The sequence below is a fragment of the Actinoplanes sp. NPDC051388 genome (genome assembly GCF_055586225.1).
In genome coordinates this window covers 54,568-112,238 of record NZ_JBVJIP010000026.1, presented here as the reverse complement: position 1 = coordinate 112,238, position 57,671 = coordinate 54,568, and the positions used below count along the sequence as shown (strand labels likewise).

Below are 57,671 nucleotides of genomic sequence, written 5' to 3'. Positions count from 1 at the left end.
TTACCAGGTCGCTGAAAAGTATACTCAGCCGAGTAAAGGTGTCGCTAGCAACCACGTCCTGCTGGTCACTTCACAGTCATCCCACCTGCGGTTTTGCCGCACTGGTTCCCTCAAACGGGTTCTCCCGACCGTCTTAGCTGTGTTCCGTTGCCGCCACGACACCCGATTCGGGATGACGAGCGGCGTGTTAAGCCGAGTTCGGAGCGATTCCTTGATTCGCACCTGCCGCCCCTGCTCGACCGGAAATCTTGGCCAAGCCAAGGAAATCGTTCACTTCAGCGAAACCTGGTCTGACACGAGGGCGTATCAGGAGCAGCTTCATAAGGATTTGAGTGATGGGTTGAGTGCAGAATAGCGACGGCAAGAGCGGCAAACCGCGGAGCCGACCGGCAATACGGAGAGTGACCGGTGTGTGTGCGGGCGCGCGGCTGTCCGCTCGGGTTGCCGTCACCGTTGCCGTCAGCTGTGGTCATGCATCGAAGGCCATCTATCGAATGCATGGGCCATCGCTCGTTATCGTGCTGGCCCGTCAAGGGTGGCATGTTGGCGGTTCGGCTTTGGTGGGCGTGCGCGCGGGGCCGTAGGCCTGTAGCGCGTGCGCGCGGCCCGGCTACGGCCGGGCCGCTTCTCTTGATTCTGTAGAGCAGTTTTGAACCAGCCTGGTCGCCGGCTGGTGGGGCTACTGCTTGGGTTTCGCGGGTGCGGCTGCTGCGCCGCTTGGCGGGCGCGGCCGGCGGCTCGTCGTCGCTGGTGACTGCCGCGATGGCGGGTGGCTTGGCGAAGTTGCCGTGGTCGGCCTGGGATTTGATCACTTCGTCGATGAGCGGGCCGTGGGTGTCGGCGTGGTCGAGCAGGTCTTGCAGGGCGGTGTTCTTCTCGTCGAGGGTGCGGACCTGGTGGTAGCGGATGGTGATGGCCTGCTGGTCGGTGAGGTAGGCGGCGACCCGGCGTCTGAGTTCGGGGTCGTCGATCGGCTCCTGTAGGACTCCATCGCGCAGGAGGTCGAAGGCGTCGGGGTGCACGAAGGTGCCTTTGCCGGCGACGGCGCAGGTGATGCGCCGGTTACCCGGCGGCACCATCGCCGTCAGCGACGAGTCCACCGAGGTGCGGTTCGTCGACCCGGCCGACTTCGACCGCATCCCGATCCACGACACCGTCCGGGGAGCTACGGCGTGGCGCGGTGCTCTCCCAGACAAGAGGAACCTTCACCTTGCTGGTCGTACCCGGTTCGGCGCGCCGACGGCTGCCCGTCAGCCGACAGCCGGTCCTGGAGTGCGGCGACAAGCAGAGTTACGCCGACGCACATGGCCAGCCCTACGTTGCGGGCAAATGGTCGCCCGCGGACCAAGGCTTCATTCACTGGCCGCGGACGCCCTTCGACCTTCAGCAATCCGGTCACGAGGTGCCGCGCATCGTCCACCGGGGCCGTTCAAGGCGCCGTGCGGCGGTAGCTGCGGCGACGATGGTACGGGTTGCGCCGTGCAACGGTATCCCGGCGCACCGCCCACAACTGGGCGAAGTCCGGCAAACTCAACGTCCCGATCCACCGCACCCCTCACGGCCGACTCGTCGTGCCCGAAGACTCCGACCACGACCCCCACGACGCGCACCCCTTCACCGACGTGTACGCCGAAGCACTAAAACCCTGGTAAAATAAGGGGTTTTGGATGATCGGCGGCCAGGGTGAAGATCGACCGTCCGGCGTGGTGGCGTGACATGAGGAAGGGCCTTCGGTACGAGCAACAGTGACTAGCCAGCAGCTCGAGCTCCGAAGGCCAATCCCTGTCTGTATACCTGGTCGCCGGGACCGCCGCATCGACCACCCCGGCCACTCTCGCTGATCACCTGCCCACCGCCCGGCCCCGGGCACTACCCCGTCCGATACCAGCGACGCCGAGTGGGTAATCCTCGCTCCGCATGTGCCCGCTGGGACCGGCCGCGGCCGCCCGATCGTCTACCCGCGCCGCGACGTCGTCGACGCGATCCGCTACCTCGACCGGACCAGCTGCCAGTGGGACGCGCTGCCCGCCGACTTCCCACACCACAAGCTCGTCTATCACTACTTCAAGACCTGGACCGCTGACGGCACCCTGACCCGCATCCACAACAGTCTGCGCGAACAGGTCCGCCGGCAGGTCGAGGGCCACGACGCGCAACCGACTGCCGCGCTGGTCGACTCCCGGTCCTTACGCGGTGCCGAGACGGTCACGCGGTCCAGCCGCGGCTACGACGCCGGGAAGAATATCAACGGCCGTAAACGCCACATCGCAACTACGGAAGGGACGGCAACAGATCCAGCCAAGCATCGACCGTCGTGGAATTGATTCCGCTGCGGCCGCGATCCACGATCGGCTCGAGCGGCCTCAACAGGTTCTTTGCATATCGCAGATCTCGGATTTCGTCCATTGGCAACGCACGCCAGTCTCGCGCGCTAACCTGAGCAGTCACAAACGACATAGGAATGTTTTTGAGAGCGAGCCGCTTGGCCTGCGCAGCCAACTCGTCAGCGTCTGCATCAGAGTCTGAACTTCCAGCCAAAGCCGCGAGCAGATTGACCATGCGCAAAATCCTTTCGCGCCCGTCTATCGCACCGCCGTCATAGGCCGCCGAAATCAGAGCTTCATATGCCCGACGCAGCAGCGAGAGATCTCGCGCCACGGACCGGCGATCAGCAGACGCTAGCCGTGATGTGAACAGTTCGAGCATAGAGAGCCACTGATCAGGGAGGACGCCGGTCCAGCTAGGCGCCTGCTCAGCAAGGAGCGCAGCGAAGTCACCGAGATTGAGCGCGGTCAGCTCGTCGAGATCGATCACTAGAATCCAACCCCCGCCCGCTCGAACGCATCACGACCGACCTGCAAGCTGTCCGCCGATGGCCGGAAGTGCCCGCTGTGGTTGTTGATATCTAAACCAAAGTAGCCCGAAGAGGATGATCCTGCGATCTCGGCCTCCCCCGCTGCGCGAACGGGTGATCCGCGGCTCAACACGGCATGCGATATTTCATGGCCGTTCACGAATTTTGGCTGAACCATGAGGCTTCCATCTTCAAGTACTGCCCACTTAACCGTGCCGCCCGATACCGCAGCGTCAAAGGAAGCAGTGCCCGGCCTAGCGGCCGTGACGCCGAGGCGTTCCGCAGCAGCCATTTCTCCGGCCAGCGCCCCTGGCATCAGGTTCGCGAAAGTCTCGCATTTGTTGTGTACGAGGACCGGGGTGTTGCCAGCGAGCACATAGTACGTGTGGAGGTCGTCGACGGTGATGTCGTAGGCGGCTGCGCGGTGAGTCGTCGCGGTTAGAGGTTGATCGACGCTGGTGGTGCCTGTCGGTGTTGCGACGCGGTCACCGCGATCCAGGGCGTCGGCCCGTTCCCAGCGATGGTCGGTGACGTTCCAGAATGGGTGATCCTCGGTGGTGGTGACGGTACCGGAATCGAGTTTCAGGTCGACGAGGTCGTCATCGTGTGGGTAGGTCGCGGCGACCGTCCGGCCGCCACTTTCGGACGTTTCCGGGTCAGTGGCGTAGACCTCGTCGCCTGGTTCGATCTGGTTGATCGGTTTGGTGGTGCCGTCGGCCATGAGGACTTCGGTGTCACCGCTGAAGCTGCAGGCCCTGCCGATGGCGCCCACTCCGGTGGCGACTCCGGTGGCACCGATGAGGCTGCCGGTGCCGGCAAACGCGGCCTCGCCTTCGGCAAGCTCCACGGCCGCAGCGAGACAGAGGTACGGCATGACGATGCAGACGGGGAGCGCGATTGCGGCGACGAGCGCTCCGCCGAGGAGCAGTACCTCGGTCGTGCTCGCCTTCTTAGCGGGGTTGCTCCGCTCGCAGCTTTCCGAGTCCCCGTCGCCGAAGTTGGTGCACAGGTACACCCAGTTCTGGCTGCTCCGTAACGCGAACTCGCGAAGGTTCTCGTTGCTGAACTCTCTCGTCCGCAGGCCGCCGCGGCTGTTGATGCCGTCTCTGACGGCCTTGCTGATGATGGGTTCGTATTTGGCGCGGTGGCGTTCACCCTGCTTCGCGTGGATCGGGTCGGTCTGACCGGGCTGAGGACTTCGGCCGGAATGACCGGGCTTCTCGTCGCCGTAAAGGGGGATCATTCCGCTGGGGTCGGCTTTGCTGATGGGGTTGTCTGCGGCGTAGGTGTAGCCGCCGAGCTGGTTGGGGTCGGTGCTGACGAGAAGCGGGTCGGCGCTGATGAATCTGCCGAGCGCCGGGTCGTACTTGCGGGCGCCGAGGTTGGTGTATCCGGTGTGTGTGTCCTTGGGGGCGCCGAGATAGCCGCGTGTCGGGTCGGGCCACAGGGTGGGGTTGGCGGTGGTGCGTGGTTCGCCATATGGCTTGTACTGCTGGCGGGACAGGGTTTGGGTGCTGGTGTCCATGGCCAGGCTGGCAGTGCCGTGCGGGTCGTTGAGCAGGTAGTGGTTGCCGCCGCCGGGGAGGGTGGACCGCACGGCGATGGCCGGGCCGCTTGCGCCGTGGTTGTAGGTGCGAACCGCTCCGAGCACGACGTCGGGGTCGGCGGCGGTGTTGACGACGATCTGGGTGTCGCCGGCGAACAGCGTGGTGCGGCCGGGGTCGCGGCGGATCAGCTGGTTGCCGCCGGCGTCGTACAGGTAGGTGGTGACCGACGGGTTGGCGCCGGTGGTGGCGACCTCGGTGAGGTGGCCTTCGGCGTCCCAGGTCAGTGTCTGTCCCGTGCCGGTTCCGCCGGTGGGGGTGCGGGAGGTCAGGTTCCCGGCGACGTCGTAGCGGAAGGTTGACGGTTGTGGACCGCCTGTGGTGGCGCTCAGGGTGTCGGGTTGGGGTCCGGTGCGGGGGTTGCAGTCGGTGGTGCAGCCGTTGACGTAGGTGGTGGTGCTGCCGGGTGTGTCGGCGGCGGGGTGGTCGACTTGCTGGGTTCGGTTGCCGACGAGGTCGTAGGCGAAGGACTGCCAGTACGAACCGGCGCCGGAGGCCACCAAGGCCGGGTCGGGTCGGAGTGTTCCGGCGTCCGGGCAATCGCCGCTGCTGGTCCATGCTTCGGTGAGCCTGGCGAGGGTGTTGTACCGGTAACACTGGCTGTCGGTGACGGTGTTACCGGTCTCCGACTGCTTGTTGGTCACCGAGAGGGGATTGCCGGCCGCGTCGTAGGTGTAGGTCGTCTGGTCTGCTGCCAGCGTTCCGACGCCTTCGCTGCGGTGCAGGGTGCGCTCGGTCAGTCGCTGGGTGTGTGCGTCATAGGCGTAGTGGATCTCTGCCTGGTTGGTGCTGGCCCCCGTCCTGACGACGGAAGGGTGCCCGAAGGCGGTGTAGACGGTGCCCGACGCGTAGAGCTGGGCGCCTGACGTCTTGGTGGGGGCGCCGAGCGGGGTGTGGCTGTAGGTGATCATTTCACCGCCGAGCCCGCCGATTGCCTCATCGGTCTGCTGGGACGGCATCTCGGTGTTGGGGGTGTAGGTGTAGGACGTGGTGTACGACCGCGGTAGTGGGTCCTCGATGGTGGGCAGGGTGATCGTCTGCCCGAGCGGGTTGCCGAGGGTCGAGTATCCGGTGACCGCGATGGTGTACCCGCCGACCGCGTCGTGGACGTGGCGGGTCGAGGAGGTCGGCTTGCCGATGCGCAGGGTGTCGTATGTCCAGGAGGCGTATTTGAAGGCTTGGGCTCTGTTCGTGGCGGTGAGCTTGCGGCCCAGCAGGTCGTAGGTGAAGTCCAGATAGTTGCCGCGGTTGTCCCTCGTGGCGATGACGTTGCCCGCGTCGTCGTACCTGGTGAGGCTGGTGCCGGTGTCCGGGTCGATGTGGGTGGTGACGCGGCCAGACAGGTCGTACCTGTCTTCCCACTTCGTGCCGTTCGGGCCGGTGACGACGGTCTGCTGACCGGCCGCGTTGAAGTCGTAGGTGATGGGTTGGCTTTCTCCGCCACTGACCGTGTAGCCGGTGGATCTGTTGCCGCCGACTGTCGGCGGCGCCGTGTAGTGCTGCACGCGGGTGAGCTGATCGCGGGCATTCGTCGACTGTGTTGTGGTGACGGCACCAGCCGGGGGGATGACGGTGGTGGTGTCGCCGGTATACGCCATGCGGGTGCGCCAGGCGAGCCTGTTGTTGTGTTGCTCGGTGATCTGAGTGGCGCGGCCCATCGCGTCGTAGTCGGTGACGGTGGAGGACGGCACGGAGACCTGCGAAAGGTGATCGGACACGAGCGCGTCGGACGGGTTCGCGGTCACGGCGTAGGCGTTGTTGGTGATGACGGTTCGGCCGTGCGAGTCGTACTGGGTGTTCGAGACGACCGTCTTGGCGTCCTCACCGGTCCGCTGTGTTTCGAGTTCCCGCAGCATGGCGTCGGAGAGCACCTTGCTTACGGCATAGGCGGGCGGGTCCCCGACCTGTTGCCTCTCGAGCAGAGTTCTGACGGTGACCACGTTCGGGGCAGTCGAGGAGAGCCTGTAGCCGTACAGAACATTTGCTTCGGCGCCGGCGGCCTTGTTCTTGTTGGGAAGCCACACCGCGGTGAGCCGGCCGAGTGCGTCGTAGGTGAGGGAGGTCTTCGCTCCAGCGGCGTCGGTCTCGGTGACGGGTAGCTGCCGCGCCTGTTCCATGGAGACCGTGGCGAGGTGGCAGTCCTTGGTCGAGGCGGCGGCGGTGGAGCAACTCGCGCCGGGAGTGACCTGCGTGACGGTGTCGATCCTGCTAGGGAGCGCGCCGGACAGTGGCGTGTATCTGGTGTAGATGCTCTGGGCGATGCTGGTGGTCCCGTCGAGTGCTTTCGAGCGGGGGGTGCGGGTCGCGGCGGTGACCCGGCCGTAGGTGTCATAGGTGGTGGAGGCCATGTCGACAAAGGCGGTGGCTGTGGCACCTGATGCCGTGGACGCCTGTTGAAGCAGCGTCGGGTTGCCCTTGGCCGGGCGGGCCGGGTTGGTTTGTCCGTCGCCGTTGCGGGCGAACGGGTTCCCATCGAACGAGGTGCGGACGTGCGAGATCAGGGTTCCGGACGGGCTGGCGCCGTTGCTGGTGCAGTCCTGATCGGTGGTGATCACCTCAGCCTCGACGACCAGCGTGGCCGCCGCGCCGTCCAGGTAGCGGGTCAGGGCGCATCGCGTTTTGTTGCCGGTCGCGCTGGTCTCGCCGCGGTCGGCGACTTGCGTGAGCATCCCCGTGGTGCTCTGGCCGAGGGTGGTGTTGAAGAAGGCGCTGGTCTCGGTGCGGCGCCAGCCATACGACACCGCTTGCCGGGTGAGTGACTTGGCGGTCCGCACCATCTGCGCGGTGAGTGCGGGCAGGCCGGGGCGGCTCCGGGTGGCGGTCGGGCCGATGATCGTCGGGACGGTGACGGTGGCGTTGTCGACGGTTCCGGCGTTCCCGGCGTAGGTGAGCGACTCGAAGGCCCGTCCCGCGTACGCGTTGTGATCAGGGACCGTCACCGTGACGGCGTCGTCGTGGCTGGTGAGCGCCGGCACGCTGCGGACACGGCCGCCGGGCAGGGTGTCGCCGTTCATGCCGAGGAAGTGGAAGGACTTGGTCAGGGTCTTCTGGTCGTTGACGGGGCTGCCGTCGGTGAAGTGGAAGACGGCGGGGTCACCGGTGCTGACGTGCACTTCGGGATAGCCGCGGAATTGGCCCCAGGTGCGGTAGCGCTTCTTGACGACTTCGTTGTCGTCGTAATGCCAGCCGGGTTCGCCCTTGTAGGTGTACTCGGTGACCAGTTTCGGCTCGCTGCCGTCCTGGTATCGGTTGTGCTGGTCGATGGTGGTGACCGCGCGGACGGGGTGGGTGTAGAACCAGTCGATCAGCGGTCGGGGCTGGGCTTCCGGGGTCCAGTAGACCGGGAAGCAGCCGGTGACGTTGGCGGCGGCGAACTGCTGCGCTTGGGTGTCGTTCTCGTCGCTGGGATCGCTGGCCGGCAGGCCGGGGCACTGCGGGGTGGTGTACGCGATGGTGGTTTTTGCACCGAACTCGGAGACGATGTTGTCGATGCGGTTGTGGAACATGCGGGGCAGGTCGGTGCGGACCCGGTTGGCGAGCTGAACGGGGTTGAAGGTCACCGGCGGGTTCGGGGTGTCCGTGGTGGCCTCGCCGAGTCGTGACAGCCCGGTCCGTCGGATCGTCTCGAGCCACAGGGTTGGTGCGTGGTCGCCGCCGTCGGGAAAGGTGTGCGTGAGGTCGTAGCGGTCGACCAGCTTGGTGCTACCGCCGGCCTGGATCTTAGTGGTGATTGAGGTGAGCCGCTTGCGAGACCAGAAGCTCGGGGCGTGGATCGTGCAGTTCGTGACGTCCTTGACGCAGTTCAGGTCGACGGGGACGTCGGGCCAGTACTCCGGGTGCACGAGGTTGAACTGGTCGTCAGCGCAGCGGTTACCCGTCGTCGCGTCGGGCAGGCAACGTTGGGTGGTGGTGAATTCGACCTGCTCCGGAGCGGTCGCCGTGTATACCGTCGACGGTGTGATGCCGTAGTCGATGCGCTTGAGGGTGCCGCCGCGGGTGTACTGCACGGCGGTGTTGCCCGTGCCGGCGCCGTAGTGGCCGGCCTCGGTGTCGTAGTAGTACGCCATCGCGTTGGCGTTGAGGTCGACGACGTAGTCCAGGTTGAAGCGGTAGCCCAGCGAACAGGCGGTACCGGCGAAGGCGCCGTCCGGACAGGCGCTGACCCCGGCGTGCGCCTTGTACACCGGCACGGTCCATGCGGACTTGGTCTCCTCGGCGTTGGCGGACCAGCCGGGCAGCCGGTTGAGTCCGAAGTAGTACTGCACCCCGTTCTCGGTGACGCGGAAGTACTCACCGTTTCTCGTCCCATTAACAGCGCCGGACAAAGTCTCGATCTTGGTCGTCGAGCTGTCGTCGGCCATCCGGTAGGTATGGGAATCGTCGTCGTAGACGATCGGGGCGGACTGGCCGTTGAGGGACAAGGTGAGGATCTGGCCTCCCCAGCACAGATCACCACTCAGCGCCGGCGCGCCGGAGCCGTCGACCTCGATGCACGGCCGGTAGGTCCGTTCGACGTAGTTGTCGGTGGAGCTCCAGCCGTCGCCGATCCAGGAGGACTGACTGTTGGTGCCGACCGTCCGCGCGTCCTGGGAGGCCGAGTCGTAACTGAGCGCGAACGTCGGGGCGACACCGCCGATCGGCGGTGGCACGGCGATGGGATAGCTGTAGGTGAACGCGCCCGTGTTTCCTCCTGCCGACCAGGTCCCACCGGGCGAGAGGCTGGTCGCGGTGTAGTCGCCCGCCGATCCGGTGGCATCTGAGGTCGCCGCGAGCACCGTCGCGCCCGCCGCTGGGACATCGACCTCACCGGTGAGCGGCGTCGTCGCGTCGGTGGGCAGCGGCGTCTGCGTCTGGCAGCGGGGCAGATGCGGCGTGGTGAGGGCGCAGGCGGGCAGCCGGACCAGGCGCAGCCGCGCGGCGTAGTCACCGCCGTAGGCGTGCCGGAAGGTCGAGTCGTCGACGTCGACGCCGACGGTCCCGGCGCCGCCAGCCGCGGATTGGAGACTGAACAGCACGCCGCGCACTCCGGCGGCCCGGGCGATCTGCTGGTCGGCGGTCGACACCTGGACCTGTCGCGGGGTGACTCCGGCACCGGCCTGGGACAGGGCGATCGGTGAGGATCCGGCCCTAGTCCAGGTCGCTGCGGCCCGCCCGTCGAGTGCGCCAGCAGCGGTGATGGACACGGTGGCCTGCTGCGCGCCGGGCAGGGCCGCCTGTCCGGCGGGATCGAACTTCGCGTACGGCCGGATCGGTGGTACCTGCCGGGCTGGCCGCGCGTCGGAGAGTTCTACGGCGGCGAGCGTGGGCGGCTCGGGGAACTTCGGATCGGCCGGTGCCGCCGTCGCGGGCTGCTGGACCATGAGCCCGCCGGCGGCCAAGACGGCGACGACCGGCAGCACGGCGAGGCGCCGCCATCGGGTCAGCAACCGAGATTCCCGAACGATGGTGGACAGCATGAGCTCCCGCCCTCTCCGCGTGCGCGGCAGCGCCGTTGATCCATGCCGGACGATTTCCGGACCGGCGCGCTCAGCGTACGGTCCACCTGGCCCGGCACGCTGTCACGCTTTGATCTACAAAGGACGTTAGACGTCGATATTCCTCTATGTGATTGAACCCACACTCTGCGCTCGGCTGGCCTGCAGGGTCGAAGTCGCAGGCTCCGGCGGCTGACAATGACCGCCCGCTCGCGTTCGCGGCTGACGTCGCCACGATCCCCCGTGAAGGAGCCCCGAGCCACGATGGTGTCAATCCCGCCGTACCGGCGCCGCCTGTCGGCGACGACCACCGTGATCACCGCACTCGCCACGGGCCTGCTCGCCGTGGCCGCTCCGGCGCCGGCGGCCGTTGCGCAGACACCGGCACCGCCCGCCCGGTCCCTTGCCGAACCACCGGCCGACCCGGTCGGTGCCGCGATCAGGCAGGCCAAGGCCGAGGGTCAGCAGACTCCTGTGCCGCGGCTGACCGACGAGTACTCGACGACCTCGGCCAATCCGGACGGCACCCTCACCACCGTCCACTCGTCCAGTCCGCGGCGCGTGAAGCAGGGCGACACGTGGGTGTCGATCGACCCCACCTTGATCCCCGCTACCGGCGGCTACCGGCCGCGGGCGGCGACGGCCGGGCTGACGGTCTCCGGCGACCGCAGTACCCGGCTGCTGTCCCTCAAGGATGGAACCCGCGAACTCACGTTCACATGGCCGAGCCCTCTGCCCGCGCCGGAGGTGCGCGGCGACACCGCCACCTACCGGGAGGTGTTCCCGGACGTCGACCTGCAGATCACCGCCGATCCCGACGGCTTCTCGTCAGTGTTCGTGGTGAAGACCCGCGCAGCGGCGATGAACCCGCAGGTACAGACCATCGACTTCGGCCTCACCGGCACCAATGTGCGGATCGGCGGAACCGGCAACGGCGGCGCGGAGGCCGTCGACATCACCAACGGCAGGCAGGTCTTCCACACCGACACCGCGTTCATGTGGGACAGCACCCCGGACACCGACGCGGCCCGGGCACCGGCCGGCGCGGACGCGATCCCGACGGCCCGGCGGCCGGGCCGCAATCTGGCCGAAGTGGAGATCGACGTCAGCGCAGGCCGGCAACGGCTCAGCCTGGACCGGGACCTGCTGACCGCACCGACCACGACATTCCCCGTGTACGTGGACCCGTACTGGTCCGGATCACCCGGCAAGTCGCAGCTGAACTGGGCACGTATCTCGGACAACGGATGGGACGTCTACAACTCCACCTCCAAGACCGGCGCGACCAGCGCACGCATCGGATACGACAACTGGCCCAACGGCGACGCCGAGAAGGCCCGCACCTACTACCAGATGAACACCGCGGGCATCAAAGGCGCGCAGATCTTCGAAGCCAACCTGTACGTGGTCGAGCGGTGGGCTGCCTCCTGCGACAACACCGCCGCCGTGGTGTACGGGGTCGGGGTGCCCAGCAGTTGGAAGTCGTCCGGCCTGAACTGGGGCAAGCAGCCGGCCAAGACGACCGGAGTCCTGGCCACCGCGTGGGGGCGTGAGGTGGACTGCGGCAGCACGAACGAACGGGTCAGCCCCGCGAGCCTCAACTTCAACGTCATCAGCTTCGTCAAGACGGTCGCCGCCAGGAAGGCGAGCCATGCGACCTTCGTCGTGCAGGCCCGCAACGAGTCCGACCGGCTGTCCTGGAAACAGCTCGGCTACGGCGGGGGCGCCACCCTGTCCGTGCGGTACAGCTACAAACCGCAGTTCATCAACAAGACCGGCAACCCGAGGATCACCCCGTCGGTCGTCGACCAGGGCCGCATCCTCACCACCACCCGCAACCCGACCCTGTCCGCCCAGGGCTTCACACCCAAAGTCAACGGTCACCAGGAGAATGTCCAGATCGCCTACGGGGTTTTCAACGCCGCAGGAACCAAGATCCTGTCCGGCAACGGCCCGGTGAACGACTACAACCTCAACGGCAGCGCGTGGCGGGTGAACTCCGGGCTGCCGGACGGCACCTACACCTGGAAGGCGGCCATCAAGAACGCCTCCGGCATCTGGGGCGGCGTCTACTCCGCCACCCAGACCTTCACCGTCGACACCCTCGTGCCAAAGGCACCTCAGATCAAATCCACCCAGTTCCCGTCCGGGCAGCTCGGCGGCGGCTACACGGATCGGGGCGTCTTCGAACTGACCAACGACCGCACCAACAACGTCAACGGCTACCTGTTCACCCTCGACGGCGACCTGAGCAATGTCGTCTACTCGACCCCCGGACGAACCACCTGGACCGCGAACACCGTGATCCAGCCCGGCGTCGTCTACTTCGCCCAGGCCGACAACGCCAACGGCACCGGTCCGCTCGTAATCAACGGCTCCGCCGGGGTCACCTTCGCGCCCGGCACCGCCGGCGCCCACAAGATCGCCGCAAAGGCCGTCGACCAGGCCGGATCCACATCACCACAGACCCTCTACACGTTCCACGCCGGCCGGAGCACACCGACCTACGCCACCGGCGACAAGATGATCAACGGCTGGACCGACACCAACGCCGACGGCACCACCACCGTGGTCCCGGCAGCCACCACCACCAGCCGCACCGGCCGCCTGATCGCCCAGGCCAGCGGGCCGGGCTATTACTTCACCAGCGGATCCCAGGCGGTGCTGGCCAACACCTCGACCACCAGCAAAGTCGCCGTGGGTGACAGCGCCACCTTCGCTGTCAACCTGCCCGCCGCCGGCCCGTGGGAGCTCGGCGCGAACCTGACCACCGCCGCCGACTACGGCACCTACACCCTCACCCTGGACAAAGGCACCTCTGCCGAGAAGGTGCTGATCACCGGCCTCGACGCCTACAGTGCCCGCACCTCCACCCGGTTCGTCAACTTCGGTGTCATCAAAGACAGCAGCGGCAACCCCCGGACCCTGCCGCAAGGAGTACACCGAGTCACCCTCGACGTGACCGGCAAGAACACCGCGTCCACCGGCTACCAGGCCGGGATCGACGTGTTCCGCCTCGCGCCGGTGCCCAGCTGCGCGATCAACAACACCACAGCCTGCTTCAACAACACGGCGATCAGCACCTACACCGCCGGCACCACCCCGGTCGTGACCCCCGCCGACGCCACCGGCAGCGGCACGAGCTTCGAAGCGGCCGACCTGCGCGCCGCCGGATGGACACCGGGAAGCACCGTCACCGTGAACGGGGCGGCGATCAAACTACCCGCCGCCTTCGGCACCGGCGCACCCGACAACATGCTGTCCTCCGGACAGATCATCACCGTTCCCAGCAGCGGCGTCGTCAACAAGGGCAACGCCGTCGTGTTCGCCGGATTCGCCGCCAACCGGATCACCGACGGCGCCACCGGAACCATCAACTACGGCGCCGGCTGCGACCTCAGCAGCCAGCCCTACACCCTGGACGCCGTCGCGGACTGGGCCGCCACCCCGCCCGGTGAAACGGTGCTGACGTTCCCGCGCCGCAACAAGAGCAACGCCACCCAAGAGGGAGTGCCGGTCAGCGTCTTCGCGATCAGCGTGCCCTTGCGATGCCCCGGCGTCCCGATCACCAGCATCTCCCTGCCACTGGTCACCAATGCCATCGCGGCCGCGACCCCGTCGTTGCACTTCTTCGGCCTCGGCATCCGGCCCACCTCCGCCACCAGCAACGCCAGCACGGTGACCCGCTGGGTAGGTAGCTGGGCAGCCGCCCAGGACACCACCGCCGTCAAAGCTCAGCCCAGCTCAGGCGCCAGCGTGGACGCCACCCTCAACAACCAGACCGTACGCATCCCGGTCCAGCTCAGCATCGGCACCGGCGGCGGCCACCAGATGCGGGTTCGCCTGGCCAACAGCCTCGGCCGGAGCCCGGTCATCTTCGATGCGGCGTCCATCGCCCTGCAGGATCCCGGCGCCGGCGGCGCCACCGCGGCCGCGGCCCCGGTCCCGGTCACCTTCGGCGGCGCCCGCGCCATCACCCTGCCGATCGGCGCCGACGTGCTCAGCGATCCCATCGCACTCGCCGCGCCGGACCGGGCGATCGCCCTGGTCAGTGTCAAAGTTCACGGCAACCTGACCACCCTGGCCGGCCACGACAGCGGACGCACCCGCATCTACGTGACCGCCGCCGACAACGTCGACCACACCGGCGAGCGCGCCGGCACCAACTTCAGCCAATCGACCATCCTCGGGCCGCCGTTCCTGTCCGGCATCGACGTCACCACCCCGGCAACCAACCCCGCAGGCGCGGTCGCGCTCTTCGGCGACCACACAGTCAACGCCGACACCGCCAGCAGCGACGCCCGCAGCCAACTCGACAGCCGCCTCGCCGAGGCCCTCTCCGCAGCCGAACAGACCGGGAACACCGTGCCGTTCGGCGTGCTCAACCTGGGCAGCACCAGCTTCGGCAACAGGGCCAAACTGCCGGTCAACAACACCGACCTGCCCGAGACCGCCATCGCCACCGTCGACCGGGCGATCCTGAACCAGAGCAACGTGCGCTCCGTGCTCATCTCGGCCGGCTCCAGCGACCTGCTCGCCTGCACCGCCACCACCGCGGAAGCCTGCGCCGCCCCGGTCAGAACGAAGCTCGTCGCCCTGGCCACCCAACTGCGTCACTTCCGCGCCGACGACGCCGGCGACCCGAATGTCACGCTGCCGACGGACACCGGAGCGCTGAAGGTTTACGTGGCGACCCTGCCACCGTTCGCCACCACGGCCAGCGCAGTGCGGGAGACCGCCCGCCGGCAGGTGAACGACTACATCCTGGGAACCGACGGCGGAGACTACCTCCAGGGCCACGCCGACGGGGCGATCAACTTCGCGGCGGCAGTATCCGCCGACAGCGACCACGTCTCCAGCACCGTCCTGGAGGACTACCTCTACGACAGTGGCAGCACGCACGTGCCGAACGACCTCTACTACCAGACACTCGCCCAGCAGTACCTACTCGACGCCGACCCGGCCGACTGGGTCACCGAAGACCCCTCCGGCGGCACCGAGCCCGACGCCGAACCCGTGGCGGTGTGGAAGTTCGGCGAAGGCACCGGCGGGACCGCCGAGGACACCGGCTACGGCACCGGACCCGACCGCACCACCCACGACGCCGCCCTGCACGAAGTGGGTTGGGAAGACGGCCGGATCACCGGCCGCAACGCAGGCGCCTTCAACGGCACCAGCAGCTACGCCGACACCGACCTGAAAACCAACACCGTGCAAAGCTTCACCGTCTCGGCGTGGGCACGGCTGACTGACAAGTCCAGCGACCGCACCGTGTTCACCCGGGAGGCCGACGGCTTCGCCTCGCTGTACTTGCGCTACCAGAAAGCCACCGACCGGTGGGTCGCACAGATGCCCTCCGCCGCCGCCGGCAGCACCGTCATCTGGCGCGACGCCGCCTCCTCCACCCCCGCCCGGACCGGCCTCTGGACCCACCTCGCCGCCACCTACGACGCCGACCTGAAAACCCTGACACTGTCCATCGACGGCGTAGCGGACACCTCCATCGAGCAGGTCAACCCGTTCAACGACCCCGACGGACCCGCCTGGATCGGACGCAGCGACGGCACCTGGTTCGCCGGCGACATCGCCGACGTCAAGATCTGGGCACGGGCCACCAACGACGCCGAACGCGCCGCAGAAGCCGCAGCCACCCCCGTCGCCGACTGGGAGTTCGAAGACGACAGCAACCCCGCCGTCGCCCAGGACACCAGTCCCGAGAACAACCACGGCACCTTCACCGGAGCCGCCGCCTACACCTACCCCGGGCACACCGACTGGGACATCGGCGCGCTACGCCTGAACGGCACCGACGCCGCCGTCACCTCCCGCCCACTGCTGCGCACCGACCAGTCCTTCACCGTCGCGGCCTGGGTACGGCTCACCCGCACGGACGCCACCTACACCGCCATCAGCCAAGACGGCACCACCACCGGCCGCTTCATGGTCCAGTGGAACCAGCCCTGCGGTTGCTGGCGATTCATCAGCGCAGACACCGACCAGGCCACCACCACGACCACCCACACCGACTCCCCACCACCAGCCACCGCACTGAACACCTGGACCCACCTCGCCGCCGTCCACGACGCCACCGCAGCCACCATCACGCTCTACGTCAACGGTGAGGCCACAACCCCCACGCCATACGCCGCCACACCATGGAATGCCACCGGCAGCTTCACCGTCGGCCGCACCCGCCGCAACGGCGCCCACGCCGACTGGTTCCCCGGCGACATCGACGCCGTCCGCGTCTACCAAGGAACCATCAGCCCCGACACCATCAGCTCTCTCAACTCCCTCTGATGCCCCTACCGACGGCCCACCGCGCAACCTGCCACACACAGCCAGTGGATGTCATCCGACTTCAGGCGCCCGAAGGCGACTGGCACGCGATGCACCGCGCTCACCAGCACGCTGCGGCGCACGGAACGGAATCGATCAGAACCTCGTCAGGCAGCATGGACATCAAATCCAACGACCACATCCTCAGCCGGCCAACGCGTGTTCCTGCCCCGGCGTCGGGAACACCAGCCGACCGGCGGGGGCGTCTCGGACAACTGGCGACAACAGTCGACAACTTACCCACGCCGCCACCAAGCGCGATCATGGATTCACCGGCCCCGTCCGGCACCCCAGGTAAAGATCACCGTACGAGCGTTCGTGTCACCGAGGCGTCACGATCATCCACAGTAGACATCAACAATGGATAGCAACCACGGCCGCGGCCGGATCCGAGAGTTGAGCGCCTCGAGACGTGCATCTCCAGCTCAGCGCAACGTTCCAGAAGAGCAGGACCATACAGAGACCCGAAGCAGCACCACGCTAACGGTCGGGCAACGAGGAGCCGATCAACGACAGATTCGCAACCGTACGCGCGTTCGGGCAAAAATAGGTGTCACGAAGATCGGAAAGCAGTTACGCCACTCAATGAAAAGGCCAGCTGAGCTGGCCTTTCACAACGTCGGGCTGACAGGATTTGAACCTGCGACCCCTTGACCCCCAGGCATTAGCGGGCCCAGCGACGTGCTACCGAACGTATTACCAGGTCACCGAAAAGTATACTCACCCGAGTAAAGGGGTCGCTGCCAACTTGTCCGCCAAGCTCTCGCGCACCCCATTCTACCTGGTCTTTCGCAGGCGCGAATTTCCCAGAAGGGCTGCCATCGGCAATCGCTTCGACGCTTGGCGGCAAATCCGGCGACGCGGGAGCCCCTTGAGCGGCGTGCTCCGCAACCCCGCGGGGCGGGGCGCCTTACCTCGGACCGGATCCTGGTGAATCCACGAAAGGGGATGGCGTCTTTTGCTGCGACACCACGTGTGGGCATTACTGGTCAACGCCCTGCCCCGCGGGCGGGATAGACGGTCCAGGAATTCGGATGAGGCGGTCCTCTTGGGTCAGGTTGAGGGTAACGCTTTCGACAAGTTCGTAGATAATTTCTCGGGAGAGTTCGTTGTCGACTGCGATGATTTGGAGTGCGTTTCGATACGATTCGTCGGCCACTATCCGACTGAGGAGCCGGTAGGCGTCTCGGATTCGGTCGAAACTCAACCCTTGTTGTCCACTGTTGGCCGATATTCCGTCCAGAATGAGAAGTCCGGGCAACGGCAGATTTCGGTCTATGGCTACGGTGTGGTGGGCGAGTGCGTGTGCGATGTTGACGAGTGTTTTTAGGCCTTGGCTGGATAGCTCGTCGAAGCTGCGGCCGGAGACTTCGGGTAAATATGTTTTCCTGTTGATGTGGACGGTGAGTTCTTGGCCTAGGTCTGGGATGTGAAGTTGTTGCAGGTATTCGAGCATGCGTTGTTCGAGAGCCTGTACGTTTTCTTCCGCGTCAGATCGAGAGAGTTCACGTTCGTTGATGCGGAGTCGGATTTCTTCTTGCTGGGCTTCCAGCATTTCACGGCTGGCGAGCCGTTGCTCGTGCCGTTGCAGGAGGTCGGCGTATTCCCGGAGGCGTTTGATGTCGGCTTCGAGTTGGGCTTGCCGGGTGGCTTGGTAGTCGATCTGCGCGGCGCGGTCGGAGACGAAGGCTTGAGTGTGCTGGTCGAGGTCGGCTGCGAGTTCGGTGATGAGGTGGTCGAGTCGGGTTGCGTCGTAAGCGAAGTTGTCGAGTGCGCGTTGGCGCCCTTCGAGGACTGCTTTGGTCTCGGTGATTTGGCTCGCTATGCGGTCTTGCTCGCTCAGGAGTTCTGCTTCGGAGGTCGCTGGTCTTGGTGGTTGCAGGCATAGGTAGCAGAGGTCTGGTTCGGTTCGTGCTGGTTCGATGTCGTTGCCGCAGCGTGGGCAGACGATGAAGTCGAAGTCCACGAGCCATTCGCCGGCGACGATGGCGCGGCTGAGGCGGGCGGATTGGTTGGTCAGCTGCCGGACGAGGTCGGCGAGGTCCTTGGTCTGGGCTTGGAGCCGGGACATGCGTTCGGCGGTGTCGGCGCGGCGGCTGCGTGCGGCGAGCAGGTTCTCGCGTGCTTGTTGTACGCCGGGGACGTCGGTAAGGCCGCTCGCGAGGTTTCGGCGTTGTTCGAGGACGTGGTCGAGTTCTGTCGTGCTGGCGGCTAGTTGCAGTTCGAGGGTGGCGAGGTCTGCGAACGGGGTGTCTTTGAGGAAGTGGGCGCGGATTTCGGCGTCGTGTTCGAGGGAGTCGAGCTGTCGTTGCAGGTGGCGTAGCTGGGCGTTGAGGTTGGCCAGTTCGGGTTCGTAGTAGCCGTAGGCGATCTCAAAGACCCAGCGGCGTTTTGCGTCGCGGAAGGGGCGTTTGTGGCCGAAGACTTCGGTGTCGAGTTCGTCGCCGGTGACGATGCAGTATCCGAGCCAGTCGGTCATGGTGACCGGGCTCTGGACGCCGGTGGGGTCGGTGCGGGCTTGGGGGACGCTGATGGCCGGGATGTCGAGGCGGTCGAGCAGGAAGGTGCTGTAGGTGCGTGCGGATCCAGCTACCGGCAGGCGTAGCGAGAGTGCTTCGCGGCCGGCTTCGTTGTCGTCTTCGCCGATTTCGACGAGGGCGTCGCTGGTGGTGGTTCGGGGGCGGTAGATCTTCCAGCCTCGGTCGCCGAGTATGACGTGCCCGCGGATGGCGGCGACGTGGTCTACCTCGGGCGGGAGGTCCTTGGGCATGGTGCCCAGGAGGGCCCTGATGAGGCGGATGAAGGTGGTTTTGCCGGTGGTGATGTCGCCGACGATGTGGTTCAGGCCCGGGTTGAAGGTGACTTCGCGTCCGCCTCCGACGAGGTCTACCTGGAGCAGTTCGAGGCGGTGGGGGTGTGCCGGCTGGTGGTCGGCATCCGGTGGTGGTGCAGTGGGTGGGGTCACGTCAGGTCCTCGTGCCAGGCTGCGTCGGCGATCTCAGGGAGCTCGTACAGGTAGTTCTTGAGGGTGTTTCCGGATTTGTCGAGGTGGCGGCGCAGGAGGACCAGGCGTTGGTTGATCGGGTCGAAGCTGCCGTCGGCGCGGAGGTGGGCGGCGAGTTCGGTGCCGACGGTGCTGGTGCGATAGCTGAAGCCGTTGCCGAGCGGTGCCACTTCGATGAGGCCGCGGCCGATGAGGGAGCCAAGGACTGCGTAGTAGGAGGGATCCCATGGGCCATAGCGGTAGCGCATCATGCGTGCGTCGAGGGGCGCCTCGTCGGGGTCGATCTGCTCCAATTTGTCGGCGCTGACGCCTTGCGCGATGAGGACGCGGCGGAGGTGGCGTGGGTAGCGGAGCAGGAAGTCGAGCTTGGCGAGTTTGACGCGGCCTTCCAGGTATCGAATCTGGCCTCGCTTTTTGTGGCTGAAGGCATCGATGAGAAGCAGGATGCGAGCTTCAGCTTCGCGTGAGGGCCGGAATCGCGCTCGGGGTGTCTGGTCTTCGTCGAGCGTCGGTGGCCCTGCACGGCGGGGCGGGCCGCCGATCACAGAACTGTTGCTGCCGTTCACGTGAGACCCCAGTCGAAGCGGCAGAGGTCGGAGAGGTGGCCGAGGTATCCGAGGATGAGTTCTTCATCTTGGTTGAGCAGCTGGTTGCGGTCGCAGTGGGCGAGGTCGTGAGGCCGGGAACGCAGGTCGGCGGCTACAGCTTCGGCGGGGCGGCCAGCCGCGACGGGATTGGCTACGGCCGAGAGATTGATGCGAGCGGATGTTGCTTTTGCCATGTTCAGGACACGGCGGGCGAGGTCTTCGAGTTGGGATTCTGCGTTGTCGCGGCCGGCGAGTAGGAGTTGGCGTTGGACTTCCATGTCTGCGCGCAGGTCCTGGACGTCTTCGATGAGCGTGCTGCTGGCGCCGGCGGATCTCATCTTGAGTTCCATGAGCGAGGTTCCGGATCCGGTCGCGATACGTGCGAGCAGTTGATGTTCTCGTTCGCCGGGCAGCGGCGGGGCGAGCATCTTGAGCATGCCGCGGCTGAGGGTCTGGTCGCGGATGGGTGCGATGTCTGCCCCGCCGGGTTCTTCGGGTTGCGGGAGGTCTTGGACCACGTGCGGGAGGGCGGCGGCCAGGATCGCTTGAATGGATGCCGGCTGTCCGGCGCCACCGGTTTGGGCTGCGGTTGCCGCGTCGAGGAGTCGCTCGTAGAGGTGGCGTACTTCCTGATGAGACAAAGAGGGCCATAGTGCCGAGAGTTCCCACATCGCGACCTTGTCGATGTAGGTCTGGCTGGGTTCACCGGGTTTGATGGTCAGGCGTTGCAGGAAGTCGTCTGTCCAGCTTCTGATGAGCCCGTGGGCGACGAGGCGCGCGCGCACGTCCTTGGTTGCCGTGGTGGGGTCGAGCACGAAGTTGGCGGTGTCCGCCTTTTCCGAGGCTGTCCCTTCGGTCCACAGTTCGTAGGTGCAGAGTTCGTGGATCTTGGCTTTGCGCGTTTTCACGTAGGAACGGACGAGCGCGTCCAGTCCGCGTTCGCACATGGCGGTGACGCTCCACGAGCCCTTGTCGCGTGTCTTGAGCTGGATGAGCCGGATCTTTCCGGCGTGGACGAGAGCGAGGTCCTCGATCTGTTCGCAGACGAGGAACGCGGGGCCGTCGGGTTCGTGTAAGCAGGTCAGCCACTGTTGTACGACTTGCTTGGCCTGCCAGAGGTAGCGAGCGAAGGTGTCGAGGCCGGTGGGGTCGTTGTCAATCTTGGCGACCTTGGAGAGGTTGCCGAGGCCGGGTATCGGCTCCTGATTGGTTGCGTCGGTCACCCGAATGACACTCCTACCTGGCACGACAGCGAGAATCACGTCTATGTGACTCAATGTAGTTGGCTCGCTACTTCGGGAAAGCGATGCTAGCGGAGTTGTCGCGTATGGCGCGACTATCACGCACAGGCTGTTCGGCTGGTTACCTATGTGTACTCAGTCGATTTCCGATGATCCCTTTAGCTGGACGTGTGGCGCCGTCGGGTTGCCCGGGGGCGATCCTTTCGGCTCCTTGGTTCGATCTCGTCGACGTAATCGACGGCGGCGGCAGGCACGGCGACGTTGCGGCAGTCGATGAAGTAGAGCGTGTTCCAGTCGAGCGGCTCGTCGTTGAGATGCCGGTGGAGGTACCAGATGACGGCTTCGATCTGGTGCAGCCCGACTTCGGAGTGCCGGAACTTGACGACGCAGCTTGTTGCTGCGGCCTCGAACTTCGCCTGCAGATCGCCCCCGATGTGCCCGGCGATGTCTCGGACGATCTCCGGGGTCGCAAGGTAGTCATGCTGGCCGTCAATGGGGTTCACGGTGTGCTCGCGGATGAGGGACGCGTAGGGGCCGTGGTGCGCCGGTTCGGGTTGTTTGAGCCGGTACAGCCAGGCGCTGTGGTCGTCTGACCGCGAGCGGGGTCCGCCGCGCTCGAGTTCGCGGCGGATCATCTGCCACCGGTCGGCGGGGATGTCGTCGGCGCACAGCAGATGCAGCGTGTTCCAGAGATGATCGATGACCAGGCCGAGCGGTTTGACGCCGTCGTCGAGGAAGAGCCGGGGGTCGATGGTGCGGGTGCCGTGGAAGTAGTAGGCGGCGTCGAAGGCCACTTTCTGGATGTCGACGCCGACCGCGGCAAGGGCGTTCTCGGGAAGTGCGCTCAAGGGATCTTGCCACGGTAGAGCTGGGGATTGATCGGCCTGTCGGACGGCATCGAGCAGTTCCGATAGCGGCACTTCGCTGGCGACGCTCAGTGAGGAGGCAGTGGTTTCGGGCGTCTCGCAGTCGAGTACCAGCATGGTGTCTCCTATTCGGCAGCCCGAGGCTGCGGTGCCGGCCCGGTGGGGGTTCGTGAGCCGACCCACGCTTGGTGGGTGTCAGCGACGCGCAGGCCTTCAGCGAGTCTGCCCTTGTGGATTCCCATGCGCATGCGGCCCTCGATCACCTGCAGGCCTGTGCTTCCCAGTCGGATCAGGTCTCGAGTGATGAGGATGGGCGGCACCAGCCAGCTTCCCTGGTTTTCCCAGGCGTCGCGGTACTTCTGCAGGCGCTTGCTCAGCCAATATCGATGTTCTGCGGCGACCCGTTCCAACCAGTCCTGGTCGCTGGGGCCGGTGGGGGCGGCTTCCAGGTCGGTAACCGGGACGTCCTGGAGCTTCCACTGGATCAGGCTGAGGTCGAGGTTGCGGTAGTCGTTTAGGAACTCGGGGTGGCGGCCGTGATCGTAGAGCCATTGCTTGACAACGTCGTCGGGCCATGACATCTGTGCGATTGCCGGCAGGGCTATGAAGACGGAGAGGTCTTGGTCGCAGTCGGCTTCCGGGAGATCTTCCAGACAGAGCGGCACTGGTGTTGCCCCTTCCGATCCTGTTCTGTGCGGCGTTGTCGTCGTCACGGTGTGCTGTTGCGTTTCGCAGCGGCACGAGCTACTGACCGGCACGGCGGCACAATTCGCGGTAAGTCCACTCGGCGTCGGCCGCGAAGTCCTGGAGCAGCAGGTATTCGAGATTTGCCGTGCGGTGCCGCTCGATGAGGGAGAAGTGGTCATGCCAGGTCCGGTCGCGTGTGAGCAGGATCGGTTCGTCGATCTCCGTGAACTGGTCCGCGGTGATGTCGAGGATCAGACCGTTCCGCTCCAGCCAGGCGTGGGACAGGAAGGAGCGATCCCGGATCGCGGCGCAGAAGCGCCATTCGCCGAGACCGGAATCGATCAAGTACTGGCCCAACAGCTCGCAGACGTCGCCGCACGAGCCGCGAGGGAACGCGGCGAGACTTCTAAGCCGCAGGCCGCCCGATTCGAGGGCCGCGCGGAAGCTGATTGCCGCAATCCTGATCGGCTCTGTGTCGGGACCGTTCGCGGTTCTCATGCCCCCCGCTCGTCAGATTGCATCGGGCATAGTAATAACGATCGACGCAAGATTCGGTGGCGGACGACGGGGCGCCGACTGCGGCGCTCTTTGGATGGGTGACGAACGGCCATGAGCACGGGGCGCTGGCGTGCCGTCGAAGGCATTCGCCTGGTCACGCAAGATCCCGAGTGCTGGCCGGGACGGACGTCACGACACCTAAACCGTCCTAGGATCTTACCCATTCGGGACGTCAGCCAATGGAGGACTGACGCTCGTACGAGGGACGTCCGAGCCGCCCGGGAACGGGCAACCCCTCCCCATGGCATCTATCAAACTGCGTAAAGAATCATTCTGCGTCCGCTGGCAGGCGGGCCGAGCCGGCCGGCGGCAATGCTGCACCTTCCGTGGTCCGTCGGCGGACATGGCGCTCGCGGCGAAGATCCTCGCCGAGTCCCGGCATCATCGGATCACCAGCAGCGAGGTCTATGCCGCGCTCGACCCCAGGATGATCATCCAACCCCCTCCCCCGTCGGCGACACCGACGCTGCGGGACTGGGTCGAGCGGTGGCTCGCCCTCAAAATCGACGTGGCGGCGTCCACGCACGCCGAGTACGCCCGCTTGCTGCGCCATCGGGTGATCGGCGACCTCGGTGACTTGCCTGTTGATCAGATCTCCCGGTTCGATCACCTCGACCCGTGGAAGGCCAGCCTCGTCAAGGATTTGGCGGCGGCGAGCGTCCACAAGCACTGGGCGGTGCTGAGCATGGTGATGCGCGACTTGGTCCCGCACTATCGGGCCGACAATCCACTTGATAGGCCGTTAGTGCACCGGGGCAACGGTCTGCCGCGGCTGACGCCGTACCGGGCGTATTTCCTGACGACCGAGGAAGCACAGATCCTGCTCGATGCCTGCCCCGCGCTGATCCGCCCGCTGATCCAGGCCGCTGCGGGTACGGGGATGCGCCTGGGTGAATTGCTCGGCCTGCGCGTGGGATCGGTACACCTGGACGGGCCCATGCCGACGGTTCGTGTCGAGCAAACTCTGCAGGGTGACGGGAGCTTCGCCGAGCCGAAGACCGAGGCGTCGCGGCGGTCGATCACGCTGACTGGCAGCCTTGCTGAGGTGTTCGCGGGCATGGTTCGTCGCCGGCGGCGTAGCGATCTGGTGTTTGCCGCGCCGCGTCATGGACCTTGGAACGCCAACAATCTGCGGCAGCGGTTCTGGTATCCCGCTCTCGCCGCGGCGCAACGCTGCCCCCGAGCATCCGCCGCAACCGGCGTCAGGCCGCGCTGGACGGAAGGCCGCGTCGACCTGTGACTGCGAGACATACCTGTATCAGCGGCCGCGGTTCCACGATCTGCGGCACTCGCACGTCGCGTTCCTGATCGACGCCGACTGGGACTTCTACGCCATCCAGCGGCGCCTCGGGCATGCCTCCATCAAGACCACTTTCGACATCTACGGTCACCTGCTGGGCTACGGCGACGAGCAGCATCTCGCCAATCTTGAGCATCGGCTACCTACCTCGGCGGCCGCACTGGACAGACACTCGGTCGCGGCGATGTCTTGACCGCTTAACCGACAACGGCGCGCGGCCCGTAGGCGCTAGTCCGACTTCTAACTCGGCCGAAGATCTCTGTCCCGAGTGGCCGGAGCGGGCCACCCGAGCAGACCGATCCCGTCGTGAGCCACGTCGGCCGTCGTTGCGGTTGCTACGGCGGTCGCCGTAGCAAGGGTTACCACTTCTCTCCACTCGCTGGTTGGTCACCGCGGCGTTCCCCGTGCAATGCACATCGTGCTTGAAGCGCAGCCGTACGACGTGTTCCGCCTACGGCGCTCTGGACACGGTCGCCCCGATTCGACAGACTTCGAGGCGTGCCGTCGTCGCCGCACAGCGCCGCACCATCAGCGCTGGGATACCTCTATCAGTCGCAGTGGCCTTTACTTGAGCTCCTGCGACGATCTGACGGTCGACCGGACGCGGCGATCACGTTGGAGCTTCACGACGATGTCGCGTGGGAAGATCTTGGGACTCCCTCGGAGTTATTGCAGGTAAAACATCACGTCCGGAAAGGTCGCGGCCTAGGCGATAAGGACATCGACATCTGGCGCACGATCGGGGCCTGGATGGATACCCAGGCCGTAGGTGACTCGGACGGCCCTGCCTTGACGATTGTCACGACCCAGACTGCATCGCCTGAAAGTGCAGCAGCGGCACTGCGACCGCAGGACCGAGATGTGAGACGTGCCATCGAGTTGCTGGAAGTCGCCGCCTCCGAATCGACAGCTGAGGCGAGCCGGGTCGCCCGCCGAAGGTTCCTTGATCTGGACCCGGCGGTACGTGCGATCTTCGTGAATCGCATCCAGCTTCTGGACGCCGCACCGGGCATCACTGACCTTGATATCGATATACGGCGGGTGCTGCGGTGGGCCTTGCCTCGGGGGCACGAAGACACCTTCATGGGCTTGCTGTGGGCGTGGTGGCATGCCAAGGCCGTTGATCTCCTGTCCGGACGTGCCCACCGCGTCAGCGCCTTGGATGTCGCGATCGTGGTCGACGATCTTCGAGATCAATTCACGCGAGAGAACCTGCCAACCATGGCCTCCCCGGAGGAATTCACCCCGGCTGAGGAAGGGTCGTACCTAGATCGGTGCTTCGTACACCAAATGCAGTGGGTTGCAACTCCGTCGAGGCTCATCCAGATGGCAATGATCGACTACTACAGGGCGTACGTGCAGACCGCTCGCTGGCTCGATGACAGCTTGATCAGCATTAAGGAGCTGGAATCGTTCGAGACTCGATTACGCGAAGAGTGGGAACGTTCTTACCACTGGACTATGGCCGAACTTCCGGCCGACCCTGACGAGACAGTCAAGCAACGAGCTGGCCAACAGATTCTGCGCCAGGCGCTCGATCGCACGGACATTCGCGTGCGGGAGCGCTACAGCGATGTCTTTTTCTGCCGCGGAAAGCATCACGAATTGGCCGACTCCGGACGAGTTGGATGGCATCCAGACTTCGCGGATAGAGTCGAGACGCTTCTTCGGGCATCAGGCAAATGACGAGGTGGCAGGATCGCCCGCAGGTGTCGGCTGCCTACCTCAACCCTGCGTTGGTTTCAGCGATGCTGGCTGCTGCGGCAAGTGCCTACCGCTCGGAGCGGGACCGCCCGATGGTGTGGCCGCTCTCTTTCGTCGTAGCGCCGATGGTTCTGCATCGCAGCACTCGCCTCGCGTTGCCGAGAAGCGTGACGACCCACCTGGCAACCTGGCTGTCGCGTAATGCTGTCCTTCATGCCGGCTTCGCTGCTCGCGCCAGGGAAGCAGTCCCGACGATCAAGGAAGGTCTACGCTTCGGACTTCGTCAGGGCGCGCTGACGCTCGAGGCCGGCGCTTTGGTCGGCTCCATCGGTCGGGCCCGCAACCCGGAGCTGCGCGAGCTCTTGACCAGCGCACGACTGGTCGGACGCTGGTTTGCCAAGATCGACCAACCGTCCACCATTTTTGCTGTCCTTGGCGTAGAGCCCTGATTGCAATGAATTTACTGGCGATCGTGCTCTACAACCACGCAGGGCAGAAGCGTGTCGTCTCTTTGAAGCCAGGCGAACTCAATGTCATCACCGGTGTTTCTGCGACCGGAAAGAGCTCCCTGCTCGAAATTGTCGATTTCTGCATGGGACGCAACGAGATTGCCATACCGATCGGTCCAATCACTGACACTGTGGCTTGGTACGCCGTGCTGCTCCAGCTGCGGTCGACACGGGCTTTCGTGGGCCGCCCAGCGCCTCGGGCCGGCCACGCATCCACACACCAGGCGATGCTCGAGTTCGGCGGCAACCTTCAACCGCCCGACTTCGGCGACCTGACGGCCAACGCCGACTCGGCCACCGTGCGGAAACAGGTAGGCCAACTCATCGGAATCGGCGAAAACCTACACATGCTCCATACTTCTACACAGGAAGGCACCCTGGCAGCCAATCTTGGTCACGCGTTGCTGATGTGCCTTCAAAGCCAGAGTGAGATCGGCAACCGCAGTCGTCTGTTTCATCGCCAAGACGAGATATGGATCAAACAAGCGCTCATAGAGACTCTGCCCTACTTCCTTGGTGCCGACCGCGGCGATCAAGCATTTAAGCACCGGCAGCTCGAAGCCGCACGCCGGAAGATGACCCGCTTGGAAGCCGACCTGGTCACAGCGGAGAAGCTCTACAGCGACGTCGACGTCGACCTTCGCGCACTGCATACTGAAGCCCATCTCAAGGGACTCGTTCCCACAGCAGAAGCCAGCGGACGCGACGCAGCCCTCAACGCATTGACGGCAGCACTCGAGAACCCACCAACGGATGGCACGTCAGCGAACACCGACGACGATCGTCACAACCTGGAACAGCGACGCGATGATCTTCGCCTACAACTGCGAACTCTCAGCGAGCAACGAGCTCTGCTGGCCGATCACGAACATCGGTCTCTGGACTATCAGGGCGCCGTCCGATCAGGCGCCAGCCGCCTAGAAAGCCTAGAACTGATGCGGCCCAGTGGCAGTATCGGTGCTGACACATGCCCACTATGCGGCAGCGCCCTGGCCGAACCAGACCCTGAAGTCAGCGACCTTCAACGGACACTCGACGACCTCCGCGAACAGCTACGCGCGGCCGAGTCAGCCCAGCCCCGCCGCATAGCCGCAATGAGTGAACTGGACCACCGCTCAGATGCTGTCCGGCTGGAGTTACGCGGGCTTGACGCGGTGCTGGCCGGCGTCCGCGCAGCCGAAGCCACGGTCGGCGCCCAACGCAGTCGAAGAGAAGATCAGGCCTTCACCAAAGGACGTATCGACTTGTACCTCACTCGTCTTCGCCTATTCGGCGACGACGACGCCCTCAACGCGCTTCGAACAAACGTCGAATTGACTCGACAAGACATTGAACGACTGCTAGGCGAACTCGACCCCGAGGAAGAGCAGCGACAGGTCGACTCGCGACTGCTCTCCATCGAGGCCGATATTACCCGCTGGGCGCGCCGCCTAGGGCTGGCCCACTCTGACAAAAGAATACGCCTTGATATTAAGAATCTCGACGTAGCTATCGACACCGAGAATGGTCCCGTGCCGCTCTCACGCATTGGCAGCGCAGAGAGCTGGGTCGGCTACCACGTTGTCACACACCTAGCACTTCACCGGTACTTCATACTCCAAGGCCGACCGGTGCCACATTTCCTCATGCTCGATCAGCCCACGCAGGCCTACTATCCGTCCGACATCGAGGAAAATGACAGAAATTTTCGCAATGACCGCGACGCTGCAGAGCGGCTCTTCGAGCTTATGCGTGATGTCATTACCGAGTTGACGCCTGAAATGCAAATCATTGTCTGCGATCATGCCAATTTTGCCGAACCCTGGTTCCAGAACGCAGTACGCCAGAACTGGAGCAGGACTTCCGCGCTGATCCCCTCGCAATGGATCGACGACGCAATGAAATTCGATCACTAAGCGCCCAGGCATATTGCTTCACGGCGAGGACCGCTGCCCCTAAAGATCCGTAACTAAGGCGCCGGCCGAGGGGAGCGAGACCGGCTTCCTCGGATAGGCACCTGTTCGACACGCTGGCCGCTGCAGGCTTCCATGCCCTTCACGTCGAGCATCCCGAAGTGACCGCCTGGTACGCCGCCAGCGGGCACATGCCCGACTCGAAAGCTTTCTGGGCTGCGGTCGCTGTCGGCGTCCCCGGCGGCTACAGCTCGCAAAGACTGTGCATGCATGTCGCCCACCAGGGCGGGTTGCTACCGGGTTGGGTCCGTACCAAGATCTTGATACGGACCCGATGAAGCCGTTCAACGGGACTGCGCCGAAGGGTGCCGGCAGGTCCGAGGGTGCGGTTGTCGAAGGCACAGAAGCCGACCATGCAGATGTGGCGTGGCCGGCGATCTGGTTGCGGACTTGGCATTCGATGCGGCTGAAGGCGATAGACGGTCAGTCGAAGCTGGCGGGATCCACGAAGGTGTCGGTCGTCCGCAGGTACGGCACGGCACGAGTCCATTCCCCGAGCAGCTTGGCGAAGCCGTTGTCGTCGGTCGCGGGCACCGGTCCGAGCGTGCGCGCGCCGGAGCTGCCGAGGTGTTCCTTGACGACCATGGGCGCGAATGGGTCTTCTGCCCATTCGCGACGACGGTCCTGCTGGGGATGGACGTAGAACACGCGCGTCGGCTCGTCGTCGCTCGGGCCGCTGAAGACCAGGTGCGCTTGCAGGTTGTCGTGCCTCGCGCGGCCGCCGGACACGATGCAGGCCGCGGCAAGTTGTTCGATGCGGACGATTTGCTCGCGGCATCCCCATCGCCCTGCGGGGCTCTGCTGGTGTCCCCACGCCTGGGTGATCCAGTTTGCTGCGCCTTCGGGTAGAGGTCCGTCCTGGCCGGTGCGTGTCGATCGGCCGACCTCGCAGGTTTGCCAGATGCGGGAGTCCGCGGCCGGGTCGTTGCCGTGTGGGAGGGTGCGTAGCGCTTCGGTGCGGGCGTTGGCGTCGGTGGCGAGTTCGTCGGCGATGGTCAGGCGTTGTGTGCGTGATAGGGCGGTGAGCACGGTGGGCGCTTCGGAGCTCAGCAGGCGCTCGAGGCTGGTGTGGGTTGGTTCCTCATGGTGCCGGCGGCCGTCGGAGTTGTGCACGGGCACCTGGTGGATGGTCTGCTGCGGTTGCCGTAGTTGCTCGGCAAGGGCGCCGATCGCGTTTTCGATGGCCGGGTGGGTGTCGAGGAAGGCGGCCGCGTCCCATGTGAGCTCGGATAGTTCGGTCATCAGCGCGGCCAGCCGTTGAGCCTGATGGCGGTCGCTGACGGTGGTTACCTTGGTGCTCTGGTCGCAATATTCGCCTGACCAGGTTGCCACGACGATCGTTCGCGGGCCGTTCGGGAGCACGCTGTAGCTGGTCATCTGTTAAGTCCTCCGGGCAGCGGTCGCCGCAGGTTCCCGCGCGGCCGCGCGATCGAACCTGAGGCAGATCAAAGGTGGCCCGGCAGCTCCGCAGCACCACTGCAGCGCCGATCCGTGAGTGACACGGTCACACACGGGCCGGCAGTTCGGCAAGCCCGGGTGGGTGAACGGTGCGGGTGATGCGGTGTTGTATTTCAATAGCCGGAGACCACTCGTTGTATGCGATCGGCAGCGCTGCGTAGAGAGCAGATTGTTCGTTGCCGATGCCGTGGCGCGTCACCGAGGCATTCCCGATCGGCGCAGCCCTTGAAGGCTTCCCATGATCGGCACGGATACGGGGCCGCGACCTGCAGGCCTACCGAAGATGGCCCGCATTCTCTGCATTGATCTTGAATGTCTAATCACTGAATAGTGACTACACCCATCCCGCATCACAATGGCGAATTTCTATTTGTCCAGTCACTGTGGAGGGAGTGAGAATGCAGCGTGCGTGTGAGCTTCCTCAAGATTGAACGGTTCCGCGGGTGGCACCACCTCGAGTTGTCCCCTGGTGGCCATGTCCTACTCAGTGGGGTCCCCCGCGGCGGACGCTCGGACGTCATAGAGGCGCTCGGCCGTGCCCTCAGCCTCGACGTGTTCCGGCGTGGGGTGACCCCGTCGGATCTGTGGCAGGAAATCCAGCCGCGCGCGGCCGGGTCCGCCTCGACAGGCCCCGCCGAGGCGCAGAGTGAGGATGTGCTGCCCGACGACGTTGCCGCCCCGGCAAGCAGCACGGCCGTTAAGGCGCAAGCCGATGACCCGAGCGGCGAAGGCCGAGATCGTGAAGCAGCGGTCCCGGCCGTGCCGGCGGTCGCACGCAGCAGCATCGCGGAGGTTGAGGTCACGCTCATCGACCTCGACGCTGAGGTCGAGCAGCTTGCGGAAGGCTTCCTGGAGCCCCTCGGTAGCGACGGCCGCGCCGTCGAGCCCGACGGTGACGTTCCGGCCGGGGCCGACTCCTGTCTGCGTTTGACCTACCGCATCGGGCACGACGAGGAGACTGACACCCTCGAGCACTTCGTGTACTTCCCGGCCGGCAGCAGCCCGGCGACCCAGCAGTTCGTCCGGGTGCCGCTCAAGGTCCGTCGTGCGCTACCGGTGGTGGTGCTCGGCAACGATGGGCCGTTGCAGCTTCGTGGCGGGGCCGCCTTGCGGCGGGTCCTGGAGACGATCGACCCAGTCGCCGCGACGCAGGCGTTCGACCAGCTCGACGAAGCCGTGTCCGGGGCGGTGGACCAGCTGGCAACAAACCCTGCCGTCCGTCAGGCAGTCGGTCTCGCGCTGGGTGGTGACCGGGTCGGAGCTCGCCTCGGCGACCGACCGGTCACCGCCGAGCAGATTGGGTTCCAGGCGGACGACGGGTCGGTCCACGGCATTCTGCGGTCTCTGCAGGCGACGCTGCACCTGGACGGCGCCGGGCCGTTGGCGTTGTCCGCGCACGGCAGCACCACCACGGCGACGCTGTCGGTGGCAGAGGCGATCATGCAGGCCGCGGTGCCGGGCGCGGTGGTGCTCGCCGACGACTTCGGCGACCGCCTGGACTCAGCCGGAGCCGAGCATCTGGCTGCGGTGCTGCGGGCCAACTCGGGGCAGCTGTGGATGTCCACCCGGCGTCCCGAAGTAGCGCGGGCTTTCAGCTTGTACGAGGTCATCCGGTTCGCGCGGCGCGACGGCGTCCGGTCGTATCATCGGCTGGCGCGGCCGACCAGCCGTAAGGCCATCAAGGCGCAGCGGCAGCTGCACACCCAGCTCCTGGCGGCGCTGACGTCGGACACGGTGGCTATCACTGAGGGGCCGCATGATGTCGCCGCCTACGCGGCAGTCGACCAGCTCCGGCTCCCGGCGGCGCTGCCGGTGTCCGCGTTCGGAGTGCGCATCGTGTGCGCGGGAACCGGCGGTGACGGGGGTATCACCGTGATCCCACAGGTTGCCGCACTCGCCCGTGATCTCGGGTTCCGGGTAATCGCCCTCATCGATCACGACAAGCCTCACCATCAGACGGGCAAAGAGCTCGAAGCCGTGGTGAAAGCATGCGACGCGGTGATCCGCCTGCCCGAAAAGGTCGCCGTCGAGAAGGCCGTTCTGTACGGGGTTCCCATGGATACGGTGCGTGCGGCGACCGCGGCCGTCACGGACTTGCTCGGCATCCCCGACCCCGCCGACGGCAAGGCCGACGACGCCGCGCTCAAGGCGGTTGTTGCGGCCCTGCACAGCTCGTCGTTTCACGAGCAACTCGTCGATGCCGTCTTCGAGGAGACCCGCCTGCTGCCGCCGCTGGTCGTTGCCGTGCTGGACCTCCTCGCGGCCGCCGCGCGCTGGGGATATGCCGGCCCGGCGATGATCGACGTCACCTTGCCTACTACAGCTGTATCGGACGCCACGTCATGACCTACGAGCCGGACGCGGAGCAACAGGCTGTCATCGACAGCACTGCCCCCGCCATCGTGGTGCTGGGCGGCGCCGGAACCGGCAAGACCAGCACCGCGGCTGCCGCTGCGCGGGCCCATCTTCTTCGTGCCGACCGGCACCGGGCTGCCGCTGTGCGTGACGCCGTTCTCAGCGGCCGGCGCACGGCCCTTCCGGCACCCGAGCGGGTGTTGTTTCTGTCCTTCTCACGGACCGCGGTGAGCCAGGTCATCGACCGGGCCAGTGGAGTGATCGGCCCGCTCCTGCAGCGCATCGACGTCAACACGTTCGACGGCTTCGCCTGGCGGGTCATCTGCCAATACGGCCAGGCCCACGGCTATCCCCCACCGCAGGTCGTGCTCAGCACCGCTAACTCCCGCGTCGATGGCATGCCGGCAGGACTCACGTACAGCCAGTTGATCCCCGCTGCGGCCCACATCCTGCGTGACCCACAGGTCGCGGCACACTACAGCGGTCGATACGGATTGGTCATTTGTGACGAGTTCCAGGACACGGACGACGAGGAGTGGGAATTCCTGCAGCTAATCGCCCCGCAGGCGCGGCGATTGTTTCTCGGAGACCTCAACCAGTGCATCTACTCCTTCAAGAAGGTCGATCCTGAAAGCCGTGTCGGTGAAGCGCGTTCGCTTCCCGGTGCACAATCGCTGTCGCTGCGTCCCGCGAGCCACCGAGACCCCTCGGGTGTGCTGCCCGCCGCGGCTGACGCCGCACGCAAGCGCGAGTTCGACCATCCGGCGATTCATCAGGCGGTCGCGACCGGACGGCTGCGGCTCGTCGAGGCGGACGCAGCTAGCCACCACCAGGTCACCGCTGAGCTCGTCACCAACGCCAGGATGCAGCGGCACACCGTCAGCGTCTTCACCCACACGATCAAAGCCACCAGCGAGCTGTCCGACACGCTCACCGCGATGGGCATCGTCCATGAGCAGATCGGGTTCGGCGAAGCCCAGGGCGAGGCTGCTGGCGCACAGCTGGAAATGCTCAAGTACGCCCTTAAGGTTCCCGGTGCCCGCCCACGTCGCGCGCTCGCCGTCTACGTCACCGCGACAACCAAAGGCAAGCGGCTGCCCGAACTCGCCGAGCACTTGATGGCCCGCAGCAATCCGGCCCTCGAGAAGGTGATGGCAGAAATCGCCAGCGAACTGCGCGCAGCCGGCGCTGTAACACCCATCGATTACGCGGCAATCGAGGACATCATCAGCGGTTCATTTGCCCATCTGGGAGCGGCCCGGGGGCTGGAGACCTGGGTCGAGTCAACTCCACATCTTCGCCGCGCCACGCGGTCGTTGACCGAGGGGCTGCCCTGGGATGATGTCGCGGCGATCGCCGACCGTTCACGCTTCGACACCTTCGTCGGCGGCATGACCTCGCGCCGACGCCCTGTCCAGGTGATGAATCTGCACCAGACGAAAGGCCGCGAGGCGGACACGACGATCCTCGTGCTTCAGGAAGACGAATGGCACGGACGCGAAGCCCATCCCTACCCGGAAGGCTCGCGGCTAGTTTATGTGCTGCTGACTCGCGCCCGGCACAACGCCTACATCGTGGTGCCCCCTGTCCACCACCCATTATGGGCACCGCTGGTCGCCGCTTGTCTTCAGTAGACCCGCTTTCCGAAGCATCCGGAGGTCCGGATCCAGTCCTCGCCCGAGGGCGCGCAGTCTGTGGGGCCGATATGAGCCTCCATGAGGCGACGGCCGCTGTCTGCCATTACGGCAGGTACAGCCCCGATGTTCGACGTCGATCTGCTGGCGACCGGCCGCCGCGTTGCGTCGGTTGCGTGGTTAGGGCGGCGAGGCCGCCCGGTACGTCGAGGGCCTGCAATGCCCGATCAAGCCACGTCGGCTCGCCCGTGCACATCTCAACGACCAAACCGTACTGCCCGGGAACAGCAAGGCGCCGGTGGACAACGACGCTATCGCGCACCTGAGCGTTGGGCAGCCTGCGCCGGATAGCCGTACCTCTGTGGTCTACATGGTCGTCGGGATCGTTGTCACCGACGATTCGCTGTTCGCTCGAGGTCAGGACGACGCCCAGGACATGCGGATGAGCGTCGAACACCGGATCGAGAGCCTGGCGTAGAGCTTGCGCCTTTCGAGGGAGGGGGTCTTGAGCGAATGAGGACAGCGGCCACAGTGCTCCCGCGTCTTCGAGCCAGAGCCACGCTGCGCCAGCGGATGCGGTCTTGACCGCCTTACCGACAAGGGCGCGCAGCAGTCGTGGGCCTTGGTCTGATTCCCAGATCGGGCCGGAAATCTCTGTCCCGACCGTAGCGGTCCCGGGTCGCACGGTCAGCACGACGCCTTCGTGAACAACGTCGACCGCCGTTGCTGTCGCTACGGCCGTCGCCGCGGCCGAGGTCACCGCCTCCCGCCACTCCGCTGTGAGCTCCCGCGGCAGCTCGCCGTGCCAATGCACATCGTGCTGAAGTTCGACCTGCCGCAGATGCGCCTGCGCTTGGCTCACCGTCCGGTTGTAATCCTGGAAGGATCTGTCGGGTCCAAGGGTCCGAAGCTCGACGAACACGTCGCTGCCGGCGCGTACCGCTTGCAGGTCTCCCGGGCCGCCTTCGGGCTTCTTCGGTTCCAGAGTTACCCGCGCGCCGGCCAGATGGGCCTGCACTGCGAGTCGGGCCAGCGCAGTGTGATGGCGGAACTCATCAGCCACGGGGTTAGCGCGCAGGTTTCGTCGAAGTACACCGACACCCGCGGTCTCGCCTCGGACCAGATACTGGAGCCGCGCCCACAGGCCCACCGCGGATTGAAAGGCTCCGGCACCGGCGAGCGAGGCGAAGTACGGTCCCATGGTCGGACCGGCCACACCACCGGTGGGATGCACGGCCTTGTGTAGCCAGCCGCGGCCGAAGAAATTCTCGAGATCGTCGATCATGCGGGCCGCCGTCCGCTGCCCGAGCGCCGTCAAGAAGTCAAGCTCCATAGGGTCGCCGACCGCGACCGCCCAATCCAGCTTGCGGCGCCCAGCCTCGACGTCACGCCATGCGTTGCCCATCCCCCAAGTTTGCTCGACCTCGCCACTGATTTACGCCAGCCGCCGATCCGATGGTTAATGGCGATGCGTTCAGGGCCGGATGAACGGTTCGCAATTGATTGGCAGAGCCCTTTACTCACCTCGGCTACATTCATCGAATGGACCAAAGAGCCGCTCAACCTCACGAAAAAGAGGCCGCTTAAGAAAATCTGGCCCGTCACCGGACTCCCCTGACCCCCACACTGCCAGTGTGGTGCGCGCCGTCGTCGCGCAGCGTCTACCAAGCCGACCGCCTGACTCACCGAGAGTGACCCCTACGCGTTCAGCCGTCGCCGGCTGAGGTCCTACATGATGCGAATGCTGCCTGCCTCCTGACGAACGGCATCGCAAAAGGCCGTGTCTCTCGCCGTCACATCCGCGCCCTCTTCTCTGTCCGCCGGCACGATGTCGGCGAATTGGGCGTAAGTCTGGCCGCAACTCTGAATGGCTTCCAGCAATTCCTCCAGCAGGCCCGGAGCGGGTCGTATCGGGTCGAGCAGCGTCAACTCTGTGACTTCCTCGTCGCTCGTGTCTGCCGCTCCGAACGACGCCACGTAGCCCTCGCTGACCTGCAGAGCCCGCACGACCTGGGCAGTCACGACCTCGTAGGCGGCGTCCTCGGAGTCGAGCTGCGACAGAACCTCAGATGCGGCCGAGTGCTCCACTCCTTCCTCATCGTCGGCCTCGAGCAGCGCCCGCAGAGCCGGCATGCCCGATACCTTCGCAACAGCGTCTGCTGCGGCCTTGAGCCAGTGCGCGGCCGCTACTGCTGCCGCTGTGGGCTCGAGCTCCCGTAAACGTGTCCACGCGTCGAGGGGATCCTCCCGGAGGATCGCGTCAGCGGCGGCCACCTGCACGAGGCTGGCATCCGATCGGCTCAGGGTCGCCGCCTGCCCAGCGCGACCGGTCAGATCGCCGCGCTCGGCCATCTCCACCGCCTGCAACTCGGCCTCGATGTCGGCCCGTACGGCGTCGCGTACCGCGTTGTCGGCGATCTCGTAAAGCGTCCGGCCGACCCGGTGTGCGCTTTCCGCAACGGAGTCGTTGTCAACGAGCAGAAGTCCGTCGTCGCCGGGCAGGTGGGGGTTCATCATCGACGCGACGACGTTGCTGAACTCGTCCCGGCTTTGCTGACGCCGCCAGTCCCGAGTGTTGAGCTCTGCGCTGCGGGCAGGGTTCGCCGGGTGGGTGTAACACCGCCACAGCTCCTGCGAGAGGCCGGTCAGCTCGGTGGCCAAGCTCAGATGTCGTTCGGCACCGGCAGACGCCGGCAGCAACGCCACCACCGCCGCACGATCACCGCAGCCTGTCGCCCAGGTCCGTACCAGCGTGTTGCTCTTTTCGTCAACGGCATAGCGAGTCACGTGACAGCTCTCCTCGTCGATCGGAACGTCGATTCGGCACGTCGCGGCGCACGGACGACGGCCTCTATGTCGAAGATGGGACTACGGCTCGTGCCCGCTCGCCCTCCGTGCGCGGGCCTTCGCCGACTTCTCAGCCATCTGCAGCATGTACGCCCGCCTGGCATGCAACGCCATCCGTTGCCGCACCTCGACCGGCAAAACCCCCAGCGGATCCACCTGGCGCTCGAACCGAACCAGGAAACCCTTCGTCGCCGGCTCCATGCGTCCCTTGCGGTCCGCGGTGTTCGACCACGACACGTGCGCCGCTATGCGCGCTCGCCTGGTGCGCTGCCGCGGTGTCAGGCCCCTCCCCCGCCGCTCCCCCATCAGACCCGCTCCCCGATACGCAGCCGCGCATGAGTCATTTGCGCCCGTTCCGCGGCCGCGCTGGCCCCGTAACGGCGCGGCATGTCATCCGACGACCAGCCGAGCACCAGCATCAGATCTCCGGTGTCACCGCCGGCGAGCTTCCACTCGTGGGCGAAGTTGTGCCGCCACCGGTGCGCGTGCACGTTGGCCACCCCCGCCCGCAGGCCACGCCGCCGCAGCATGATCTTGATCCCGTTTGACGCCAGGGGAACGCTGCCCCGCGCCGACAGCCACACCGCGTCCATACTGGACACGCGGCGCCCGGCCCGCGCCCGCAAGTACCGGCTCAACGCCCGGCCGGTCTTCGCCCCGAACCGCACCCGCCGATCCTTTGCTCCCTTGCCGTGGAAGAGCAGCGAGTCGAGGTCCAGGTCGACGTCGGCGATCTCCAGGCCCGCGACCTCGGACAGGCGCGCGCCGGTGTTGTAGAGCACCCTGATGATCGCCTCGTCACGAAGATCGGTGAACTGCTTACCAGCGCAGGTGGCGAGGATCTTCGCGGTGTCCTGATCACCGAGGACGGGGATCAGTTTCTGTTCCGTCTTGGGCTGCCGAACCCGGTCCAGCGGTGACCGCGCGAGGTCTTCTTACTCGGCCAGCCACCGGAAAAACTGCTGCAAGCCCTTGTGTTTGTTCAAGGCCGTCGACGCCGACCTCGTGGCCACCATCCACGCCTGGAACTCCTCGACCTGGCCCCGCTGCACCTCGGTCGGGTCTATCGAGGCGTTCTCGGCGCCTAACCGGGACGCGTTGTCCGCCAGGTATCGGCCGAGCTGGGCGGCGGCAAGCAGATACCCGTAGCGCGTCGTCTCCGGGTAGTTCCCCGCCCGCAGCGTCCGGTCCCAGTCACGGAGCAAGTCGAACCACGAGGGTGCCACGCCGTGGCAGATCCGCCGTAGATCGAGCAACGACATCACCTCCTCGCCACCGGCCGAGTACTGCCCACACCTTGACTGGCGCAAAACAAAACCATGCCCGGCCGCTGCGGCGCCTTCTTCGATGCTGACGTGATCTTGTGGAGCCCGGAAGATGACGGGGGGTGACGGAAGAGCCGGCGTCGGGCCGCTACCGCTCAACCACCACACGTTGCACGAGCGCTCAGCGAGCGCTAACCTCCTGTGAGCGCTCATTGAGCACTCACAGGAGGTTGTGATGTCACCCGCGCCACCCACCAACCCAGTACGCGAACGACGACTAGAGCTGTCGCTTACCCAGCAGGCCGCCGCGAAGCGTGCCGATGTCTCGGTCGCCACTTGGCGCCGTCTCGAATCCGCTGCCGATCTGACCGGTTTCAAGGCCGACAACGTCAGAGGCTTCGCCAGAGCGCTGCGGCTCGGCGTGGCCGAGTTCCACCAGCTGATGGGATCCGAGGCGGAGGACGGGGCCGCTCTCGAGGAGAGCGACTTCGTTCAGTTCTTCAACACCTCGTTCACCGGCGATCCGCTCACCGCGGCCGACGCAGTGGCGCTGCACGGCACCGTCGCGTTCTCCGACTTCGCGCCGATGAAGGACAAGCAATTTCATGTCGAGAGGGCACTCGGCTGCGGTTTTCCTGCCTTCCTCAAAGGAGAAGCCTCCATCAGGGAGGTGGACCTCCTGCGAAACCTGCCCGAGTTGGCACTCACCCAGGTCAACAACCACTGGCTGGTCCGCATGGGCGAGCGCATCATGCGCGTCGGCAGCGAGCTGGGCGAAGGCCGGGCACCCCGGCCGGTCTGCCTCGCCGACGAGTACGCCATCACCGTCATCGTGATGAACACCGACCCACCCAGCATCGATGACATCGGCGACATGTATCCCGGACTCAACGGCCTCGGGAAGCCGCAAGAAGATCCGTGGGACGACGATGACAACGAGGAACTGAGCTGGGACTGGCGTGATCGGATCCTCGGCGCTCTGCTGCCCCCGGACGAGGCCCACGACTATCGGCGACACGACCTGGTGACCATGGAATTCTATGGCCAGGGCGTGTACGACACCGCCGACCCTCGCCACCCGCTGCGCTGGTTTGACCGCGACGACCTACGCCAACAGTGCGAGTCTTCCCTCGCTCATGTCCGGCTGCCCGAGGAGGAACAGGCCGCGCTGACCAATGAAGCGATTCGGCGCCTGGGAACGTATCTGACTCCTGATCCCACGCAGGAGCAAGGCACTACGTCGTAACTCTGCACGCCACTTGGAGGAGGACGCACTGGGTATTGCCAGCAGCGCTCATAGGCACCGGGGTGCCGCGCTGTCCCTCCGTTATAGTCAACGACCTGCTCGACCGGCACGGCTTCCGGACCGTCGGACGGTACGGCTGCTCAATGCTGGCTCATGCGGTGCGGTGCGCCCTCCTGCAGCTAGTCGCGACGAAGGCGCACTTTCCGTTTCTGCCTGTTCCGCCGTCGACTCGGTTGGGCGTGGCGGCACAGTGCCATCCGTCGTCGCGCCCTGCGCCCCGCCTTTAGTGCGATGCACGCTGCACGGGGCACCGCAGGCAGTCGCTCATCCAAGCCGGCCAGCCGGTGCTGCTCACCGTGCGGAGGCAAATGGCCATAGATGTCGAATGTGGTCTTGATCGAGGCGTGGCCCAGCCGCAGCTGAATCATGTAGAAGTCCCAGCCGGCGTCGATCAAGTACGCGACGTGCGAATGCCGCAGATCGTGAAACCGCGGCCGCTTGTCCAGCCGGCCCGTACAACCGCACGTCGAGACCAATGATTCGCGCCGACCGCCAGCCAACGGGTGTTGCTCGCAACGACCCGCTGCCACGACCGACGGTCGCCAGAACCGATACCGGAAGTTGTTGGCGTCCCACGGACCGCCCTCGGGAGCGGTGAAGACGAGCTCATCGGGCCGCTTGCCCGCGCAGAGCGCCACCAGCAGCTCAGCGGTGCTCGGCGAAAGCCCGACAGAACGCCGAGCCGCACCCGTCTTCGGCACGCTGAAGCGGCCACCGCGTTGCAGAGTCTGTTCCACCCGCACCAGCGGCATTGCCTCGCCGAGCTTCACCGCACCAGCCCGCAACCCGAGCAGCTCACCAAGCCGCATCCCAGTTCCCAGTGCCACCTGCACAAGGTCACAGATCTCAAGTGGACAGTGGGCGATCAGATTCGCGGCCTCCGCCCGGGTGAGGAAACACGCTTGGTACGGCGTCAGCCGGGGCAGGCCGTTGCCGCGTTGCCCAGCTGGGCGCGCCAATGGATTGTCAGGCCGGTAGCGGGGGACGGCGTCGCGCATCACCTCGCTGAGTACCGCCCAGTGCTTGTGTACCGTCGCCGGGCTCAACGTGCGAGCCAGGCCGGCTTTCCATTCGTCGAGATGATCAGCCCTGCTGATCTCCCCGAGGTGGAGATGCCCCAGATCAGGTGTCGCTCGCCGGCGCAGCATCCGCGCGTATTCGGCCTGCGTGGTCGATGCGACGTCGATCTTCAGGCGCAGCCACCGCTCGATCCAGTCAGCCAGCAGCGGTGTCGGCATCTGCGGGCTTGCTTTGATCGAGCCGGGATCGATTGCCGCGTACACCTCGGCGCTCGTCACCCGATGCTGCTTCGCCTGGGCGAACTGCTGGGCGGCGATCGCCTTCGTGTTCGACGGCCCGCGGAATGTGCAGCACTGCCGCGCGCCGGAACGTCCCGCCTCCCAGCGCACGCAGAATGAATTACCTCGAATCGTTATGCTCGCCATAGAACGAGCCTTACTCGGGCCCGGCCGTGTGGTGTAAGCCAACCAGGCAAAAGTCCACCGGTTCAGCGGCCCTCGTAGCCCTTCCGTGGAGTACCAGATCGCTCAGAAGGATGCCATCAAAATACATCTGCGAGCCCACCCACCGCTCCGCATCGATCGATGGCACTGTCGTCGGTGCCCGATGACTGGCCGGGGTTCGCTGGACACGCCGCCGCTTGCCGGCGTGCCCAGCCGGGACCGTCGGTCAGACGTTCTCGCCGATACCCATTCGGACCTGAAGCTCCTGAGCCCGCTCCGCGGCAGCACTCGCGCCGTAGCGGCGGGGCATGTCCTCCGACGCCCACCCGAGCAGCAACATCAAATCGCCGGTGTTTCCCCCGGCCCTGTGCCATTCATGGGCGAAGTTGTGCCGCCACCGATGCGCATGGGTGTTGTCCACCCCGGCCGCCGCGACGCGACGTTTGAGCATCAGCTTGATCCCGTTCGGCGTCAACGGCCGGATACCTTTATCGGCCATCCATAGCTGCGACACATCAGCCGCGCCTTTGCGCTTGGCACGGGCCCGCAGGTATCGCGACAACGCCCGCGAGGTTTTCGGGCCGAAACGGACCCGCCGATCTTTCGAGCCTTTGCCGTGCAGGTGCACCGACTCAGTGTTCATGTCCAAATCAGCCGCCAGCAGGTTCCCGATCTCCGACAGCCGCGCCCCGGTGTTGTAGTACAGGCGAATCAGCGCCTCGTCCCGCAACGCCATGAACGTCTTGCCCTTGGTGTTGTCGAGAAGTTTCTTCGTGTCGTCGTCACCCATGATCGACACGAGTTTCTGCGGTGTCTTCGGCTGCTTCACCCGCGCCATCGGCGATCGGTCGATCTCTTCCTCGTCGAGCAGGTACTTGAAGAACTGCTGCAACGCTTTGTGCTTGTTCAGCGCGGTCGACGCCGAACGGGTCTCGATCATCCAGGCTTGGAATGCCTCGACGTGAGCTTTCGTCACGACGGTCGGGTCCTGCGCGGCCTCATCAGCGTCAGGATCCGGCGATTCCTCCGCCAGATACCGGGCCAGTTGAGCGGCGGCGAGCAGGTAGTTGTAGCGGGTTGTTTCCGGGTGGTTCGCGGCGCGGAGACTGCGGTCCCAGTCCTTCAGGAAGCCGGCCCAGTCGCCTTTTTCCAGGCCGTCGCACAGTCGGTCGAGGTTGAGTAGGGGCATCGGTCGTCACCTGCCGAGTCAAGGGGTCTACAAGCGGCGTGCTAGACCCGGCGAGACATCGCGAGCACGAAAAAGGGGCTTCCGACCTGCGGAAACCCCTTCGCTGTCGGGCTGACAGGATTTGAACCTGCGACCCCTTGACCCCCAGTCAAGTGCGCTACCAAGCTGCGCTACAGCCCGATGCCACGCCCATCAGGACGCGGCAACCCCATCACCCTACCAAAGCCCTACCCGTGAGCCTTACCGCGACCCCCCGGCCCCAACTTCTTCCTCGGCCGCACCGAAATCTCCACCGGAGACCCCTCGAACCCGAACTCCTCGCGCAGCTTCCGCTCCACGAACCGCTCGTACTGCGCGTCCATCGGCCCGGTCGTGAACAGCACGAACTTCGGCGGCGCCACGCCGGCCTGCGTGGCGAACAGCACCCGAGGCGCTCGTCCCCCGCGTACCGGATGGGGTTTGGCCTGGGTCAGAGCCGTCAGCCAGGCGTTGAGAGCGCCCGTCTGGATGCGCTGCTCCCACGACGCCAGCGCGCGCCGGATCGCCGGGGCCAGCTTGTCGACCGCGCGGCCCGTCTTGGCCGAGATGTTCACCCGCACGGCCCACGGGATCCGCTTGAGTTCGCGGTCGATCTCCTTGTCCAGGTAGTTCCGGCGATCCTCGTCGACCAGGTCCCACTTGTTGAAGGCGATCACCAACGCCCGGCCGGCATCGACCACCGACGACAACACCCGCTGGTCCTGCTCGCTGATCACCTCGGCGGCGTCCAGCAGAACCACCGCGACCTCGGCCGCTTCGACCGCGCCCGCGGTCCGCAAGGAGGCGTAATACTCCGTGCCGGACGCGTGCGAGACGCGCTTGCGCAGCCCAGCCGTGTCGACGAACTGCCAGACCTCGCCGTCCATCTCGACCAGGCTGTCGACCGGGTCGACCGTGGTGCCGGCGACCGAGTCGACCACCGCCCGCTCCTCGCGAGCGAGCCGGTTGAGCAGGCTGGACTTGCCCACGTTCGGGCGACCGACCAGGGCGACGCGACGCGGGCCGCGGGGGCCGGACTCAATGATCAACGGCGCGTCGGGCAGGGCCTCCATGATGGCGTCGAGCAGGTCGCCGGAACCGCGGCCGTGCAGGGCGGACACCGCGTACGGCTCGCCCAGGCCGAGGGACCACAAAGAGGTCGCCTCGATCTCCAGGTTTTGGTTGTCGGCCTTGTTGGCGACCAGGATCACCGGCTTTTTGCTGCGGCGCAGCATCTTGACCGCGGCCTCGTCGTCGTCGGTCGCGCCGATCTTGGTGTCCACCACGAACAGCACTACGTCAGCGGTCTGGATCGCGATCTCCGCCTGGTTGGCGATGGCCAGCGCGCGGTCGCGGGCGTCCGGTTCCCAGCCGCCGGTGTCGACGACGGTGAAGCGGCGGCCGTTCCAGTTGGCGTCGTAGGGCACCCGGTCGCGGGTCACGCCGGGGGTGTCCTCGACGACCGCCTGCCGCCGGCCGATGATGCGGTTGACGAGGGTCGATTTGCCGACGTTCGGCCGGCCGACCACCGCCACCACGGGCGCGGCGACCGAGACGGTCGAGACTTCGGTTTCCAGGTCTGTCACGGAGACACCTTGCTGCTCAATAGGTCCAGGAGGTGGGCGACGACCTCGTCGATGCCCAGGCCGGTGGTGTCCACTTCGATGGCGTCGTCGGTGCGGCGCAGCGGGTCGGCCGTGCGGCTCGAGTCCAGCTTGTCGCGCCGTTCCAGGTCGGCCTTGGTGGCCACCACGTCGGCGGCGTCCTCGGCGCTGCGGCGCGCGGCCCGCGCCTCGGCGGACGCCGTCAGATAGACCTTCAGATCCGCGTCAGGGGCGACGACCGAGGAGATGTCGCGGCCCTCGACGACGATGCGCGGCTGCTTGCCGATGATCGACTGCTGCAGCGCGACCAGGTGGCGGCGTACGGCGGGCACGGCGGCGACGGCCGACACCGCGCCGGTCACCTCGGGGCCGCGGATCGCTGTGTCGACGCTCACGGCATTCGCCCGGAAGTGTGGCGCGACCGGGTCGGTGCCGATGCTGAGCTCGGTCTCGAGCGCGATCTTGGCGATCGCGTCCGGGTCCGACAGATCGGCGCCGGCCTGCAACACCGCCCAGGTCACGGCCCGGTACATCGCGCCGGTATCCAGATAAACGCCATCCAACGCGGTGGCAAGACGCCGGGAAACGGTGGATTTGCCCGACCCCGAAGGCCCGTCGACGGCCACCACACACCGCTCCGGCCGCACTACGTCACCCACGTGCATCTCCCCTGCGTCATCCAGCCCAACCCACCCATTGTGCCCGCACGGACGAGACAACCCAAAACCAAGACCTTTGAGATACGCGTGCCGGAAGAGTCCCGCCCCTCAGCCGGCCACCATCGTGGTCCAGCCGACCACGCCGCCCCCGGCCCAGCCGGTGGCCAAGGACCACCGAGCGCCACCACCATTCACTCCAGAAACGGCCGCATGCGGCATGGGCGGACGTTCAGGGATCATGAACCTCATGGAGGACCAGCAGGCCGCGCAGTGGGCCGAAGGTGAGGCAAAGGTCATCACGCTCTGCGGCTCGACCAGGTTCGAGGCCGAGTTCGCGGAGGTCAACCAGCGGCTCACGATGGAAGGCTGCGTCGTGATCAGCCTCGGAATGTTCCGCCTCCCCGATCTGCCGGACTACGACTGGACAGTCGACAGCTCGGACCTGAAGGGGCGGCTCGGCGGCGTGCACTTCCAAAAGATTCGCATGGCTGACGAGGTGTACATCGTGGATCCCGGCGGCCACCTAGGTGAGTCAACCCGACGGGAGATCGCCTACGCGGAGTCCCTCGGCAAGCCGGTTCGGTATCTGAGTCGCGAGCGCTCGGCGCGAACGGAAGACGGCCCCCAAGAGTGAGTCCGACCCGCCGGTCCGCTCATCGGCGCGCGGGCCGGAAGTTCAGCCCGGCGGTCGCGCTTCGGCCCAGCGTTGCATTGTGGCTGCCGGGACTCATGAAGACTGTTCGTCGGGAGCACGCCGCTGCGGCTTGACCGCGAGGACCGGTCGGCCGGCGCCGAGCAGAATGCGCTGTGCCGTGCTGCCGAGAAAGAGCTTGCCCACCGGGCTGCGTCGGCGCAGCCCGATCACGATGACTGACGCGTTCACCTGCTCGGCGGTGTCCAGCAGGAGATCGGCGAGTTCGCCGGTGTGCGGGGTGGTGTGGAGTCGCAGCTCGACGCCCGCCTGCCCGGCGCGCTCGCTCAGCTCGGCGAGTTTCCGCTCGTCGGCGGTCTCGACGCTGATCGGTGCGCCGCCGCGGGGCGAGTTGACCAGCAACAGCGTCTCGGTGCGCCGCTGCGCCTCCTCGACGGCGGCTCCGAAAGCGGCCTCTCCTTCCGGGGTGGGGAGGTAACCGACGAGTACGGTCATGCGCGGGGCTCCTCGCTTCTGAGGTCGTGGTCCGGAGTGGTGGTCTTGCCCGACTTCTCACGCGAGCCTGGGGCATCAGGGGCCGTGGTTGAACCGGTGAGGGAGTCTGCGGCGGTGGCCGCGGGGGCTGGCGCGCCGCGGCGGCGGCGGAGCAGCAGCTGGGCCGCGGGCAGCAGAACGACGGCGATCAGCACGGCGAGCAGGACGCCGGAGATCGGGCGGGTGAAGAAGCCTGTGGGGTCGCCGTCGAAGAGCAGCAGTGAGCGGCGCAGTGACGTCTCCAGGAGCGAGCCGAGCACAAAGGCCAGGACCATCGGGCCGGGGTCGAAACCGACCTTCTTCATCAGGTAGCCCAGGATGCCGAACGCGATGACCAGGCCGATGTCGAAGACGCTGTTGTTGACGGTGTAGGCGCCGACCAGCGTGATCAGTACGGTGATCGGGGCGAGGATGGTGGCGCGGACCCGCAGGATGCGCACGAAGAGCCCGACCAGCGGGATGCTCATGATCAGCAGCAGGATGTTGCCGATGTACATCGAGTTGACGACGCCCCAGAACAGTTCGGGGTTCTCGGTGACCAGCTGCGGGCCGGGGGTGACGCCCTGGATGAGCAGGGCGCCGAAGATGACGGCCATGGTGGCGTTGGCCGGGATGCCGAGCGACAGCAGTGGGATGAACGATGAGGTGGCTGCGGCGTTGTTTGCGGTCTCGGGGGCCGCAACGCCCTCGATGGCACCGTTGCCGAACCGCTCCGGATGCTTGGAACGCCGTTTCTCCAGGGCGTAGGCGGCCAGGGAGGCGAGGACGGCGCCGCCACCGGGCAGGATGCCGAGGAAGAAGCCGAGCACGGAGCCGCGACCGATGGCGCCGCTGGACTGCTTGAGGTCGGCGCGGCTGGGCCAGACGTTGGTGACGGTGGCCGGCGCGTGCACTGTGCGGTGGCGTTCCTCGAGGTTGTAGAGGATCTCGCCGAGTCCGAACAGGCCCATCGCGATCGGGACGAAGTCGAGCCCGTCGGCCAGTGACAGGTTGCCCATGGTGAAGCGTTCGGCGCTGGTGAAGTCGTCGCGGCCAACCGTGGCCAGCAGCAGGCCGATCGCGGCTGCGGTGAGGGCGCGGATGCGACCGCCGCTGCTGATGGTGGATACCAGCAGGATGCCGAGCAGTGCGAGTGCGGTGTATTCGGGTGGGCCGAAGTCGAGGGCGAACTCGGCGACGAGCGGGGCCACGAAGCTGAGCGCGACGATGGCGAGGGTGCCGCCGATGAACGAGCCGATGGCCGCGATGCCGAGGGCGGTGCCCGCTTTACCCTGCTTGGCGAGGGCGTGGCCGTCGAAGACGGTGACGACCGAGGATGCCTCGCCGGGCAGGCGCAGCAGGACTGAGGTGATGGTGCCGCCGTACTGGGCGCCGTAGAAGATGCCGGCCAGCATGATGATCGCGGTGACCGGTTCGAGTCCGAAGGTGACGGGTAGCAGGATGGCGATGGTCGCGGCGGGTCCCAGTCCGGGTAGGACGCCGATGAGCATGCCGATGACGACGCCGACGAGGCAGTAGATCAGGTTCGTCGGCTCGAGGACGACGGAGAAACCGTCGATGACCTCGGACAACGGTCCTCCCGGAGATGATCAGAACAGGTGGGGGATGGTCACGTCGAGCGCGCCGACGAACAGGGCGTAGAAGGCGGCCACGATGCCGAGGCTGGTGAGGATCGACAGGCGCCAGGACTCTTTGCCGAGGAACTTCAGCCAGACGAAGGCCAGCAGGAATGTCGGGATTTCGAAGCCGAGTGTGGCGATCACCGCGACGTAGGCGACCATGCTGGCGACCGCGGCGACGACGAGCAGGCTGCCGCGGGTGAACCGCTCAGCCTGGCCGGTCTGCCTGGCCTGCATCGCCAGGGCGAGCCCGAGCACGACGAGGGCGACACCGATGATCAGCGGCCAGGTGCCGGGGCCGGGCTCGGACGGGCTGCCCGCTCCGAGTGCCAGGGACCCGGCGATCGCCGCGCCGCCGACGACGACAACGGCGGTGGCGGCGATCAGGTTGGCCGCCGGCCCCGCAGGCGGGGGCCGGTCGTCCACGGGCTCGGTGGTGACCACCGGTTCGGTGTTCACTTCCCGCTCAGGTCGATCTTCTGCTGGGCGGCAAGGTCCTTGTACGTGGCGAGCGAGGAGTTCCACTGCCGGAGTAGAGCAGCGCCGTCCACCTCGTTGGCGGTCAGCAGGCGCTCGGCGTTGAAGTCCTTGTAGGCCTGGTTCTCGAACGACTTCCCGAAGGCTGCCCGCAGCCGGTCCACGATCTCTTTCGGGGTGCCCTTCGGCGCGACGATCGCCCGGGACTGCTGGACCGGGACGTTGTATCCCGCCTCGGTGGCGGTCGGGGTGTCCGGCATATAGGCGGGCCGCTTCGTGGCGAAGGTGACGATCGGGGTTGCCTTGCCCGCCTCGATCTGCTTTTTCGCCTCGCCGAGCTGCACGGCCGCGACGTCGACCTGACCGCCGAGGACCGCGGTCAGCGCCGGGGCGCCGCCGTTGAACGGCACTGCGGTGGCGTCGACGCCGGCCTGGGCGAAGAGCAGGGTCTGGGTGAGTTGGCTGCCGGTGCCGACGCCGGTGGTGGCGAACTTGATGGGGCGCTTGGCGTCGACGATGTCCTTGACCGTTTTGAAGCCGGTCTGCGGGTTCGCGATGAGCACGAAGTCGTCCTGCGAGATGCCGGTGACGACCTCGTAGTTGTTGATGTCGACCGCCTGGTCGGCCGGGACCGCCAGGGGCGTGATGTATGCGAGGGAGCCCACGAACACCATGATCGTGTATCCGTCGGCCTTGGCGGCGGCAAGTTCCTTGGCCGCGACCGCCCCGTTGGCGCCGGGCCGGTTCTGCACGGTGATGGGCTGCTTGAGGTCGGTGCTCGCCGGATCGGCCAGCGCGCGGCCGATCAGGTCGGTGCTCCCGCCGGCGTCCTGGCCGATGAGCAGGGTGACGGCGCGTTCGGGATAGGCCGCCGCGGCGGAGCCGGAATCGCCGGAGTCAAGGTTGCCGCCGCACCCGGCGAGGACGAGCACGGTTGCCAGCCCGAGTGCGGGAAGGATCTTCTTCATTGCGGTCTCCCGCTAGCTGTGAGAGGGGTCACTTGTCCGGCGAGCGTATGGTTCTGCGTTCATGCCTGTCCAAGCCAATTGCTGCATCGATTGATACCTTCACGGCATGAACTACACGCTGGAGCAATTGCGGGGCCTGGTGGCAGTGGCTGAGGAGTTGCATTTCGGGCGTGCTGCGGCCCGGTTACGGATGACCCAGCCGCCGTTGAGCCGGCAGATCCAGAAACTCGAGGCCGCGGTCGGGGCCCAGTTGCTCGACCGGGACAACCGCCGGGTGGCGCTCACACCGGCCGGTGAAGCGTTTCTCGCTGAGGCTCGCCGCATCCTGGCGATCGCCGAAGCGGCGCCGGAACTCGCGCAGCGTGTCTCCTCCGGCTCCCGTGGCTTGGTGCGGCTCGGCTTCACCGCCGCCTCCACCTTCGGGATTCTCGGGCGGCTGATCAACGAGGTGGAGTTGCACCTGCCCGAGGTGCACATCGAGCTGTTCGAGATGGTCACCCGCGAGCAGATCGCCGCGCTCGCCGGCGAGGACATCGACCTCGGCCTGGCCCGGCCGCCCTTCGACCCTGAGCTGTTCGACTCCCGGCTCCTGCACCGCGAGGCCCTGCTCCTTGCGGTGAAGGAGGACCACGCGCTCACCGTGCTTGGCCGTCCGGTGGTTCCCGCCGACCTGGCCGGTGAGCCACTCATATTCCACTCGCAGCAAAAGGCCCGGTACTTCTACGACCTGGTGGTGAGCATGGTGCCTCTTGCCCAGGAGCGCGTGGTGCACACCGTGAGCCAGGTGATGACCATGCTCTGGCTGGTCTCCGCGGGCCGCGGTGTGGCCTTCGTGCCGGCCTCGGCGCAGTTGCTCGGCGTTCCGAACGTCGCCTACCTGCCGATCCGAACGCCGGTCCCCGAACCGGTCGAGCTGCACTTGCTCTGGCCTCGCCACTCACACAATCCGGCGCTGCGGCGGATCCTCGAAGCCGTGAGCGGCGTGATGCTATAGAGGTATTAAACAATGCCGAAACACTCTTGGACAGGCATCACCAAATCTTTCTACGGTGACCGGGTGACGCAGATTTCCCCTCTCGACCTCGCCGCCCGGCTCGGTTCCGGCCTCCTGTCGTTCCCGGTGACCCACTTCGACGAGCACCTCGCCTTCGACGCGGCCCGCTACCGCGAGCATCTCGCGTGGCAGGCGAGCTTCGGCGTCGCCGGCCTCTTCGCCGCGGGCGGCACGGGGGAAGGCTTCAGCCTCACCCCGGGCGAGATCGACGCCGTGGTGCGCGTAGCGGTGGACGAGGTCGGCGATCGGGTGCCGGTCGTCGCCCCGGCAACCGGGGGCACCGCGCTCGCGGTCGCCCAGGCCAAAGCCGCCCAGGATGCGGGCGCTGCGGGGATCCTGCTGTTCCCGCCCTATCTGACCGAGGCCAGCCAAGCGGGCCTGATCGCGCACGTCGACGCCGTCTGCCGGGCGACCGACCTCGGTGTCGTCGTCTACAGCCGGGCCAACGCCGTGCTCGAGGACGTGACCGTCGCCGTGCTCGCCGACCGCAACCCGAACCTGGTCGGCCTCAAGGACGGCGTCGGCGACATCGAGCAGATGACCCGCACCTACGCGAAGGTCGGCGACCGGCTCATCTACATCGGCGGGCTGCCCACCGCCGAGACGTTCGCGCTGCCGCTGCTCCAGCTCGGCGTCAACACGTATTCGTCAGCGCTCTACAACTTCCTTCCCGAGTTCGCGCTGCGCTTCTACGCCGCGGTCCGCGCCCAAGACCGGACGGCCGTTTACGAGATGCTCAACGACTTCGTCATTCCGTACCTCGACGTCCGCGACCGGGCCCGTGGCTACGCCGTCTCGATCATCAAGGCCGGGCTGACCGCGGTCGGCCGCGACGGAGGCCGGGTCCGGCCGCCGCTCACCGACCTGACGGCGGGCGAACGCGTCGACCTGTCCGCTCTGATCGACAAGGTCCGGCCGTGAGCCCTGTCATCGAGCGCATCGAGGTCGTCCCCGTCGCCGGCCACGACAGCATGCTGCTGAACCTCAGCGGGGCGCACGGACCGTTCTTCACCCGAACTGTCGTGATCATCACCGACAGCTCGGGAAACGTCGGCGTGGGTGAGGTTCCGGGCGGCGACGCCATCCTCTCGACTCTGGAGTCGGCGGCCCCGTTCCTGATCGGCCGCCGCGTCGCGGAGTTCGGCTCGCTGCTGCGCAGCATCGCGTCCACCTTCGGCAGCCGGGACGCGCAAGGGCGCGGCATCCAGACGTACGACCTGCGCGTGACCGTGCACGCGGTGACCGCGCTGGAGTCGGCGCTGCTGGACCTGCTCGGGCAGCACCTCGGTGTGCCGGTCGCCGAGCTGCTCGGCGAGGGCATGCAGCGCGACAGCGTGCCCGTCCTGGGATACCTGTTCTATATCGCGGACTGCGCGGCGACCGACCTGCCCTACCTCGTGGAGCCGTCCCCGGCAGACGAGTGGGAGCGGCTGCGCCGCCGGCCCGCGCTGACCCCGTCGTCGATCGTCGCGCTGGCGACGGCCGCCCAGCAGCGATACGGGTTCTCCGACTTCAAGCTCAAGGGCGGCGTCCTCTCCGGCGATGAGGAGGTCGCAGCGGTTCGGGCGCTCGCCTCGTCGTTCCCTGAGGCACGGATCACGCTCGACCCCAACGGCGGCTGGCTGCTCGCCGACGCGATCCGGCTCTGCCGGGATCTGAACGGCGTCCTGGCGTACGCCGAGGACCCCGTCGGCGCCGAAGGTGACCTGTCCGGGCGAGAGACGATGGCCGAGTTCCGCCGCGCCACCGGGCTGCGCACCGCGACCAACATGATCGCAACCGACTGGCGGCAGTTGGCTCACGCCGTGCGCTCCCACTCGGTCGACATCCCCCTCGCGGACCCACACTTCTGGACCATGCGTGGCTCCGTCCGCGTCGCCCAGTTCTGCCACGACTTCGGCCTGACCTGGGGCTCGCACTCCAACAATCACTTCGACATCTCCCTGGCGATGTTCACGCACGTCGGCGCGGCCGCCCCCGGCGAGATCACCGCCCTGGACACGCACTGGATCTGGCAGGACGGCCAGCGGCCCACCCGCAATCCCTTCCCGATCCGCGACGGCGCGATCGCCGTGCCCTCCACGCCCGGTCTCGGCGTGGAACTCGACCCTGACGCAATGGCCGCCGCACATGAGCTATATCTGGAACACCGGCTCGGCGGCCGCGACGACGCCACCGCCATGCAGTACCTGCTTCCCGGCTGGCGCTTCGACCCCAAGCGCCCCTGTCTGGTGCGGTGATCACGTGCCCGACCGCATCAACGAAATCACCCTCTCCTCGGTCATCCTCCCGCTGAAGAACGCGATCAGCGACGCCAAGGTGCTCACCGGCCGGCAGCGCCCGATGACCGACGTTGCATTCCTGTTCGCCGAGATCCGCACCCAGGACGGCCACGAGGGGGTCGGCTTCAGCTACAGCAAGCGCGCGGGAGGACCCGCCCAGTTCGCCCACGCCCGTGAGGTGGCTCCGGACCTGATCGGCGAGGACCCCAGCGACATCGGCCGTCTCTGGACCAAGCTCGTCTGGGCCGGCGCCTCGGTCGGCCGCAGCGGTGCCTCCACACAAGCCATCGCCGCGATCGACGTCGCCCTCTGGGACCTCAAGGCGAAACGAGCCCGGCTGCCGCTCGCCAAGCTGCTCGGCGCCTACCGCGATTCCGTCCGCTGCTACGACACGTCCGGTGGCTTCCTGCACGAGCCGATCGAACAGATCACGGCGAATGCCACCGCGTCCCTGGCCGCGGGCATCGGCGGCATAAAGATCAAGGTCGGGCATCCGTCGCCGGCGGTAGACCTCGCCCGCGTCCGGGCGGTGCGCGAGCACATCGGTGACGACGTACCGCTCATGGTCGACGCCAACCAGCAGTGGGACCGGCCAACCGCCCAGCGCGTCGGCCGCGCCCTGGAGGAGTTCGGGCTGGTCTGGATCGAAGAGCCGCTCGACGCGTACGACGTGGAGGGCCACGCGGCGCTCGCCCGCAGCCTCGACACCGCGATCGCGTCGGGAGAAATGCTTACCAGCGTCGCCGAGCACTACCAGCTCATCGACAACGCAGCCGTGGACATCATCCAGCCGGACGCGCCACGAATCGGCGGAATAACCCAGTTCCTTCGACTCGCGACGCTCGCCGAACACCGGAACCTGATGCTGGCACCACACTTCGCCATGGAGATCCACGTACATCTGGCAGCGGCCTACCCGCACGAGCCATGGGTAGAACACTTCGACTGGCTGCACCCGCTCTTCAACGAGAGGCTGGCGATCCGGGACGGGCGCATCCACCTGTCGCAGCGTCTCGGCCTCGGAATGACCCTCAGCGACCAGATGCGGAAATGGATCGTGGACCGCGCCGACATACACGGAGGAAAGCAGTGAGCGTCGAGGTTTCCAGCATCGACCCGCGCACCGGCGAGGTGGTCGAGGTCGTCGCCCGTGAGACGGTGTCGATCTCGGCGATCTGCGACGCCGCCCTGACCGCCGCGGGGCCGCTCGAAGCGCTCGGCCGTGACGGGCGAGCTTCGCTCCTGGAAGCACTGGCGGCGTCTCTCGAGGACTCACGGTCACGGATCGTGGCGATAGCCGACCGGGAGACGGGGCTTGGTGAGACCCGGCTCAACGGGGAACTGACGCGGACGTGCTACCAGTTGCGGCTGTTCGGCTCAGTGCTCACCGACGGTGGTTATCTGGAGGCGGCCATCGACCACGCCGGAGACACGGCGATGGGTCCACGGCCGGATCTGCGACGGATGCTCGTACCCGTGGGGCCGGTCGCGGTCTTCGGCGCCAGCAACTTCCCGCTGGCCTTCTCCGTCCCCGGCGGGGACACCGCGTCGGCGATCGCCGCAGGATGCCCGGTCGTCCTCAAGGCGCATCCCTCGCACCCGGCCACCTCCCAGTTGTGCTTCGATGTGCTCAGCGTGGCCGCCCGCAAGGCGGGCGCACCGGAGGGAACACTCGGGATCGTCTACGGGCAGCAAGCAGGCGCCGACCTCGTGGCGCACCCGGCGATCCGAGCGGTGGGGTTCACCGGCTCGCCAAGCGGAGCCCAGGCGTTGCTGGCGATCATCGAGAAGCGGACCGAGCCGATCCCGTTCTTCGGCGAGCTCAGCAGCCTCAACCCGGTGGTGGTGACGCCTGCGGCAGCGGCCGACCGGGCAGCAGGGATCGGATCGGAGTTCGCCGGGTCGTTCACGCTCGGAGCGGGACAGTTCTGCACCAAACCTGGGCTGGCTTTCGTGCCGGCCGGCCCGGACGGGGACACGCTGGTCGCCGCCGCGCGCGCGGCGGTCGCCGAGACCGAGCCGATGGTGATGCTCAACGAGGGCATCGCGGCCTCCTTCACACGCGGGATCGCCTCCCTCAGCGAAGTTTTGGAGACGTCATCTGCCGGTTCCGGTGCCGCCCTGGGCGGATTCCGGGGCAATCCCACCCTGCTAACGACGACCGCGGCCGATCTGCCTCGGGAGGCTACTGAGGAGTGTTTCGGCCCGGTCGCCGTCATCGCCCGCTACACCGACGAGACCGACCTCTTCACCGCACTCGGCAAGCTGCCGAACTCCCTCACTGCCACCGTGCAGCGCGGCCCCGGCGAGACGGAACTGCCCGCTGAACTCTCCCGGCGGCTCCGGCCGGTCGCCGGCCGGATCATCTTTGACGGATACCCGACCGGCGTGGCCGTCTCCTGGGCCCAGCACCACGGAGGCCCCTGGCCGGCCACCAACTCGCAGCACACCTCCGTCGGAGCCACCGCGATCCGCCGCTTCCTGCGACCGACAGCCTGGCAAGACGCGCCGGCTGAGCTGCTACCGGTCGAGCTGCGCGACGAGTACGACGGCATCCCGCGCCGGATCGACGGCCGGGTTCGCCTCGCTGATTAGAGCAGCGATCGCTGCGGCAGCGGCGCGCAGATCTGCGTCGTTGGCCTTGGCTGCCGCTCCGTCGAAACGAGGGAACTCAGGTCCAGTTGGTGCCCGGGTTGTAGAGTCACGCGACGATCGAGATCTTCGACCACGAGAAGCCATACCTGTTGAATGTGGCGCCGTCGACGATCCAGCGGCTGAGATAGCCATCTGCACCGTCAGCAGTGATATAGACATGCGGCGAGTCTTGGAACTTCGCCAAGAACGCGTCCTGAAGCGTGTAATAGTAGGTCTCGACGTGACCGCATCCGTTGAACAGATTGTTGTTGGTCACCACGCCGGCAAAGCTGTCCCACAGGTCAAAGTAGGCATCTCCCGGAACGTAATACAGGCTGTACCCGGGACCGATGAGCCAGACCCTGTCCGAGTTCGAGGTCTTGACCCGTTGTCCGGGCACCGGGCACGCCACGGCCGGAGCGTTCGAAAGCCGCACGCCGGTGGCTGCCGGGGTGACTGCGGCGTTTCCGGGTGTCGCGGCACCGAGGACCATGGCGGTGGTGGCCGCGAGCGTAAGCAAGGTGCGGAAAAAGCGGACTTTGATCTCGTCATTCCATCTCCCGGCATGAGAGTGTTGCCGCAAAAGTCGCGAGCTTCCGGGGAGCAATCGGACCATGGTCGCCTGTCACGGGCAACGATTCCGTTGAACTGACAAGCAGCGTGAACAACCGACCGGTTATCACCGGCGACGCAACAGCTAGCTGCGAATCGGCTCACATGCCCCCACGCTTCGTCGGCTTCAGTCGCATCCATCGAGCAACGCCCTGGCCCTGCCGAGGCGGCTGACCGACCATTGAGGCATGTGGTTCCTCATCGGGGCCGTCGGGATCGGAGCCTTGATCACCAGCGGCCAGGCGCTCGGGGGCCTGTGGCGCTGGCTGATCCTGCGCCGCCTGCCGATCGTCACTCCCGCCGGCTTCGCCGCGGCCGAGCCGGGCACGGCCGTGATCCTGACCGGCCGGACCGCCACCGACCCGTACCGGCAGACCCATCAGGTGCTGCTCTACCACTACACCGGCGAGGGCACGTTCGAGAGCGTGACGGAGTACCCCGGCCACGGCGACTCCCGCCTGCACGGCGACGACGGGGCCGCGGCCGACGTCGACCTCGCGATCCGCCGCAGGGTGCTCTTCCCTGGCCGGCCCGCGATTCTGACCGCCGGCGACGGCCCGCGAGAGGACAACCCGGAACGGGGCAGCACCGAGATCTTCTTCCGGGACCTCGTCACACCGGCCGACCACCCCGCACTCGCGGTCGGCCGGGTCAGCGCCGGGCGGGACCGGCTCGAGCAGTACGCCCCGCAGAGCGGCAGCGCCATCGGCGACCTCACGACGCTGGGCCGCCGAGACCGCATCAGGTCCGCCTGGCTCGGCGCCGGCGCGCTGCTGCTGGCCGGTGTGCTCATCCTGCTGATCAGGCGGTGACCCCGGTCAGGCTGCGACTCGGGTGGGGACCGGTCAATCGAGCGTGCGGGTGCTGACGGGGGGTCGCACGCGGCCGGTGCGGGTTATCCCATGGCCGGTGAGCAGTAGCCGGCGGAGACGCGGAAGCCGGCCAGTCAGCGGTCAAGCGGAAGGGCCGTGGTGGCCAAGCTTTGGCGTGAGTCAGCCAGTTCGCAGGTCACCGGTTTGCACCTGGGGCCGCCGACACCGACATGACGAGAACCCCTGATCGGGAAGAGCGTAGGTTGCCCCACGTGGACGCACGCATCAGCACGATCACGGCGGCGAATCGGGCGGCCTGGGAACAGATCGCGGGCCGCCGGTCGGGACGGCCCGTGGCGGAGTTCCGCGCCGGGCTGGTCTGCCTGGAGGACTTCGAGGTCGGGCTGGCCGGTGATGTGTCGGGCCGCCGGGTGTTGCAGCTCGCGTGCTCGTACGGGGATGAGGTTTTGTCCTGGGCCAACCTCGGCGCACGGGTGACCGGCATCGACATCTCCGATGTCGCCATCGAAAAGGCGCGTGAGCGCGCCGCCGAGGCCGGGATCGCGGCCGACTTCCGGCGGGCTGACATGTTCGATCTGCCGCCGGACCTCGTCGATCTTGATCTCATCTATCTGAGCTGGGGCGCGATCTGCTGGGTGCCGGACCTCGCGGTCTTCGCGGAGATCCTGGCGACGCGGCTGCGGCCCGGCGGTTCGGTGCTGATCTGCGACCACCATCCGGTCTGGGAGGTGCTCGCGGTCCGCGGCGCGGATCACCTGGCGGTGGCCGGGGATTACTTCGGCGGTGGGCGACCGAATTTCGATCAGGACGATGCCAAACGGCCGATCGGGTTCCGCGGCGAGCAATTGTCGCCATTCGTGTGGCCGGTGAGCGAGGTGGTGACGACCCTGGTGAGCGCCGGACTGCGGCTGGACGCGTTCGCCGAGTTTCCCGAGCCGGAGCTCTATGCGGGTCTCGGCAGCGCGGCGGGCGCGCTGCCGGCCTATTACGTGATCAAGGCGACCCGGCGGGACTAGATGTAGCGCCGGACCTGGACGGGGTCGCGATAGTTGAATCGGAGGCGGAACGGGCCGTCGTCGCTGCCATTGCTGATCACCATCGGCACACCGTTCTTCCGGCTCACCACAATGGCGACGTGCGGCGGGTCATAGAAGACCAGATCGCCGCGGATCGGGCCCTCACCGGGATCGAGCTTGCGTCCGAGACTGCCCATCGTGCCGGTGAAGCCGGCCTTCCACTTCTGGCCGTTCACGTTGTCCGGCAGGCCGAAGGGCAGGAACAATCCGTTCCACAGGCACCAGGTGACGTAGGACGAGCAGTCGGCGTGCCGCGGAAACTGTCCCAATGCGGCATTGCGCTTGTTGGCGATGCCGTCCCAGCGCTTTTCGCCCTGCGTGTAATCGACTTCGTTCGCGTGCGCCAGGCCGAGCTTCGCGGCCTGCACCGCACGGTCCCTGGCCTGAACCCTCTTGCGGTCCTTCAGACCGGACATGGCGGCCATCATTCACCGGCCTCGGTGTAGGCCTCGG

General features: G+C 66.4%; 42 protein-coding genes, 1 tRNA gene and 1 pseudogene (1 of these 44 running past the window's edge). 18 read left to right on the top strand and 26 right to left on the bottom strand.

Translation table 11 applies throughout. The features are described from left to right. Positions 1-275: 275 nt before the first annotated feature. Positions 276-1,139 carry a hypothetical protein gene (locus ACZ6TI_RS43335; RefSeq protein ID WP_465351120.1) on the bottom strand — a complete coding sequence of 288 codons (864 nt, stop codon included), beginning with the start codon at positions 1,137-1,139 and terminating at the stop codon, positions 276-278. Positions 1,140-1,898: 759 nt separating this feature from the next. Between ACZ6TI_RS43335 and ACZ6TI_RS43330 the strand changes: the two are divergent. Next, positions 1,899-2,324 (top strand): annotated as a pseudogene (locus tag ACZ6TI_RS43330) (transposase); the annotation flags it as partial. On the opposite strand, the gene ACZ6TI_RS43325 reads toward ACZ6TI_RS43330, so the two are convergent. Next, complete coding sequence (locus tag ACZ6TI_RS43325; protein WP_465351119.1) at positions 2,272-2,814, bottom strand: hypothetical protein; 543 nt, start codon at positions 2,812-2,814, stop codon at positions 2,272-2,274. The pseudogene ACZ6TI_RS43330 and the gene ACZ6TI_RS43325 overlap by 53 nt on opposite strands. Next, the gene (locus tag ACZ6TI_RS43320; RefSeq protein ID WP_465351118.1) at positions 2,814-9,914 is read right to left on the bottom strand and encodes a polymorphic toxin-type HINT domain-containing protein; all 7,101 of its coding nucleotides are present in this window, start codon (positions 9,912-9,914) and stop codon (positions 2,814-2,816) included. Before ACZ6TI_RS43320 ends, ACZ6TI_RS43325 begins: the two co-directional genes overlap by 1 nt. Positions 9,915-10,196: 282 nt before the next feature. Here ACZ6TI_RS43320 and ACZ6TI_RS43315 point away from each other — a divergent pair, with 282 nt between their 5' ends. After that, a complete protein-coding gene (locus ACZ6TI_RS43315) occupies positions 10,197-16,232 on the top strand; it encodes a LamG-like jellyroll fold domain-containing protein (RefSeq protein ID WP_465351117.1) in 6,036 nt (2,011 codons plus the stop codon). 1,021 nt (positions 16,233-17,253) lie between these two features. On the opposite strand, the gene ACZ6TI_RS43310 is transcribed toward ACZ6TI_RS43315, so the two are convergent. The 6 genes from ACZ6TI_RS43310 to ACZ6TI_RS43285 form a co-directional block, all read right to left on the bottom strand. Continuing rightward, complete coding sequence (locus ACZ6TI_RS43310) at positions 17,254-19,236, bottom strand: ATP-binding protein (RefSeq protein WP_465351116.1); 1,983 nt, start codon at positions 19,234-19,236, stop codon at positions 17,254-17,256. Further along, a complete protein-coding gene (locus tag ACZ6TI_RS43305) occupies positions 19,233-19,841 on the bottom strand; it encodes a hypothetical protein (protein WP_465351115.1) in 609 nt (202 codons plus the stop codon). Before ACZ6TI_RS43305 ends, ACZ6TI_RS43310 begins: the two co-directional genes overlap by 4 nt. Further along, positions 19,838-21,085, bottom strand: a complete 1,248-nt coding sequence (locus ACZ6TI_RS43300) for a dsDNA nuclease domain-containing protein (RefSeq protein WP_465351114.1) — start codon at positions 21,083-21,085, stop codon at positions 19,838-19,840. The genes ACZ6TI_RS43305 and ACZ6TI_RS43300 overlap by 4 nt, the downstream gene beginning before the upstream one ends. A gap of 176 nt (positions 21,086-21,261) precedes the next feature. Further along, complete coding sequence (locus ACZ6TI_RS43295; RefSeq protein ID WP_465351113.1) at positions 21,262-22,086, bottom strand: hypothetical protein; 825 nt, start codon at positions 22,084-22,086, stop codon at positions 21,262-21,264. 8 nt (positions 22,087-22,094) lie between these two features. Continuing rightward, positions 22,095-22,682, bottom strand: a complete 588-nt coding sequence (locus tag ACZ6TI_RS43290) for a hypothetical protein (protein ID WP_465351112.1) — start codon at positions 22,680-22,682, stop codon at positions 22,095-22,097. Between the two features lie 31 nt (positions 22,683-22,713). Continuing rightward, positions 22,714-23,154 (bottom strand): hypothetical protein, encoded by a 441-nt coding sequence (locus ACZ6TI_RS43285; RefSeq protein WP_465351111.1) that lies wholly within the window; start codon positions 23,152-23,154, stop codon positions 22,714-22,716. Between the two features lie 301 nt (positions 23,155-23,455). On the opposite strand from ACZ6TI_RS43285, the gene ACZ6TI_RS43280 reads away from it, so the two are divergent. The 5 genes from ACZ6TI_RS43280 (at position 23,456) to ACZ6TI_RS43260 (ending at position 28,622) form a co-directional block, all read left to right on the top strand. Next, positions 23,456-24,454 (top strand): tyrosine-type recombinase/integrase, encoded by a 999-nt coding sequence (locus tag ACZ6TI_RS43280; protein ID WP_465351110.1) that lies wholly within the window; start codon positions 23,456-23,458, stop codon positions 24,452-24,454. Continuing rightward, positions 24,342-24,707 (top strand): tyrosine-type recombinase/integrase, encoded by a 366-nt coding sequence (locus tag ACZ6TI_RS43275; protein WP_465351136.1) that lies wholly within the window; start codon positions 24,342-24,344, stop codon positions 24,705-24,707. The genes ACZ6TI_RS43280 and ACZ6TI_RS43275 overlap by 113 nt, the downstream gene beginning before the upstream one ends. A gap of 305 nt (positions 24,708-25,012) precedes the next feature. Then, complete coding sequence (locus tag ACZ6TI_RS43270; RefSeq protein ID WP_465351109.1) at positions 25,013-26,200, top strand: ABC-three component system protein; 1,188 nt, start codon at positions 25,013-25,015, stop codon at positions 26,198-26,200. Next, positions 26,197-26,667, top strand: coding sequence for a three component ABC system middle component (locus ACZ6TI_RS43265; protein WP_465351108.1), 471 nt, complete (start codon positions 26,197-26,199; stop codon positions 26,665-26,667). Before ACZ6TI_RS43270 ends, ACZ6TI_RS43265 begins: the two co-directional genes overlap by 4 nt. 23 nt (positions 26,668-26,690) lie before the next feature. After that, the gene (locus tag ACZ6TI_RS43260; RefSeq protein WP_465351107.1) at positions 26,691-28,622 is read left to right on the top strand and encodes a DUF3732 domain-containing protein; all 1,932 of its coding nucleotides are present in this window, start codon (positions 26,691-26,693) and stop codon (positions 28,620-28,622) included. 480 nt (positions 28,623-29,102) lie between these two features. On the opposite strand, the gene ACZ6TI_RS43255 is transcribed toward ACZ6TI_RS43260, so the two are convergent. Next, positions 29,103-30,056 carry a hypothetical protein gene (locus ACZ6TI_RS43255; RefSeq protein ID WP_465351106.1) on the bottom strand — a complete coding sequence of 318 codons (954 nt, stop codon included), beginning with the start codon at positions 30,054-30,056 and terminating at the stop codon, positions 29,103-29,105. 492 nt (positions 30,057-30,548) lie between these two features. On the opposite strand from ACZ6TI_RS43255, the gene ACZ6TI_RS43250 reads away from it, so the two are divergent. After that, on the top strand, positions 30,549-32,483 hold the full coding sequence (locus ACZ6TI_RS43250) for a hypothetical protein (RefSeq protein ID WP_465351105.1): 1,935 nt from the start codon (positions 30,549-30,551) through the stop codon (positions 32,481-32,483). Continuing rightward, positions 32,480-34,126 carry a UvrD-helicase domain-containing protein gene (locus ACZ6TI_RS43245; protein ID WP_465351104.1) on the top strand — a complete coding sequence of 549 codons (1,647 nt, stop codon included), beginning with the start codon at positions 32,480-32,482 and terminating at the stop codon, positions 34,124-34,126. The genes ACZ6TI_RS43250 and ACZ6TI_RS43245 overlap by 4 nt, the downstream gene beginning before the upstream one ends. Before the next feature lie 106 nt (positions 34,127-34,232). Here ACZ6TI_RS43245 and ACZ6TI_RS43240 read toward each other — a convergent pair whose 3' ends face one another. The 4 genes from ACZ6TI_RS43240 to ACZ6TI_RS43225 all read right to left on the bottom strand — a co-directional run bounded on the left by ACZ6TI_RS43240 (position 34,233) and on the right by ACZ6TI_RS43225 (position 38,397). Continuing rightward, complete coding sequence (locus ACZ6TI_RS43240) at positions 34,233-35,531, bottom strand: hypothetical protein (protein WP_465351103.1); 1,299 nt, start codon at positions 35,529-35,531, stop codon at positions 34,233-34,235. Between the two features lie 323 nt (positions 35,532-35,854). Beyond that, positions 35,855-36,913, bottom strand: coding sequence for a hypothetical protein (locus tag ACZ6TI_RS43235; RefSeq protein WP_465351102.1), 1,059 nt, complete (start codon positions 36,911-36,913; stop codon positions 35,855-35,857). A gap of 365 nt (positions 36,914-37,278) precedes the next feature. Beyond that, a complete protein-coding gene (locus ACZ6TI_RS43230) occupies positions 37,279-37,848 on the bottom strand; it encodes a tyrosine-type recombinase/integrase (RefSeq protein ID WP_465351135.1) in 570 nt (189 codons plus the stop codon). Between the two features lie 60 nt (positions 37,849-37,908). Continuing rightward, positions 37,909-38,397 carry a phage integrase N-terminal SAM-like domain-containing protein gene (locus tag ACZ6TI_RS43225; protein ID WP_465351101.1) on the bottom strand — a complete coding sequence of 163 codons (489 nt, stop codon included), beginning with the start codon at positions 38,395-38,397 and terminating at the stop codon, positions 37,909-37,911. Positions 38,398-38,473: 76 nt separating this feature from the next. Between ACZ6TI_RS43225 and ACZ6TI_RS43220 the strand changes: the two genes are divergently transcribed. Then, a complete protein-coding gene (locus ACZ6TI_RS43220) occupies positions 38,474-39,484 on the top strand; it encodes a helix-turn-helix domain-containing protein (RefSeq protein ID WP_465351100.1) in 1,011 nt (336 codons plus the stop codon). Positions 39,485-39,663: 179 nt separating this feature from the next. Here ACZ6TI_RS43220 and ACZ6TI_RS43215 read toward each other — a convergent pair whose 3' ends face one another. From ACZ6TI_RS43215 to cmk, 5 genes are all read right to left on the bottom strand, one after another. Next, entirely contained in the window at positions 39,664-40,953 is a 1,290-nt protein-coding gene (locus tag ACZ6TI_RS43215) for a tyrosine-type recombinase/integrase (protein WP_465351099.1), read from the bottom strand. A gap of 280 nt (positions 40,954-41,233) precedes the next feature. Further along, a complete protein-coding gene (locus tag ACZ6TI_RS43210) occupies positions 41,234-42,196 on the bottom strand; it encodes a tyrosine-type recombinase/integrase (protein WP_465351098.1) in 963 nt (320 codons plus the stop codon). Between the two features lie 106 nt (positions 42,197-42,302). Then, positions 42,303-42,376 (bottom strand) — tRNA-Pro (locus ACZ6TI_RS43205). A gap of 47 nt (positions 42,377-42,423) precedes the next feature. Then, positions 42,424-43,800, bottom strand: coding sequence for a ribosome biogenesis GTPase Der (der, locus tag ACZ6TI_RS43200; RefSeq protein ID WP_465351097.1), 1,377 nt, complete (start codon positions 43,798-43,800; stop codon positions 42,424-42,426). Next, positions 43,797-44,477, bottom strand: a complete 681-nt coding sequence (cmk, locus tag ACZ6TI_RS43195; protein ID WP_465351096.1) for a (d)CMP kinase — start codon at positions 44,475-44,477, stop codon at positions 43,797-43,799. Before cmk ends, der begins: the two co-directional genes overlap by 4 nt. Before the next feature lie 247 nt (positions 44,478-44,724). On the opposite strand from cmk, the gene ACZ6TI_RS43190 reads away from it, so the two are divergent. Beyond that, positions 44,725-45,111 (top strand): hypothetical protein, encoded by a 387-nt coding sequence (locus ACZ6TI_RS43190; protein ID WP_465351095.1) that lies wholly within the window; start codon positions 44,725-44,727, stop codon positions 45,109-45,111. A gap of 93 nt (positions 45,112-45,204) precedes the next feature. Here the strand turns inward: ACZ6TI_RS43190 and ACZ6TI_RS43185 are convergent, their stop codons facing one another. The 4 genes from ACZ6TI_RS43185 to ACZ6TI_RS43170 are packed head-to-tail and all read right to left on the bottom strand — an operon-like array spanning position 45,205 to position 48,727. Next, positions 45,205-45,624 carry a universal stress protein gene (locus ACZ6TI_RS43185; protein ID WP_465351094.1) on the bottom strand — a complete coding sequence of 140 codons (420 nt, stop codon included), beginning with the start codon at positions 45,622-45,624 and terminating at the stop codon, positions 45,205-45,207. After that, on the bottom strand, positions 45,621-47,234 hold the full coding sequence (locus ACZ6TI_RS43180) for a tripartite tricarboxylate transporter permease (RefSeq protein ID WP_465351093.1): 1,614 nt from the start codon (positions 47,232-47,234) through the stop codon (positions 45,621-45,623). Before ACZ6TI_RS43180 ends, ACZ6TI_RS43185 begins: the two co-directional genes overlap by 4 nt. A gap of 18 nt (positions 47,235-47,252) precedes the next feature. After that, positions 47,253-47,741 (bottom strand): tripartite tricarboxylate transporter TctB family protein, encoded by a 489-nt coding sequence (locus tag ACZ6TI_RS43175; protein WP_465351092.1) that lies wholly within the window; start codon positions 47,739-47,741, stop codon positions 47,253-47,255. Beyond that, complete coding sequence (locus ACZ6TI_RS43170) at positions 47,738-48,727, bottom strand: Bug family tripartite tricarboxylate transporter substrate binding protein (protein ID WP_465351091.1); 990 nt, start codon at positions 48,725-48,727, stop codon at positions 47,738-47,740. Before ACZ6TI_RS43170 ends, ACZ6TI_RS43175 begins: the two co-directional genes overlap by 4 nt. A 106-nt stretch (positions 48,728-48,833) precedes the next feature. On the opposite strand from ACZ6TI_RS43170, the gene ACZ6TI_RS43165 reads away from it, so the two are divergent. The 5 genes from ACZ6TI_RS43165 to ACZ6TI_RS43145 all read left to right on the top strand — a co-directional run bounded on the left by ACZ6TI_RS43165 (position 48,834) and on the right by ACZ6TI_RS43145 (position 54,658). Beyond that, positions 48,834-49,721 (top strand): LysR family transcriptional regulator, encoded by an 888-nt coding sequence (locus ACZ6TI_RS43165; protein WP_465351090.1) that lies wholly within the window; start codon positions 48,834-48,836, stop codon positions 49,719-49,721. 63 nt (positions 49,722-49,784) lie between these two features. Then, complete coding sequence (kdgD, locus tag ACZ6TI_RS43160; RefSeq protein WP_465351089.1) at positions 49,785-50,702, top strand: 5-dehydro-4-deoxyglucarate dehydratase; 918 nt, start codon at positions 49,785-49,787, stop codon at positions 50,700-50,702. After that, complete coding sequence (locus tag ACZ6TI_RS43155) at positions 50,699-52,021, top strand: enolase C-terminal domain-like protein (RefSeq protein ID WP_465351088.1); 1,323 nt, start codon at positions 50,699-50,701, stop codon at positions 52,019-52,021. Before kdgD ends, ACZ6TI_RS43155 begins: the two co-directional genes overlap by 4 nt. 4 nt (positions 52,022-52,025) lie before the next feature. Continuing rightward, the gene (locus tag ACZ6TI_RS43150) at positions 52,026-53,156 is read left to right on the top strand and encodes an L-talarate/galactarate dehydratase (RefSeq protein WP_465351087.1); all 1,131 of its coding nucleotides are present in this window, start codon (positions 52,026-52,028) and stop codon (positions 53,154-53,156) included. Further along, a complete protein-coding gene (locus ACZ6TI_RS43145; protein ID WP_465351086.1) occupies positions 53,153-54,658 on the top strand; it encodes an aldehyde dehydrogenase (NADP(+)) in 1,506 nt (501 codons plus the stop codon). Before ACZ6TI_RS43150 ends, ACZ6TI_RS43145 begins: the two co-directional genes overlap by 4 nt. Positions 54,659-54,764: 106 nt before the next feature. On the opposite strand, the gene ACZ6TI_RS43140 is transcribed toward ACZ6TI_RS43145, so the two are convergent. After that, positions 54,765-55,313, bottom strand: a complete 549-nt coding sequence (locus ACZ6TI_RS43140) for a hypothetical protein (protein ID WP_465351085.1) — start codon at positions 55,311-55,313, stop codon at positions 54,765-54,767. Positions 55,314-55,497: 184 nt separating this feature from the next. Between ACZ6TI_RS43140 and ACZ6TI_RS43135 the strand changes: the two genes are divergently transcribed. Both ACZ6TI_RS43135 and ACZ6TI_RS43130 read left to right on the top strand, forming a co-directional pair. Then, the gene (locus ACZ6TI_RS43135; protein ID WP_465351084.1) at positions 55,498-56,121 is read left to right on the top strand and encodes a hypothetical protein; all 624 of its coding nucleotides are present in this window, start codon (positions 55,498-55,500) and stop codon (positions 56,119-56,121) included. 272 nt (positions 56,122-56,393) lie between these two features. Next, entirely contained in the window at positions 56,394-57,158 is a 765-nt protein-coding gene (locus ACZ6TI_RS43130) for a class I SAM-dependent methyltransferase (protein WP_465351083.1), read from the top strand. On the opposite strand, the gene ACZ6TI_RS43125 is transcribed toward ACZ6TI_RS43130, so the two are convergent. Both ACZ6TI_RS43125 and ACZ6TI_RS43120 read right to left on the bottom strand, forming a co-directional pair. Beyond that, complete coding sequence (locus ACZ6TI_RS43125) at positions 57,155-57,634, bottom strand: C40 family peptidase (RefSeq protein ID WP_465351082.1); 480 nt, start codon at positions 57,632-57,634, stop codon at positions 57,155-57,157. The genes ACZ6TI_RS43130 and ACZ6TI_RS43125 overlap by 4 nt on opposite strands. 8 nt (positions 57,635-57,642) lie before the next feature. Beyond that, positions 57,643-57,671 carry the end of a hypothetical protein gene (locus ACZ6TI_RS43120; protein WP_465351081.1) on the bottom strand. The gene runs 193 nt beyond the window's last position, so 29 of the gene's 222 nt are visible here — the last part of the coding sequence; the start codon falls outside the window, past its right edge — the gene reads right to left on this strand; the stop codon is at positions 57,643-57,645.

Coding starts and splice junctions, on each gene's coding strand:
- ACZ6TI_RS43335 (WP_465351120.1), bottom strand. CDS start 1,139: ATGCGGTCGAAGTCGGCCGGGTCGACGAACCGCACCTCGGTGGACTCG.
- ACZ6TI_RS43320 (WP_465351118.1), bottom strand. CDS start 9,914: ATGCTGTCCACCATCGTTCGGGAATCTCGGTTGCTGACCCGATGGCGG.
- ACZ6TI_RS43315 (WP_465351117.1), top strand. CDS start 10,197: ATGGTGTCAATCCCGCCGTACCGGCGCCGCCTGTCGGCGACGACCACC.
- ACZ6TI_RS43295 (WP_465351113.1), bottom strand. CDS start 22,086: ATGCTGGTACTCGACTGCGAGACGCCCGAAACCACTGCCTCCTCACTG.
- ACZ6TI_RS43285 (WP_465351111.1), bottom strand. CDS start 23,154: ATGAGAACCGCGAACGGTCCCGACACAGAGCCGATCAGGATTGCGGCA.
- ACZ6TI_RS43280 (WP_465351110.1), top strand. CDS start 23,456: ATGGCATCTATCAAACTGCGTAAAGAATCATTCTGCGTCCGCTGGCAG.
- ACZ6TI_RS43265 (WP_465351108.1), top strand. CDS start 26,197: ATGACGAGGTGGCAGGATCGCCCGCAGGTGTCGGCTGCCTACCTCAAC.
- ACZ6TI_RS43255 (WP_465351106.1), bottom strand. CDS start 30,056: ATGACCAGCTACAGCGTGCTCCCGAACGGCCCGCGAACGATCGTCGTG.
- ACZ6TI_RS43245 (WP_465351104.1), top strand. CDS start 32,480: ATGACCTACGAGCCGGACGCGGAGCAACAGGCTGTCATCGACAGCACT.
- ACZ6TI_RS43240 (WP_465351103.1), bottom strand. CDS start 35,531: ATGGGCAACGCATGGCGTGACGTCGAGGCTGGGCGCCGCAAGCTGGAT.
- ACZ6TI_RS43220 (WP_465351100.1), top strand. CDS start 38,474: ATGTCACCCGCGCCACCCACCAACCCAGTACGCGAACGACGACTAGAG.
- ACZ6TI_RS43210 (WP_465351098.1), bottom strand. CDS start 42,196: ATGCCCCTACTCAACCTCGACCGACTGTGCGACGGCCTGGAAAAAGGC.
- ACZ6TI_RS43190 (WP_465351095.1), top strand. CDS start 44,725: ATGGAGGACCAGCAGGCCGCGCAGTGGGCCGAAGGTGAGGCAAAGGTC.
- ACZ6TI_RS43185 (WP_465351094.1), bottom strand. CDS start 45,624: ATGACCGTACTCGTCGGTTACCTCCCCACCCCGGAAGGAGAGGCCGCT.
- ACZ6TI_RS43170 (WP_465351091.1), bottom strand. CDS start 48,727: ATGAAGAAGATCCTTCCCGCACTCGGGCTGGCAACCGTGCTCGTCCTC.
- ACZ6TI_RS43165 (WP_465351090.1), top strand. CDS start 48,834: ATGAACTACACGCTGGAGCAATTGCGGGGCCTGGTGGCAGTGGCTGAG.
- ACZ6TI_RS43140 (WP_465351085.1), bottom strand. CDS start 55,313: ATGGTCCGATTGCTCCCCGGAAGCTCGCGACTTTTGCGGCAACACTCT.
- ACZ6TI_RS43135 (WP_465351084.1), top strand. CDS start 55,498: ATGTGGTTCCTCATCGGGGCCGTCGGGATCGGAGCCTTGATCACCAGC.
- ACZ6TI_RS43125 (WP_465351082.1), bottom strand. CDS start 57,634: ATGTCCGGTCTGAAGGACCGCAAGAGGGTTCAGGCCAGGGACCGTGCG.